The sequence below is a fragment of the Variovorax sucrosi genome (assembly GCF_051216635.1).
Classification (GTDB): Bacteria; Pseudomonadota; Gammaproteobacteria; order Burkholderiales; family Burkholderiaceae_C; genus Variovorax.
In genome coordinates this window covers 112031-166700 of record NZ_JBPJZU010000002.1, presented here as the reverse complement: position 1 = coordinate 166700, position 54670 = coordinate 112031, and the positions used below count along the sequence as shown (strand labels likewise).

Genomic DNA, 54670 nt, shown 5'->3' with positions numbered 1-54670 from the left:
ATCCATGCGTCGTCCAAGAAGATCGTCGACATCATCGGCGTGATCGAGGGCATCGCCTTCCAGACCAACATCCTGGCGCTGAACGCCGCGGTCGAGGCCGCCCGCGCCGGCGAGCAGGGGCGCGGTTTTGCGGTGGTGGCGTCCGAAGTTCGCAGCCTGGCCCAGCGCTCGGCGGCGGCGGCCAAGGAGATCAAGCAGCTCATCGACGATTCGGTGGACAAGGTCGGCACCGGCAGCCAGCAGGTGGCCGAAGCCGGTCAGACCATGGGCGAGATCGTGGCGAGCGTGCGTCGGGTGACCGACATCATGGGCGAGATCACCGTCGCCAGCCAGGAGCAGACCCAGGGCATCGAGCAGGTCAACCAGGCTGTCACCCAGATGGACCAGGCGACGCAGCAGAACGCCGCGCTGGTCGAACAAGCGGCGGCTGCCGCGGGCTCCTTGCGCGACCAGGCCGCCGAACTCGTCGCGGCCGTCAGCATCTTCAAGCTGTCGGGCGGCGCGTAGGCGGCAGAGGCCGTGCCGCGGCCGGACACCGGCTCTGCCGCGAGCAGCGCGCCCCCTGCGGGCTTCAGCTTTCCACCGAGGGGTCGCGCACGAGCAGCACCGGCACCGTGCTCGCACGCACCACCAGGTCGGCATCGCTGCCCAGCGCCAGCCGGCTGAAGCCGCGCCGGCCGTGCGTGCCCATCACGATGAGGTCGCAACCGGTCTTGCGGGCCTCGTCCACCAGCGCATCGGCGATGCGTCCCTGCGTCACTTCGCACAGGTGCGTGTCGACCTCCACGCCGGCTTCGGTGACCGTCCGCGCGGCCCGCTCCAGCAAGGCACGGCCGTCGTCCCGCAGACGCTGGATGGACAGCTCGAAGTTGTTCATCGACGAGAGCTCGACCAGGGTCGGGAACTCGTCGATGACGTGCACCAGATGCAGTTTGCCCGGGGCCTTCTGCGCGTCGGCCAGGTGGATCGCCTCGCGCAGGCCGCGATCGGCCGTCTTGCTGCCGTCGAGTGGAACCAGGATGTAGCGGTACATGGTGTTCTCCTTGGAAGCGTTCAACGCATGTTGCACCGACGGTATGCACGAGGCTTGCGGTGGATCAAGTTTCTGCGCGCGCCGAGGCAGGCGCCGGGCGGATCATGGATCGTCGAATCCAAAAATGAGTACTAACGACCTCTAGGTTTCGGGAGATTTGTCACTAAAAGCATTACATCCGGCGGCCGCGCTGGGAGGTACTCCGCACAAACCCGGGCCTAATCACACCTATCGACAAAACGGTGACAAACGTTATCGATTGCGAACCAAAGCACTCGTCCCCCCAGGGGCCGACACACACAACAGCCACGGGCCCGGCCCGACGAGGAACACGACATGACTGCCAATCTGCGCCGCATTGCACTCACGGTGGACGAACCCTGGCCGGGCCTGTTCTTCTGGGTGCTCCAGGAAGAGAACGACGACGCCGGTGTCTACGAGCCGATCGACGCGGCCGATGCACCGGCCAAGACCTACCAGGCGGCGCTGGCCGCCGGCTACATGGCCCTGCAGGCGGCCGGTGGTGCCAACGGTCCGCGTCGTGGTGAGCGGGCCGCACCGTGCTTCATCAGCCCCTCGTTCGACGGGGCCCACACGACGATTCAGTAAGTGGCCGGTATCCGGCCCGGAGCCGGCCGGGCGTGTTCGCCTCAGGCCCGGTGCGGCATCTCGGCGGCGGGGATGAGCGCCGCGGCCGACAGAGCCGCGAGCGCCGCCGGGCCGCTGAGTTCATCGGGCGCGGTCTGCGCGAAGGCGCGGCGCTGGTACATCGCCAGACGGCGCGCCCGAGCGTTGCGGATGGCGATGCTTTGCCGACGCACCAGGCTGCGCACCTCGTCTTCGGCCGCCACCAGGTCGATGCGGGCACGCAGCAACGCGCCGACCCGCTCGGGCTCCGGCCACATCCAGGTGGGGAGCAGGGCCCAGGCGGCTTTGAGCGGATCGCGCAGTTCGTCGTAGGCGCGCTGATCCACGGCGTAGGCCGTTTCCAGATGGGCCACGGCGCCGGCGAATTCCACTTCCCATTGACTCATGAGCACCTCCAGGGACCCCGAGTATGGATGTCGACCACTGTTAAACAGTGTCAACTTATTCACGCCCCCCGGCCTTTGTTGCTGCGCCGCGGCATATTCAGCACCCTCGCATCCGCCGAAAATCAGTCCATCCGCCCCGTCCGTGCGACCGAGCGCCGTCGCGTCATCCAGCCAGAGTCATTTCCGTGTCACTTCGTCTTCTGCATCAACTCGCCCAGGTCGCGCTGCCGGTCAACCTTTTCTCCGGGGAGGAGGTGGATCATCTGCGCGTGCTGCGTCTGGCCGGCCATGTGAAGGCCACGATCCCCTTGCCGGTGCGCACCTTGTATGGCTATGACCAACCGCCGGCGACGGTGGAGGCGGTCACGCCCCAGGGGCAGCGGATGCTGCGTCGCTTTCCGCTGGTCATGCCGCAGGACCGGCGGGTGACGGCACAGGTGACGCCCCGGAAGCGCCTGCTCGGCCGTTTTTGAGGTCTCTGAGGTCCCTGAGGGGGCAGGGCGTGCGAAAGAGCCGCCGTCCGCGTTCAGTTCTCGCGGCCGTGCCGCACGGGCTCGTCGAGGGTGGCAATCGATGCCGCGACGCGTGCGGCCATGGCCTGCGTCAGCACGCGCTGAGAGTGGTTCAAGCTCATCAGCATGCCGACACCGACCGCAATCGCCGCGGCGAGCGCTGCCAAGAACTGTGCTTGCGAGAGCGTTTCCATGTGCGTGCTTTGGGTGATCGTTGAAGCGGCCAGAGCGAGCCCGCAGTCTGCGCGCGGGGCATCCGGCGCTCAATACGCCATTCGGCTAAGCGCTTCCGACCGAGGGCGCGCGACCGCTATTCGATGTCCGGGTCATCGAGGCTGGCGCTCCAGCGCGGCCCCCAGCTGCCCTTGACCTGGTCGAGGCTGCGCCGCTCGCGCTTGGTGGGGCGGCCCTGTTCGATGCTCAGCGCCGGCTCGCTGCCCAGACGCCGCTGTTCGCGGGCCGCGGCCTGCGCCGCGATGCTGTCCGCCGTCTCCTCGTAGAGCTGCTGCGCCACCGGCGCCGGCCCGCGCTGGCCGCTCAGGCCCCGCACGACCACGGTCCGCTGCACCGCACCCTGGCGCAATGCGACCGTGTCGCCCGCCTTCACCTCGCGCGAGGCCTTGGCCACGTCGCCGTTGACCTGCACCCGGTGCTTGCCGATCTCGTCGGCGGCCAGCGAGCGGGTCTTGTAGAAGCGAGCGGCCCAAAGCCACTTGTCGATCCGCAGACGGTCCATGCCTATCCTTGTTCCAGCGGCAGCCGCACGGTGGCATCGAGCCCCACCACACGACCGCCCACGATGCGGTTGTCCAGCGCGATGCGTCCATCCAGCGCCCGCACGATCTCCCGGCAAATGGCGAGCCCGAGCCCCGAGCCGCTGGCCATGTCGCCGGCAGAGAAGGGCGCGAACAGGCGCTGGCGCAATTCCGGCGCGATGCCGGGGCCGGCGTCGGCGATGCGCAGCAGCGCCTGCCCGCCCTCGGCATGCACGCCCACCGACAGACTGCCGCCGCGCGGGCTGTGCTTGATGGCGTTGTGCAGCAGATTGCGCGTCAGCTCCTGGAGCATCCAGCGGTGGGCGAGTACCGGCGTGGCGGCCGCGTCGAGTTCGAAATCGAGCGCCTTGTCGGCAATCAGCGGCGACACGTCCAGCGCCACCTGCCGCACCACCTCGCCCAGGTCGAGCGTGCTCGATTCGGGTTGCTGGCGCAACTGCTCGACCTTGGCGAGCGACAGCATCTGGTTGGCCAGCGTCGTCGCGCGCGCGACGGTGGCGTCGATCTCGCCGAGCGCCTGGTCGGCGGGCACGTCGCCGCGGCGCGCCGACTGCACCTGCGCCTTGAGCACCGCGAGCGGGGTGCGCAGCTGGTGGGCGCTGTCGCGCACGAAGCGCTTCTGGTGGTCGAGCAGTTCCTGCAGCCGGGCCATGACCCGCGTGGTCGCGTCGATCAGCGGGCGCAGTTCGCGCGGCGCATCGGGGGCTTCGATCGGCGAGAGATCGTCCGCCGGCCGCGCTTCGATGGCTTCGCCCAGCGCACGCACCGGTCGGGTGGCGCGCTGCACCACCAGCGCCGTGACGAAGGCGATCACGCCCAGCAGCACGGCCTGGCGCCACAGCGTGTCGAGCAGCAGCTTGCGCGCCAGGGTCTGGCGCAGTTCGAGGGTCTCGGCCACCTGCACCACCGCCATCCCGCGGCCCACCGAGCTGGCCACCGGCTGCAGCAGCACGGCGACGCGCACCGGCTGGCCGCGAAACTCGGCGTCGTAGAAGTCGACCAGCGAGGCGTAGGCGGGACGAATCGGCAGCGTGCCACGCCAGAACGGCACTTCGTCGAAGCCCGAGATCATGTCGCCCTTCTGCGTGGAGACGCGGTAGTACATGCGGCTCTGATTGTCGGCCTCGAAGGCTTCCAGCGCGGAGTAGGGGACTACCGCGCGCAGCACCGCCGCGTCGTCGTAACCGGTCACGTCGAGCTGCTCGCCGATGGTCTTGGCCGACGCAAGCAGGGTGCGGTCGTAGGCAAGCGTGGCGGCGGCCAGGCTCTGGCGGTAGAGGCTCACGCTGTTGACCGCGATGACGATCGCCACCGGCACCAGGATGCCCCCGAGCAACCGGGCCCGCAGCGAGGAGACGCGCGGCCGCTTCAAGGCTCTTCGCGCAGCAGGTAGCCCAGCCCGCGCAGCGTCATCAGGGCGGCACCGGTGCCCACCAGCTTCTTGCGCAGCCGATAGACGACCACTTCCACCGCCTCGTACTGCACGTCGGCTTCGCCCGGGAACACCAGCTCGAACAGGCGTTCCTTGCTCACCGCATGGCCGGGATTCATCATCAGCGCCTTGAGCAGGGCCAGCTCGCGCGGTGTGAGTTCCATGACCTCGGCGCGGTGATAAATGGCGCCGCTGTCGGCCTCGTAGCGCAAGCCGCCCACCGCTTGCGGGCCGGCCGGTGCATCGCCGCCATCGCCTTGCTGGTGGCGGCGACGCAGCGCCCGCAAGCGCGCTTCCAGTTCGTCCAGGTCGAAGGGCTTGGGCAGGTAGTCGTCGGCACCGGCGTTCAGGCCGACGATGCGGTCGCCCACCGTGCCGCGGGCCGTCAGCAGCAGCACCGGTGTGCGCAGGCCGGCTGCCCGCGCCTGCGCCAGCACCTGCAGGCCGTCGAGGTTCGGCAGGTTGAGGTCGAGTGCCACCACGTCGGGCTCGAGCGCCTGCCATTGCGCCAGGGCCAAGGCGCCGTCGCCGCACACGCGCACGTCGATGCGGCGCCGTCCGAGTGTGCGTTGCAGGGTGGTCTGCATCGTCGGGTCGTCTTCGACCAGGAGGAGCTTCATCGGTGCGGGAGTTCGGTGTTTACCCCAGTGTGCCGGACAGCCAACTGACAGCAGGGCGGCGCATCATAGCGGCGTTCAGCTTCCTCACAGATCCACACACAAGGAGACCTCGATGCGTCGTGACACCTTTTTGAAGTCCCTGGCCGCACTGGCCGCCGCAGGCGCGCTTCCCCTGACGGCCCGCGCCGCCGCCAACATCAAGATGATGATCCCGGCCAACCCCGGAGGCGGATGGGACACCACCGGTCGTGCGCTGGGCAAGGCGATGACCGATGCCAAGGTGGCCGACACCGTGACCTACGACAACAAGGGCGGCGCCGCGGGCGCGCTCGGCCTGGCGCAGTTCGTCAACGGTTCCAAGGGCGACACGAACGCGCTGATGGTCATGGGCTCGGTCATGCTGGGCGGCATCATCACCGGCAAGCCGCCGGTCAAGCTCGAGCAGGCCACGCCGATCGCCCGCATCACGACCGAATACAACGTGTTCGTGCTGCCGGCCAGCTCGCCGCTCAAGACCATGAAGGACGTGGTCGAGCAGCTCAAGAAGGACCCGGGCAGCGTCAAGTGGGGCGGCGGGTCGCGCGGTTCGACCGAGCACATCGCTGCGGCCATGATCGCGCAGAAGGTCGGCGCCGATCCATCGAAGATCAACTATGTGGCCTTCCGCGGCGGCGGCGAAGCCACGGCAGCCATCCTGGGCGGCAACGTCACGGTGGGCGGCAGCGGCTACAGCGAATTCGCCGAGTACATCGCCGCCGGCAAGATGCGCGCGATCGCCGTCACCTCGGCGCAGCGCCTGCCGGGCGTCAACGTGCCCACGCTGAAGGAGCAGGGCATCGACGTCGAGATCGGCAACTGGCGCGGCGTGTACGGCGCGCCGGGCCTCACGCCCGAGCAGCGCAAGACGGTGACCGACCTGGTGCTGGCCGCGCTCAAGAGCTCGGCCTGGGCCGAGGCGCTGAAGAAGAACGAGTGGACGCCGTCCGTGCTGTCGGGTGACGCCTTCGCGAAGTTCGTCGACGACGACTTCGCCAGCCTGCGGGCCATCATGGCCAAGTCCGGGATGATCTGACTCTCCCCCGGGGCTTGCCCACTTCGTGTGGCTGCGCCCACCCCCCTTCCGGGGGCGACACCGACGGCCCGGCAAAGCCGGTTCCGTGGTGTCTCTGGAAGGGCACTCACGCTTGCTCGAGAGAAAAAACATGAACTCCAACTCTCTTCCCGCGGAAGCGGGGCGCGGCACCACCTGGCCGCAGACCCTGGTCGGCGTCGGCGTGCTGCTCACCGGCCTTGCACTGGCGGGCGGCGCGATCGACATCTCGTCCGATGCCGGCTATGGGGGCGTCGGCCCCAACTTCCTGCCGTGGCTGGTGTCGATCGTGCTCACGATCTGCGGGGCATGGATCATCTGGGAGTCGCGCACCGGTGGCTTCCGCGACATGGACGAACCCTCGGGTGCGGTCGAGACCTACTGGTCGGGCTTCGTCTGGGTGTCGGCCGGGCTGCTGCTGAACGCGTCGCTCATCACCACCATCGGCTTCATCTTCAGCTGCACGCTGTGCTACGTCCTCGCGGTGCAGGGCCTGCGCCGAGCGAGCGGGCAGGGCGGCGTCAATAGCCCACGGACCTGGTTGATCGACGCGGCGACCGGCATGATGATCTCGGCGCCGGTGTTCTGGATGTTCACGCAATTCCTGGCGATCAACCTGCCAGGCCTGACATCGACGGGCTGGATCTGACATGGAAATCTTCAATGCTCTGATGGCCGGTTTCGCCGCGGCGATCACGCCTGCCAACCTGCTCTGGTGCCTGGTCGGCTGTGCCCTCGGCACGGCCGTCGGCGTGCTGCCCGGCATCGGCCCCGCGGTGGCGGTGGCGATGCTGCTGCCGATCACCGGCAAGGTCGACGTCACGGCCTCGATGATCTTCTTCTCAGGCATCTACTACGGCGCGATGTACGGCGGCTCGACCACCTCCATCCTGCTGAACACGCCCGGGGAGACGGCCAGCATGGTGACGGCGATGGAGGGCAACAAGATGGCCAAGAGCGGCCGCGCGGGCGCTGCGCTCGCGTCCGCGGCCATCGGCTCCTTCGTGGCCGGCACCATCGCCACCGTGGTCGTCACGTTGTTCGCGCCCTTCGTGGCGGACTTCGCCGTCAAGCTCGGCCCGCCCGAATACTTCCTGCTGATGCTGCTGGCCTTCACCACGGTGAGCGCGGTGCTCGGCAAGAGCACACTGCGCGGCATGACCGCGCTCTTCATCGGTTTGGCAGCGGGATGCGTCGGGCTCGACCAGATCTCGGGCCAGGGCCGCTACACCGGCGGCATCCCCGAAATGCTCGACGGCATCGAGATCGTGCTGGTCGCGGTCGGCCTCTTCGCCGTGGCCGAAGTGCTCTACGCCGTGCTGTACGAAGGCAAGGTCGTCGAGGGCCAGAACAAGCTCAGCCGCGTGCACATGAGCAAGCGCGACTGGAAGCGTTCGATCCCCGCCTGGCTGCGCGGCACCGCCATCGGCACGCCCTTTGGCTGCATCCCGGCGGGCGGCACCGAGATCCCGACCTTCCTGAGCTACGCGATGGAAAAGAAGCTCGCGAAGGACAGCGACGCCAAGGCCGAGTTCGGCACCACCGGCGCCATCGAAGGCGTGGCCGGCCCCGAAGCGGCGAACAACGCCACGGTCACGGCGGCGCTGATCCCGCTGCTCACGCTGGGCATCCCGACCAGCAACACCACCGCCATCCTGCTGGGCGCGTTCCAGAACTACGGCATCCAGCCCGGCCCGCAGCTCTTTACCACCTCGGCCGCGTTGGTGTGGGCGCTGATCGCCTCGCTCTACATCGGCAACGTGATGCTGCTGGTGCTCAACCTGCCGATGGTCGGCCTGTGGGTCAAGCTGCTGAAGATCCCGAAGCCCCAGCTCTACGCCGGCATCCTGATCTTCGCGACGGTCGGTGCCTACGGCATGCGCCAGAGCGCCTTCGACCTGTTCCTGCTGTATGCCATCGGCGTGCTGGGCGTGATCATGCGGCGCTTCGACTTCCCGACCGCACCGGTGGTGGTCGGCATGATCCTCGGGCCGCTGGCCGAAGCGCAGCTTCGCAACGCCATGTCGATCGGCGAGGGCAGTGCGGTGGTGTTCTTCCAGCGGCCGATGTCGATCGTGCTCGTCCTGGTGGTGCTGGCCGTGCTGATCCTGCCGCGCATCGCCAAGGCGATGGCGATGAAGAAGGCACGGGCCGAACGCGTCTGACGCCAGCCCGTGCGGCGCTCGCCGCCGTCCGGATCAGCGTGACGGCACGGCCGTGCGGTCGGCCGGCAGCACGATGGTCGCGCGGCCGTCGCCCGAAGTCACGGTGTTCGATCCGGCGGGCGGCGTGACTGAACCCGTGGGCGCCACGACCGTGGCACGGCCGTCGGACGAAGGCACGGCCGACTCGGTTGGCGGACCACCCAGCCGGCTGTCGAGGGCCGTCCCCGCCGACCGCACGCAGGCCTCGCGTGCCGGTGCCGGCAGGTTGCCGCGGTTGCAGGCGGCAATCTCCGATTCGTAGCGCAGTTGCGCCTGCGCCCGGTCGAGGGGTGGCGGGGGCTGTTGCGCGAAGCCATCGATGCCGAGCAAGAGCGCGGTGCCGACAAGGGCGGACTGGATGCGGGTGGCGAGCATGGGCATCTCCGGAGCGTGGAAGCCGTCATGATGCGCCGGATGCGCACCGAGGCACGTGCGACCTCGCGGCGTGCCTCGGTAGGCGAAGGGCGACGGGCCGCGGCCCGCGGCCCCGCCGTGCAGAGCCCGTTCAGCTGGCGGCGGCCGGCACCGCGACCTTTGCGTCGCCCAGCGCCTTTTTCTTCCTCGCGCTGCGGACGAAGGCCAGGGTCTGCCAAACGACGACGGCCCCGATCACGCCAAGCAGCGTGCCGCTGATCGGCCGCGTGACGAAGATGCTGAATTCGCCGCGGCTCAGCAGCATCGCGCGGCGGAAGTTCTCTTCCAGCATCGGGCCCAGGATGAAGCCGAGCATCAGCGGCGCCGCTTCCATGTCCAGCCGCAGGAACAGGTAGCCGATCAGGCCGAAGACGGCGGTGGTGTAGATGTCGTCCAGGCTGTTGTTGATGCTGTAGGTGCCGATGCAGCAGAAGAACAGGATGGCCGGAAACAGCACGACGTACGGAATCTTGAAGACCGACAGCCAGTAGCGCACCAGCGGCACGTTCAGCAGCACCAGGAAGCAATTGCCGACCCACATGCTGGCCACCAAGCCCCAGAACAGGTCCGGGTGGCTGGCGATCATGTTAGGCCCGGGCTGGATTCCCTTGACGATGAAGGCCGCCATCATCAGCGCCATGACGGCGTTCTCGGGAATGCCGATGGCCATCAGCGGGATAAAGCTGGTGCGGGCGGCCGCTTCGTCCGCCGCGGCCTGGCCGGCCACGCCTTCGATGCACCCGGTGCCGATCTCGTGCTTGTACTTGCTGAAGCGCTTGTCGGCCGCATACGCCGCGAACTGCGCGATGGTCGGGCCACCGCCGGGCAGGATGCCGAGCACCGAACCGATCACGCTGCCGCGCAGCGCGCTCGGGAGGATGCGCTTGAACTCCGGCCAGGTCGGCATGAGCTTGATCTTGCCGTTGAAGGGCGTCAGCACGTTCTTGTTGTCGAGGTTCTTCACCACCTCGGCGATGCCGAAGCAGCCCAGCGCGATGCTGATGAGGCCGACGCCGTCCATCAGGAAGGGCAGGTTCATCGTGTAGCGCGCGGTGCCGCTGTTCACGTCGGTGCCGATCATGCCGAGCAGCACGCCGATCATGGCCATGGCCAGGCCGTTGAGCAGGCTGCCGGCGCTGACGAAGCTCACGCAGAAGAAGCCCAGCAGCATCAGCGCGCAGTAGTCGGCCGGCCCGAACAGGAAGCCGACTTCGCCGAGCGCCGGTGCCATCGTCGAGAGCACGATGATCGCCACGGTGCCACCGATGAAGCTGGAGATGCCGGCGGTGAACAGCGCCAGGCCGGTCTTGCCCTTGAGCGTCATCTGGTAGCCGTCGATGCAGGCCACGATGCTGCTGGCGTGCGGGATCTTCATCGTGATCGCGCTCACGCTGTCACCGTACTGCGCACCGTAGTAGATGCCGGCCAGCATGATGAGTGCGCCGCCGGTGGGAATCGAGTAGGTCAGCGGCAGCAGCAGGCTGATGGTGGACAGGGGGCCGAGGCCGGGCAGCAGGCCGACCAGCGTGCCGACGGTGCAGCCCAGCGCGCAATAGAGCAGGTTCTGGATCGTCAGCGCATGGCTGAATCCGAACGCGAGGTTGTGCAGGACGTCCATCAGTACAGCGGCAGGCTCAGGCCGAGAAAGTTCTTGAAGGCGAACGCGACGGCGATGAGGCCGAGCGAGATCTTGATGTTGCGCACCACCGAATACGACGTGCCCGCGAAGGTCGCGCAGAAAACCAGGAACACGATGCCGAGGATCATGTTCAGGTACTCCGAGATCACCGCGAAGCCCACCAGGCTCGTCAGGATCAGCGCGATGTTCTTCACGTTGTAGTCGACCGGAACGCGCTCGATGAAGAAGGAGCGGCCCGCGGTGATCAGGCCGATCACGAACAGGAAGCCGCTGATCATCAGCGGGAACAGGCCGGGGCCGGAGTGCGCGACGCTGCCGACGTTGTAGGTCAGCGCGACGCCACCGAACAGCAGGGCGATGGCCATGATGACCATGCCCCGGACGAAGTTGCGATTGTTCATGGCGTCCTTTCGAGCGGTGCGTAGGGAGGGCGGAAGAGGGGCATGCAAGGGTCTCCTGATGGTTCGTGTCCGACCGCTGCCACGCGGTGGGGCGCAGCGAAGCTCGGGCGGCGAATCGTAGAAAGCGATGCTTCCAATCGGCTTTCGATCGGGCCCCCTGCGGCCAAAATACGTGTTAGTCCTTACGGCCTTCTAAGGGTCATTGCCAGGGACGCGATGAGGCTGCTGCTTCGCCGACGGCGATGCAATGGCGTGCCCCTCGAGGGGGGTGGTTCAGCGGGTGTGTGGCGCGGCCAGCGGCAGCTGCACGATCGCGCGCAGGCCGGGCCGGCCTGGCAGTGCCGTGTCCGAACCGGTGGTCGGCGCCGCTTCGGCGAGCACGATCTCGCCGCCGTTGCGCCGGGCATAGGCACGGGCGATGGCCAGCCCCAGCCCGGCACCGCGTGCACCGTCGCCGGCGCGGTCGCCGACCTGCCGGAAACGCTCGAACACTTCGGGGCGCCGCTCGGGCGCGATGCCGGGGCCGTCGTCGGACACCTCGGCCCACGCGGTGCCGCCGGTGATCCCGGCCTTCACCGTGATGCTGCCGCCGACCGGCGTGTGGACGATCGCGTTGTGCACCAGGTTGGCGAGCACCTCGTGCAGCTCGGCGGCATCGGCGTGCACCGGCACGGCGTGCGCGTCGACCCAGCCCAGGTCCTGGTCCTTCTCGTGCGCCAGCGTGAGGTACAGCAGTGCGACCTCCTTGGCCACGGCGTTGAGGTCGGTCATCGTCGGGGCATCGCCAGCGGCCGCGTCGTCGGTGGCGTGGGCCAGCGACAGCAACTGCTCGCACAGCCGGCGGCTGCGTGCGATCTGCGTCACCATCGCGCGCAGCGTGTCGTGGAGCTGCGTGGTGTCGGTCTCGCGCAGTGCGACGCCGGCCTGCGTCATCAGAATGGCGAGCGGCGTGCGCAGTTGGTGCGATGCATCGGCCAGGAACTGCGATTGCCGGTCGAGCAGCGCGCGATAGCCGGCGACGTTCTGGTTCACCGCATCGACGAGCGGCGCGACCTCGTGCGGCACGCCGCGGGGGTCGAGCGGCTCCGGCATCTGCCCGTGGCGGCTGCGCACGGAACGCTGCAGCCGCTCGAGCGGCCGCAGTGACCAGGTCACGCCGAGCCACACCAGCAGCACGACCACGAGCAGCATCCGAACGTCGCGCAGCAGATGCTGCCGCAGCGACGCGGACTCGGCCTGCTCGCGCTGCGCAGCGCCGGCTTCGGGCAGCCGCCGCGCTTCGGCGGTGGCGGTGTCGAGCCGGAGCGTGCCGTCGGGCACGAGCGTGGCGCCGAGGCGCCGCATCTCGGCGCTGTCGAGCATCGCGCGGTCGTAGGACGTCTGGGCCAGGTCCTTCAATTCGCGGTAGTCGTTCCAGCTGTCGAGCACCAGCAGCCCGAGCACGCAGGGCAGCAGCAGCGCCAGCAGCCGCGCGCGGATGCCGAAGCGGCTCGGCTCAGCCTGCGGATTTTTCATGACCGATGCTTTCCAGCATGTAGCCCAGGCCGCGCACGGTGACGATGCGGACGTCGCCGCCTGCCAGCTTGCGGCGCAACCGGTGCAGCACCAGCTCGATGGCGTCGGGCCCGGCATCGCTGTCGGCGGGAAAGACCTTGGCGGAGAGCTGCGACTTCTCGACCGGCGAGCCGCTGCGTGCCAATAACACCGACAGAGCGGCACTCTCCCGCGGCGTCAGCTGCAGCAGCTGGCCGGCAAGCGTGAAGGCGCGGCTGCCGTTCGCGCGCACCAGCGAGCCGCATTGCAGCGCCGTGTGCGTGCTGCCGCGGGCCCGTCGCACCAGCGCGTCGAGCCGCGCCTCGAGTTCCTCGATCGCGAAGGGCTTGCCGAGGAAGTCGTCGGCGCCGGCGTTCAGGCCGCGCACCCGGTCCTGCACCGAGCCTTCGGCGGTGAGCACGAGTACCGGCGTGCGGTTGCCCGCGGCGCGCAGGTCGGCCAACAGCGCCAGGCCGTGGCGGTCGGGCAGGCGCAGGTCGAGGACGACGACGTCGTGGTCGCCGGCCGCCAGCAGCGATTCGGCGGTGGCGGCATCGGGCGCGTGGTCGGCGACGAAGCCGCTCTGCTTGAAGGCCCGCATGAGCCAGGAGGCCATCTCGACTTCATCTTCGACAAGGAGCAGACGCATGCATGCCATCCTAGCCGCGCGGCCGATGCGGTGCCGCCCACCAGGCGGCGAGCCCAAGCAGCAACAGTGCGCCACCCAGCCAGCGCAGCCAGAGCGGCCAGGCGGGCGCGCGGCGCAGCAGTTCGACCTCGCGCACGAAGATCGTTTCGCAGGCGCCGTTGCCGGTGTCCTCGCGCGTGAGCGATGTGCCGCGCGTGAAGGCGAAGCCGGCGTCGTGGCTGTAGCTGGCGAGCTGCCCGCCGATGCGGACCTGGTCGCCGATGCGCAAGTTGCGCAGCTGCCGCGCGATGATCGGGTCTTCGGTCAGCAGGTGGTTGTTCGACAGCGCGCGGGTGTATTGCGGCTGCCAGGCCGTGTCGTCGCGGCTGCTGTAGTAGCAGACGAACTGGCCGCTGGAAAAGGACATCTTCTCGTAGGCGCCATCGGCCGCGTTGGCGCCCCAGACCATGCAGAGGTCGACCACATTGAGGTGGTCGTTGCTGGCGCGGTGGATCCAGTCCCACCAAGTGTCGGCATCGTGCCGGCTCACGATCAGGCCGGTGATCTCGTAGTCGGCCACCGGCGCGACGCGGTAGTCGACCGTGCCGGCATGCGCCTCGAAAGTCGGTGCCGCCACCGCGCGCTGCAACGGCTCATCGCTCAGCGTCGGCAGCAGTTCGGCCGCACGCGGCAGGTGGTCGGCAAAGCCGAAGCCCAGCGCCAGCGACACGGCGCCGCCGACCAGCAGCAGGCGCGCAAGGCTCATGCGCCGCGCAGCCGACGCACGGTGCGCCGGATCCACTGCTCGATGTCGTCGACGTAGGTGAACACGGCCGGCACCACCAGCAGGCTCAACACCGTCGAGGTGATCAGCCCGCCGATCACCGCCATCGCCATCGGCGAGCGGAAGCTCGAATCGGCCGCGCTCCAGCCGAAGGCGATCGGTGCCATGCCCGCGCCCATGGCGATGGTGGTCATGATGATCGGCCGTGCCCGCTTGTGGCAGGCGTCGCGCAGGGCGTCCCAGCGGCTCATCCCATGGTCGCGGCGCGCGACGATGGCGTATTCCACCAGCAGGATCGAGTTCTTCGTCGCGATGCCCATCAGCATGATCAGCCCGATCAACGACGGCATCGACAGCGCTTTCTGCCCGATCAGCAGGCCGACGAAGGCGCCGCCGAGCGCCAGCGGCAGCGCGCACAGGATGGTCACCGGGTGCAGGAAGTCCTTGAAGAGCAGCACCAGCACGATGTAGATGCACAGCACGCCGGTCAGCATCGCCAGGCCGAAGCTGTTGAACAGCTCTGTCATGACCTCGGCGTCGCCCACCTCGGCCACGCGCACGCCGGGCGGCAGGTTCTGGATCGACGGCAGCGCCATGGCGGCGGTCTTCGCATCGCCCAGGCCCACGCCCGAGAGCTCGATCTCGAAGTTGACGTTGCGCGAGCGGTCGTAGCGGTCGATGACGGCCGGGCCGCCTTCGACGGTGAGCTTGGCGACCTGGCCCAGCATCACCGGGCCGCGGGCGCTGGGCACCGCCAGACGTTCGAGCAGGGCCAGGTCCTGCCGCGCCGAGTCTTCCAGCTTCACGACGATCGGCACCTGCCGCTGCGCCAGGTTGAGCTTGGGCAGCGACTGGTCGTAGTCGCCCAACGTGGCGACGCGCAGCGTCTCGGCGATGGCGGAACTGGTCACGCCCAGGTCGGCAGCGCGTGCGAAGTCGGGCCGCACCGCGATCTCGGGGCGTATCAGGCTGGCGGTCGATGTGATGTTGCCCAGGCCGGGGATGGTGCGCAGGTCGCGCTCCACGGCACGCGCCGCGGTGGTCAGCGCGGTCGGATCTTCGCCACTCAGCGAGAGGATGTACTTCTCGCCCGAGCCCCCCAGGCCGACCGTGCTGCGCACGCCCGGCAGCGACTCGAGCGCGGCGCGGATCTCGTTTTCGATCACCTGCTTGCGGGGCCGGTCGCCGCGCGGGTCGAGCTTGATGGTGAGCGTGGCCTTGCGCGTCTCGGGCGTGCCGAAGCTCGCGAACGGGTCGCCGCCCGCGCTGCCGCCGGCCACCGTGGTGTAGACGCTCTTCACGTGGCGGATCTCCATCACGCGGCGTCGCACTTCTTCGGCGGTGGCGGAGGTCTGCGCCAGTGTCGCGCCGGGCGCGAGCGAGATGTAGACCTGCGTCTGCGAGTTGTCGTCGGCCGGGATGAAGCCGGTCTTGAGCAGCGGGATCATCGCGATCGAGCCGATGAAAAAAAGCGTGGCGAAGGCCATCGTCATCAGGCGGTGCTTCATGCACCACTCGGCGGCGCGCATGTACATCGTCAGCCAGCGCGGTTCCTTCTCGGCGTCGACGATGGGTTTGAGGATGTAGGCCGCCATCATCGGCGTGAGCACCCGCGCCACCACCAGCGACGCGAACACAGCGAGCGAGGCTGTCCAGCCGAACTGCTTGAAGAACTTGCCCGCCACGCCGCTCATGAATGCAGTCGGCAGGAACACGGCAATCAGCGTGAAGGTGGTGGCGATCACGGCCAGGCCGATCTCGTCGGCGGCCTCCATCGCCGCGTCGTACGGGCTCTTGCCCATGCGCAGGTGGCGCACGATGTTCTCGACCTCCACGATCGCGTCGTCGACCAGGATGCCGACCACCAGCGACAGCGCGAGCAGCGAGATGATGTTGATCGAGAAGCCCAGCAGGTGCATGCCGATGAAGGCCGGGATGACCGACATCGGCAGCGCCACCGCCGAGACGAAGGTGGCGCGCCAGTCGCGCAGGAAGAGCCACACCACGATCACGGCCAGGATGGCCCCTTCGTACAACAGGTGCAGCGAGCCGTCGTATTCCTCTTGCACCGGGTCGACGAAGTTGAAGGCCTCGGTCAGTTGGATGTCCGGGTGCTGCGTGCGCATCTCGGCCAGCGCCTTCTGCACGAGGGCGCCGACGGCGACCTCGCTTTCACCACGGCTGCGGGCGACTTCGAAGCCGACCACGGTCTTGCCGTCGAGCAGGGCGGTGGCACGCGGCTCGGCGATGGTGTCGCTGATGCGCGCCACCTGGTCGAGCCGGATGCGGCGTCCGTCCGACAGCGGGATCTGCATGCTGCGCAGTTCGTCGGCCGACTGCACCGTGGCCAGCGTGCGCACGGGCTGTTCGCTGCCCGACAGGTCGAAGCGGCCGCCGGCGCTCTCGGTCTGCACCTGGCGCAACTGGCGCGAGATGTCGGCCGCCGTGGCGCCCAGCGCCTGCAGCTTGGCGGGGTCGATGTCGACGTGCACCTGGCGCGTCACGCCGCCCACGCGGTTGACCGCGCCGACGCCGGGCAGCGCCAGCAGCTTCTTGGTCACGTCGTTGTCGACGAACCAGCTGAGCGCTTCCGCGTCCATCCGGCTTGACGAGATGGTGAAAGCCAGCACCGGCTGGGCCGCGAAGTCCAGCTTGGTGACGACCGGATCGCGCACGTCGGCCGGCAGGTCGGCCCGCACGCGTTGCACGGCGGAGCGCACGTCGTCGACGGCTTCCTGCACCGGCTTTTCGAGGCGGAACTCGATGATCAGCGTGGCCGCACCGTCCTGCACCTTGGTCGTGATGTGCTTCAAACCCTGGATGGTGGCGATGGCGTTCTCGAGCTTGCGCGCGACGTCGGTTTCCAGCTGCGACGGCGCCGCACCGGGCAGCGCCGCCGACACGGTGACGGTCGGCAGATCGATGTCCGGAAAGTTCTGCACCTTCATCGCGTTGAAGGACAGCAGCCCGCCAAAGGTGAGCAGCACGAACAGCATCACGGCCGGAATCGGGTTGCGGATCGACCAGGCGGAGACGTTCATGGCTTGCCTTCTCCGGAACTCACCCGCACCAGGTCGCCGTCGTTGAGGAAGCCGGCGCCTTGCACCACGACCTGCGCATCGGCCGGCAGTTTCGTGAGGATCTCGACGCGCTCGCCGACGCGGCGGCCGGTTTCGACCTTCAGCTGCGACACCCGGTTGTCCGACTGCAGCAGCAACAGGTGGTTGAAGCCGTCGCGCGGCACGATCGCGGCCTGCGGTACCGTCAGGGCGTTGCTTTTACCGAGCTGAAACTCGCCATTCGCGAACATGCCCGCCTTGATGCCGGTGTTCTGCAGCACGTTGGGGATGTCGACATACACCAGCGCATTGCGCGTCTGCGGGTCGACCGTCGGCGCGATGCTGCGCACGGTGCCTTGCACCTGCGCGCCGCTCGCGCTCTGCACCGTGGCCGGCGTGCCGACCGCGATGCGGCCCAGTTCGGCCGAGGTGACTTCGGCACGCCATTCAAGGCGGCCTTGGCGGATCAGCTTGAACAACTCGGTGCCGGCCGCGACCACGCTGCCGACCGTGGCGGTCCGCGCGGAGATCACGCCGTCGTCCGGCGCCAGCACCCGCGTGTTGCGGCCGCGCACCTGCTGCGCGGCGAGCACCGCCTCGGCCGCTTCGACCCGCGCCTTGGCGGTCTGCTCGGTCGTCTGGTACTGGTTGATCTGCTGCTGGCTCAGCGCGCCGGTTTGCGCCAACGTGCGGGCGCGGGCCGCGTTGCCGGCGGCGTCGGCGGCGGTGGCCTTGGCTTCGGCCAGCGAGGCGCGGGCCTGCGCAACGTCGGCGTTGACCGTTTCGGGCGAGAACACGGCCAGCACCTGGCCCTTCTTCACCAGGTCGCCGACGTTCACCCGCACCTCGGCCAGCCGCAGGCCGTTCGATTCGGAGCCGACGATGGCTTCCTGCCAGGCGGCGACGTTGCCGTTGGCCGCGAGCATGACGTTCAGCTCGCTCTGCTCGGGCTTGGCGACCGACACGGTGAGCGCCGGGCGCGTGGGTGCAGCGCCCTTGACACCGGCTGGTGCGGCACCCGCCGGTGGCGCGGGCTCGGCAGGCTTGCGAAGCAGCCAGAACGCCAGCAAGGCGACGACGATCAGGGCCGCGAGGGCAAGGAGGAGGGAGCGCTGGCGTCGGGTCATGGTGTCTTCGTATGCGCAGAAGAGGGAGAGTTCTCGGTCGCGAGGGCGGTGCCGGGCCGTGCCCAGCCGCCGCCGGTGGCGCGGTACAGCGCCACCCAGGCTTCGGCGCGTTCACGCTGCAGCGCCACGCGCGAAGTTTGCGCAGCGAAGAGCGTGCGGCGTGCGTCTTCCAGATCGAACAGGCTGGCCAGGCCGCTCTGGTAGCGCGCCTGCGTGGCGTCGAACGATGCCTGGTAGTTCTGCACCGCGGTGTCGGCGTCGCCGGTGCGGGCGTCGGTGGCCTGCAGGTTGACCAGCGCCTCCTCGACCTCGCGCACCGCCGTGCGCACGCTGCCGCGGTACTGCGACACGGCTTCGTCGTAGCGGGCCTTGGCGCTTTCGGCGTTGGCGGTGCGCGTGCCGCCATCGAAGATCGGCAGCGAGAGCGCCAGCGGCCCGATGGTCCAGGTCTGCAGGTTCTGGCTGAAGCCGCCGCTGCGCAGCTGCAGCGCAGCGACCGAGCCTTGCAGCGTCAGCCGCGGGTAGCGGTCGGCCTCGGCCGCGCCGACTTCGGCGCTGGCCGCCGCCACGCCCAGTTCGGCTGCGAACACGTCCGGCCGCTGCGCCAGCATTTGGGCGGGCACGCTGGCGACCGGCTGGACGGCCGGCAGGGCACGGTCGGTGGGCACCGTTGCCAGCTGTCGGTCGATCTCGGTCGCGTCGATGCCGGTCAGCGCGACCAGGCCCTTGCGCAGCACGGCGCACTGCGCCCCCTGCTGGGTCAGCCGCGCCGACGCGTCGGCCGCGCTCGCGCGGGCCAGTGCTGCATCGGCGGGCGCGGTGAAGCCGGCCTTGGCCGACAGGTCGGTCAAGCGCGCCGTCTCGCTGCGCGACCGGGTGTCCGCTTCTGCGACCGCGAGCTGCCGCTGGCAGGCCCGCTCGGCGAAGTACTGGTTGGCCGTCTCGGCCGCGACCGACACCCGTGCATCGTGCCATTTCGCGTTGCTGCTCCGCAGGCGTGCGTCGGCCGCATCGCGGGTGGCGCGGCGATTGCCGAACAGGTCGATCTCCCAGCTCGACTGCAGGCCGGCCTGCAGGGTCGTGACCGCCGGCAGCGAACCGCTGGCGCCGGTCGAACTGCCGGTGCCGCCCGCCGGCGAGTTGCTGCGCTGCGCCGACAGCGTGCCATCGAGCGTCGGCAGCAGCGCCGCGCCGGCCTGCACCCGCGTGCCACGCGCTTCGGTGATGCGCGCCGCGGCACTGGCGACCGTCGGGCTCGAGGCCTGGGCGGCCTCGATCAACGCGACCAGCAAGGGATCGTCCAACTGCCGCCACCAATCGGCCATCGCAGGCAGCGAGCCAGCATGCGCCAGCGAGGCGGGCAGGGCGACGCTCCATTGCGCAGGGATGGGGGCGGCGGCGTTGGCAGGCGGGCGCGTCACGCCGCACGCGGCCAGCGCCAGCGGCAGGCACATCAGCGCCAGGCGCGAACGACGATTCATGCGGAGAGGCTTCATGAGGCTTTCTTCCGGGAGGTTTGGGGCGCACGCCGTGTCGTCTCGGCATCGACCAGCGCCATGGCGTACAGATACAGCCGGTCGGCCCACCGGTCGATGCTGTCGGCAGAGCGCAGCAGCGCGGGCCGCAGCACTTCGACCATGTCCTGCATCACGAAGAGCTGCAACGCCAGCCCGTTGATCGCCAGCGCCAACCGGTGCACATCGTCGTCGGCTTTCGTGATGCCGAGGTGACGCACCAGGACGCGCACCAGTGCCTCGTGCGGCCCGCGGATGTCGCGCTCGACCTCTTCGGCCCATTGGCTGGTCGGCTCGACCATCTCGCGCATGTGCAGGCGCATGCACTGGCGCACGATTTCGCCGTGCTTGAGCGGTTCGACGTAGGCCACCATGTAGAGGCGCAGCGCCTCGGCGGTGCTCAGCCCCGGCGCGCCGAACAGCTGGACCAGGTCGCCCGCCGTGCCGCCCATCGGCTCGTTGAAGGTGGCGCTGTAGAGGCCGGCCTTGTCGCCGAAGTAGTAGCTGATGGCCGCGATGTTGACGCCGGCCGCCTTGGCGATCTCGCGCGTCGAGGTCTTGGCGAAGCCGTGCTCGGCGAAGAGGCGCAACGCGGCGTAGAGGATGCGCTCGCGGGACTCCGCACCGTCGCTGCGCGAGGCGCGTTCGCCGGGGGGTGCCGAGGGCGAAGCGGTCTGTTTGGGCGACATTTTCATGGCGGCCGGATTAGACCACAGATCAAACGATTGATTGAACTAAAGAGCCTGCTCGGAGAAGGGGGTGGATGGCGTTGCGGCGGTGCACGACGCTGAGCCACCCCCGGCTGTCGCGAGCGCGCCGCCCGGCGCTACGATGCCGCGATGGGCCCCATCTCTGCTGCATCACCTGCGCCTCCCGCGCTCCCGCTCGACGCCCAAGGCATCCTCGCCCTCGCCGCGCGCTCGATGTTCCACCTGTTCTCCAGCATCAGCCAGGGCATGTTCCTGGTCGACCGCAGCGGGCGCATCGTGTGGGTGAACGAGGGCTACAAACGCTTCCTGCCGGCGCTGGGCTTCGCGTCGGTCGACGACTTCGTCGGGCGGCCGGTGGAGGAGGTGATCCACAACACGCAGATGCGCGAGGTGCTGGAAAGCGGCAAGCCGATCCTCATCGACCTGCTGACCAACAAGGCGGGCACCTTTGTCGTCAGCCGCATTCCGCTGCACGCGGAAGTGGCGGGTGCGGAGGGCGACCCGGAACTGGGCGAGGTGATCGGCGCCATCGGCATCGTGCTGTTCGACCACCCGGAAACCACGTTGCAGCCACTCATCAGCAAGTTCGCGATGCTGCAGCGCGACCTGGACGATGCCCGCCGCGAGCTGGCGACGCAGCGCAACCACCCGCTGTGGAAGCAGGCGGGTGCCGACGGCCAGCGACGCGCCAAGCACACCTTCGCCAGCTTCATCGGCAGCAGCCCGGCGGCCGTCGACGTGAAGCGCCATGCGCGGCGGGCCGCGCAGTCGTCGAGCCCGGTGCTGCTACTGGGCGAGACGGGCACCGGCAAGGAACTGCTGGCACATGCCATCCACGCCGCGTCGGCGCGCGCCGACGGGCCCTTCGTGAGCCTCAACATCGCCGCCGTGCCCGACACGCTGCTGGAGGCCGAGTTCTTCGGCTTCGCGCCGGGCGCCTTCACCGGCGCCGATCGCAAGGGGCGCGAAGGCAAGTTCAAGCTGGCCGATGGCGGCACGCTCTTCCTCGACGAGATCGGGGACATGCCGCTGGCCCTGCAAGCCAAGCTGTTGCGCGCGCTGCAGGAAGGCGAGATCGAGCCGCTGGGCTCGAACAAGGTGGTGCCTTTCGATGCGCGCGTGATTGCCGCCACCTCGCGAGACCTGCCGGCGCTGGTGCGTGACGGTCGTTTTCGCGAAGACCTGTACTACCGCCTCAACGTGCTGCCGCTGCGGGTGCCGCCGTTGCGCGAGCGGCGCAGCGACATCCCGGCGCTGATCGAGGCACTGGGGGAAGACATGGCTCAGCGCAGCGGCGAAGCGCCGCCCGAACTCATGCCCGACGCGCTGGCCCTGCTCGCGGCGCAACACTGGCGCGGCAACACGCGCGAGCTGCGCAATGTGCTGGAGCAACTGGCGATGCGCAGCGACTCGACGCGTATCGATGCGGCCGAGGTCAAGCGCGTGCTCGCCGAAACCGGCCTGGAACAGATCGCCGCACCTGAACCATTGACCACGGTGGGCGACGACGCGGACCGGAGCCGGCTACTGCGCCCCATGGCCGAGCAGATCGCCGAACTCGAGCGCCGTGCCATTGCCGCCGCGCTGGCCCGCACCGGCGGCAACAAGCTGGCGACGGCCCGGCTGCTCGGCATCTCGCGAGCCACCCTGTACGACCGCATGGGGCCTGCAGGCGAGTAGCGCCTCACCAAAAAAAACGGCCTCGCAAAAGCGAGGCCGTTTTTAGCGGGGGGCGAGATTTACAGGCTGATCTCGGTGATCTTCGCGCCCGACACCGACACGCCGGCCTCCAGGCCCACGTTGGTCAGCACGAAGCCGACCACCGGCTGGCGGATGGTGTTGGTGTCGACCGAGCCATTGGCGCCGATGTTGGCGACAGCCACGGTGGCGTCAGCGCCGGCCGTCCAGCCCTTGCTGCTGCGGAACTTGGCCAGCGATTCCTGCGTGTTGAACACGTAGATCACGGCCTTCGACTGCGCGCCGGCCTGGAAGCCGATGGAGCCAGCGGTGGTGCTGTAGTAAGCCTGGGTCCGGCCGCCGGTGCGCAGCGCGCCACGACCGTATTCGGCGCCGACGCCGAGGCTGGCGCCGACGACCGATGGGAACACCAGCACGCCAGCGGCCTTGCTCACCATCTCGCGCGAACCCGGCACCGTCTGGTAGAGCTTCGACAGGGAGGCATCGGTCTGGGCGTCGATGGAGGTACGCGACGACGAGGAGGTGCCGGTGTCGCCGGGACGGGTGGTGGTGCAGCCTGCGAACAGCACGCTGGCCGCAGCGACGGCAGTGACGGTGGCGAGAGTGCGGAGCTTCAATGTGGTCATGGTCTATGTCCTCTTCTTTAAATGAAATCGGGTTCTGGTCCCTGTCGATCCAGGCGTGCTGCATCGGGTCTTGAACCAGACCGGGACCGATGCTAAGTCGGCAAAACCCAGAGAAATCTCAGAGACGGCGGTGACCTACGCGATCTCGGGCCAAGCAGGTGTCGACCCGGGGCCCGATGTCCTACGCCCTGGAAAACCCTGACCGAAAATCAGACATATGCCTGAAAGACAGGCAATGGCCGTGTCTGTATGGCGTGCGGGTCGCCACCGCTTCGAGGGAAATCCCTTTCGAATCAACGCTGCTTTTCTTGGCATGGACTGTGCAATATTCAGTCATACCAAAACAGGAGACCTGCATGATCCAACCTCGACACCTCTTTGCACTGGCAGCGCTCGCCGCGCTGGCCACGAGTGTCGCCGCGCCCGTCCACGCGCAGTCCAATGAGATCCGCATCGCGCACGTCTACAGCAAGACCGGGGCGCTCGAAGCCTACGGCAAGCAGACGCAGACCGGCCTGATGATGGGCCTCGAGTACGCAACCGGCGGCACGATGGAGGTCAACGGCAAGAAGCTGGTGGTCATCGAGAAGGACGACCAGGGCAAGCCAGACCTTGGCAAGTCACTGCTGGCCGCCGCGTACTCCGACGACAAGGCCGCGCTGGCTGTCGGCCCGACCGCATCGGGCGTCGCGTTGGCGATGCTGCCGGTCGCCGAGGAATACAAGAAGGTGCTGATCGTCGAGCCGGCCGTGGCCGATTCGATCACCGGCGACAAGTGGAACAAGTACATCTTCCGCACCGGCCGCAACTCGTCGCAGGACGCGATCAGCAACGCCGTGGCCATCGACAAGGCCGGCGTGACTGTCGCCACCCTGGCCCAGGACAACGCCTTCGGTCGCGACGGTGTGAAGGCCTTCGGCGCCGCGCTGAAAAACGCCAAGCTGGCGCACGAGGAATACCTGCCGCCGGCCACCACCGACTTCACCGCCGGTGCGCAGCGCCTGATCGACAAGCTCAAGGACCAGCCGGGCCGCAAGATCATCTGGATCGTCTGGGCGGGTGCGGGCAACCCCTTCAAGATCGTCGACCTCGACCTCAAGCGCTACGGCATCGAGATCGCAACCGGGGGCAACATCCTGCCGGCGATGGCGGCCTACAAGAGCCTGCCGGGCATGGAAGGCGCGACCTACTACTACTTCGGCATCCCGAAGAATCCGGTGAACGAGGCGCTGGTGGCGGCGCACTACAAGCAGTTCAAGGCACCGCCGGACTTCTTCACGGCGGGCGGCTTCTCGGCCGCGATGGCGGTGGTCACGGCGCTGAAGAAGACGGGCGGCGACACCGGCACCAACAAGCTCATCACGGCGATGGAAGGCATGAGCTTCGACACGCCCAAGGGCAAGATGACCTTCCGCAAGGAAGACCATCAGGCGATGCAGTCGATGTACCACTTCAAGATCAAGGTGGACCCGGCCTTTGCGTGGGGCGTGCCTGAACTCGTGCGCGAGATCAAGCCGGAAGACATGAACATTCCCATCAAAAATAAACGCTGATCGCCCGATGCTGGAAACCCGCGGACTCACCATCCGCTTCGGCGGCCACGTGGCCGTCAACGCTGTCTCGTGCGCGTTCGCACCGGGTACGTTGACGGCCATCGTCGGGCCGAACGGGGCGGGCAAGACGACCTACTTCAACCTGATCTCGGGGCAGCTCCGGGCGAGCGAGGGCACGGTGTCGCTCAACGGGCGCGACCTGTCGTCGCTGTCGGCCTCGGCGCGCACGCATGCGGGCCTGGGCCGCGCTTTCCAGCTCACCAACCTGTTCCCGAACCTCACGGTGCTGGAGAACGTGCGCCTGGCGGTGCAGGCCACGCGCAACGGCGCGCACCGGCGCGGGCTCAACCTGTGGAGCATCTGGAGCGACCATGCGGCGTTGACCGCGCGGGCCGACGAACTGCTCACGCAGATCAACCTGAAGGCAAAGGAACATGCCACGGTGGCGAACCTGCCGCACGGCGACCAGCGCAAGCTGGAAGTGGCGCTGCTGATGGCGCTGGAGCCGCAGGTCTTCATGTTCGACGAGCCGACCGCCGGCATGAACGCGGCTGAGGCGCCGGTCATCCTCGACCTGATCCGCCAACTCAAGCAGGACAAGACCAAGACCATCCTCTTGGTCGAACACAAGATGGACGTGGTGCGCGAACTGGCCGACCGCATCATCGTGCTGCACAACGGCGCGCTGGTGGCCGATGGCCAACCGGCGGAGGTCATCGCCTCGCCGATCGTGCAAGAGGCCTACCTCGGCGTCGTGAAGGAGGCGGCATGAACTTGCTCGAATTGCGAGGTGTGCAGACGCACATCGGCGCGTACCACATCCTCCACGGCGTCGACCTCGTGGTGCCGAAGGGCCAGCTCACGATGCTGCTGGGCCGCAACGGCGCCGGCAAGACGACGACGCTGCGGACCATCATGGGCCTGTGGCACGCGTCGCAGGGCAGGGTGCGCTTTGCTGACAAGGACATCACCGCGCTGCGCACGCCCGACATCGCCGCGCTTGGCATCGCCTATGTGCCCGAGACCATGGGCATCTTCTCGGACCTGACGGTCAAGGAGAACATGCTGCTGGCCGCGCGCAGCGCGAAGAACGCCGACGGCATCGACGACACGCGGCTGAAATGGATCTTCCAGCTCTTCCCCGCGGTGGAGAAGTTCTGGAACCACCCGGCCGGCAAGCTCTCGGGCGGGCAAAAGCAGATGCTGGCCGTGTCGCGCGCCATCGTCGAGCCGCGCGAGCTGCTCATCATCGACGAGCCCAGCAAGGGCCTGGCGCCGGTGATGATCAACAACATGATCGACGCCTTCGCCCAGCTCAAGGCGAGCGGCGTGACCATCCTGCTGGTCGAACAGAACATCCATTTCGCGCAGCGCCTGGGCGACACCGTGGCCGTGATGGACAACGGCCGCGTGGTGCACGGCGGCCCCATGGCCGCGTTCTCGGCGGACGAACAACTGCAGCAGTCGCTGCTCGGACTGGCGCTATGAAGACATCCGACCTGGATTGGAAGCCGCTGGCCCTGGTACCGGTGCTCGCGCTCATCGCGCTGCCGCTCACCGGCTCGCTCTCGACCTGGCTCACGCTGACCGTCGCGGGCCTGGCGATGGGCATGATCATCTTCATCATCGCCTCGGGTCTCACGCTGATCTTCGGCCTGATGGACGTGCTGAACTTCGGCCACGGCGTGTTCATCGCGCTGGGCGCCTTCGTCGCGAGCAGCGTGCTCGGGCTGATGGGCGACTGGACCGGCTCGGGCGAGCTGTGGCGCAACCTAGTGGCGGTGTTTCCGGCAATGCTGGTCGCGATGCTCGTGGCCGGCGCGGTCGGCCTGGCCTTCGAGCGCTTCATCGTGCGGCCGGTGTACGGCCAGCACCTCAAGCAGATCCTCATCACGATGGGCGGGATGATCATCGGCGAGGAGCTGATCAAGGTGATCTGGGGTCCGGCGCAGATCCCGCTGCCGCTGCCCGAGGCGCTGCGTGGCTCGGTCTTCGTGGCCGATGCGGCGATCAGCAAGTACCGGCTGCTGGCGGTGGCCGTCGGCCTGGTCGTGTTCGGCCTGCTGGCCTGGACGCTGGGCCGCACCAAGATCGGCCTCTTGATTCGTGCCGGAGTGCAGGACCGCGAGATGGTCGAGTCGCTCGGCTACCGCATCGGCCGACTGTTCGTCGGCGTGTTCGTTGTCGGCAGCGCGCTCGCCGGCCTGGGCGGTGTGATGTGGGGGCTGTTCCAGCAGAACCTGATTCCGCAGATGGGCGCGCAGGTCAACGTGCTGATCTTCATCGTCATCATCATCGGCGGGCTGGGTTCCACCGGCGGCGCGCTCATCGGCGCGCTGCTGGTGGGGCTGATGACCAACTACATCGGCTTCCTGGTGCCGACGTTGACGCAGTTCGCGAGCATCTTCCTGATGGTCGCGGTGCTGCTGTGGCGGCCGCAGGGCGTGTATCCCGTGGCGAGCAGCCGGTGAGGGCGGTGTGATGTTGAAACGTCTTCTCTCCAACGACATGCCGCGCAGCCGCGTGCTCGCGGTGCTGCTGCTGGCCGTGCTGCTGGGCCTGGCCTTCGCGCCGTTTATTTTTCCAGGCGTCAAGGCGCTGAGCGTGGCGGCCAAGATCCTGGTCTTCATCGTGCTCGTCGCGAGCTTCGACTTGCTGCTGGGCTACACCGGCATCGTGAGCTTCGCGCACACGATGTTCTTCGGCATCGGAGCGTACGGCATCGCCATCGCGGCCAGCCGGCTCGGCGCGGGCTGGGACGCGCTCTTCATCGGCCTGGGCGGTGCGCTGTTCGTGTCGCTGGTGCTTGCGCTCGCCATCGGGCTGTTCTCGCTGCGGGTGCGTGCCATCTTCTTCGCGATGATCACGCTGGCGGTGGCCTCGGCCTTCCAGACGCTGGCTTCCCAACTGTCGGACTTCACCGGCGGCGAAGACGGCCTGACCTTCAAGCTGCCCGAGCTGATCTCGCCGAGCTTCGAGTTCGCCGAAGAGCCCTTTCTCGGCGTGTCGCTCGACGGGCGGCTGCTGTGCTACTACCTGCTCTTCGTGGCGGCGGTCGTACTGGTGCTGGCGCTGCTGCGCATCGTGAACTCGCCCTTCGGCCGCGTGCTGCAGGCGATCCGCGAGAACGAGTTCCGCGCCGAGGCCATCGGCTACCGCGTGGTGGTCTACCGCACCACCGCCGCCGTGCTGTCGGCCCTGTTCGCGACGCTGGCCGGCGCGATGCTCGCGATCTGGCTGCGCTACAACGGGCCGGACACGTCGCTGAGCTTCGAGATCATGGTCGACGTGCTGCTGATCGTGGTGATCGGCGGCATGGGCACCATCTACGGCGCGGCCATCGGCGCGGTGCTCTTCGTCATCGCGCAGAGCTACCTGCAAGACCTGCTCAAGCTCGGCAGCGAGGCAGCCAGCGGGCTGCCCTGGCTGGCGGCGCTGCTGTCGCCGGACCGCTGGCTGCTGTGGCTGGGTGTGCTCTTCGTTCTGTCGGTCTATTACTTCCCGACGGGTATCGTCGGCAAACTCCGGGCAAGGGCCGCGCGATGAATCCCACTTCCAACTATGCGCAACTGCTGGGGCGCGAGGTCCACTGGATGGACTGGGGGCCGAAGGAGGGCGCCGCCGTCATCGCCTGGCATGGCCTGGCGCGCACCGGTCGCGACATGGACGAACTGGCCGAGCATCTGTCCGCCAAAGGCTTCCGCGTCATCTGCCCCGACACCATCGGCCGCGGCCTGAGCCAGTGGAGCCCGCTGCCCGACGCCGAATACCAGCTCTCGTTCTACGCGCGGCTGGCCGAAGCGCTGTGCGACGAGCTGACGCTCGACCGCGTGCACTGGGTCGGCACCTCGATGGGCGGCGCCATCGGCACGGTCTGCGCATCGGGCCTCATCGCGTCGCGCATGAAGTCGCGCATCGCCAGCCTGGTGCTCAACGACAACGCACCGGAACTCGCGACAGCGGCCGTCGAGCGCATCAAGGCCTACGCCGGCAACCCGCCGGCTTTTGACACGGTGGCAGAGCTTGAGACCTTCTTCCGCACCGTCTACAAGCCCTACGGCTGGCTCAGCGACGCCCAGTGGCGCCGGCTCACCGAAACCTCGACGCGTCGCTTGCCCGACGGCCGCGTGACGCCGCATTACGACCCTGCCATGGTTCGCCAGTTCACCGCCCACGACAACGACTACCTGATCTGGAACCACTGGGATGCGATCGAGGCGCCGGTGCTGTGCCTGCGCGGTGTCGACTCCGATCTGGTGCTGCCGGACACGGTGGCCGAGATGCGTCGGCGCGGCCCCGGTGCGGCCGGCCGCCTGCAGGTCATCGAGGTACCGGGCTGCGGGCACGCACCGGCGCTCAACGTGCCAGCGCAGCTGGCGCCGATCGAGGCCTTCCTGCGCGAGGCGGGCTAAGGGCCGGGGTTCGTACGACGCGTCGCGGGCCCTGCTCGGCGTCGGCACCGAGGGTTTCCAGCGATCAAAGTCGCGGGACGGGCGTACGATGGTCGAATCCCATGGACCTACGCCACCGTGCCGCTCCGCTCCATCTTCGGTGACCTGCCGTCGCCGGTGTCTCCGCTCTCGGAACCCGGGCCCGCTTCGGCTGCGCCGGTCCGGGCGCGCTTCTCGATCGAGCCGCGCCACCTCGACGGTGCCGCGCGCCTCGCCGCCAACGAGAAGAAGTCGCAGGAGGCGCGGGGCGAGGCGATCGAGGTCGGCCTGGCGCGGCAGTACATGGGGGAAGCGCTCGGGCGCCACGCAGTCGGTCTCGTCATGGCGTGCACCATGGCGGCGGTATGCTGGCCTTACGTCCATCCGGCCTTTGTCGTCCTCTGGCTGGGCATGGTGCTCGCAGGCACCTTCGCGCGCCGCCGGTTTGCGCGTCATTTTCAAAGTGTGGTCGACAGTGCCGGGCCGCAGGCGCGCAACGCCTTCCTGCAGCGCCTGGTGCCGTTCTATGCCGTCATGGGGCTGACCTGGGGAATGTCGCTGCCGATGTTTGCGGGCAGCGCGGAGGGCGCGCGCGGCTTTGCCTGCTGGGCCATCCTGGCGGCACTCGTCTATGGCGCGAACCACCGGCTGGCCCTGCTGCCGCAGCTGTGGCGTGCATTCATGCACACCTTCTTCATCGCGGCCTTCTGCTATTTCGCCTATCGGGCGCTCGCCCCTGGCGCCGAAGCGTCGGTGTCGCTGTGGTTTCTGCCGCTGTGCCTGGCCCAGTTCTGGTTCACCCGGCGGTTGTCCGTCGCCGTGCTGCACATCCAGTCGGCACTCTACGGTGCGCAGTACGACCTGGCGCGCAAGTCCGACGAAGCCTTGGCCGCGGTGGTGGCGAAGAACAAGTTCCTGGCCGCGGCGACGCACGACATGCGTCAACCGGTGATCGCGATGGGCCTGTACGCTGAATTCCTGGAGGCGGAGCCGCAGAGCTACAACGAGCTGGCGCCGAAGATCGGCCGCGCCGCTCAGGTGGTCAACCGGTTGTTCGACTCGCTGTTCGACCTCTCCGCCTTCGATGCCGGCCAGGTGCGGCTGGCGGTGCAGTCCGTGTCGGTCGGAGCCGTCATCCTTGCCCTGCAGGAGGAATACGAGCCGCTTGCCGCGGCGCGGGGGCTGACGCTGCGGGTGCGCGTGCACGACGCCGTCGTCCAGAGCGACGAGGTACGGCTGCGCCGCATGATCGGCAATGTGCTGTCGAACGCGATCAAGTACAGCAAGCCGGGCGGCAAGGTCCTCCTGGCGATGCGGCCGGCCGGCGGCACGGTGCGGGTCGAGATCTGGGACCAAGGCATCGGCATCCCGGCCGCGCAGATCGACAAGGTGTTCCAGGAATTCTTCCGTGCCGACGGCGGCAGCCAGCTGGCGCCCGACGGCCTGGGCATCGGGCTGGCGCTGGTGGCCCGCCTGGCCGACGCGCTGCGCACGCGCATCTTGATCGACTCGGTCGAGGGGCAGGGCACGCGCGTCTCGCTCACCCTGGGGAGCGTGGAAGCCGACGCGTCCAAGCAGGTTCAGCTGTCGGCGGCCTGCGGCTGATCGCCGTCTTCGTTGTCATCGTCGCGGCGGCTGTTCTTCGCCACCAACCGGGCCGTCATGTCGGTAGCCATCTGCAGGCGCTTGAGATCGCGCTGCGTCAGCGCCTCGTTCGGTGCCAGGCTGAAGCAGCACAAGGTGCCATAGATGCGGCCATCGGGCAGGACGATCGGGACGCTGAGATGGGCCCCGATGGGCGCCGGGGTGTGCGGCAGCTCGGCATAGTTCGGCAGCTTCGTCACGTCGGTGATCAGCTGCGGCAGGCGCCCGTCGATGACCCGCTGGCAGAAGCTGCGCTCGAGCGCATCCCACTTGCCCTCCCATGGCAACCAGCGGCTGTCGGCGGCGTCGACCTGCTGGTACACCCGGCGTCCCTGCTCGAAGTGCGAGACGAAGGCCACGTCCATCTTCAGGTGTTCGCGCATCAGCTTGAGCACCTCGCGCACGGAGCGGTCGACCTGCTCGTGGCTCATGTCGGCCGTGACCACGGCGACGCGACGCAACGCTTCTTCCAAGGCGATTGGCATACGAAGTAGCTCCTCGAATCGGCGCGAATGGCCCTGGGCCCCTGCGCACGTCCCCCGCCCCCCGGCACGATTCTGGAATGGGCGAGCGCCCGGCGCAAGAGGTGGCTGTCGGGCCGCGTCGCGCTCAGCGCTTCTTGGCGCCGAAGATGCCGCCCAGCACGCCGCGCAGGATTTCCTTGCCGACGTTGGTGCCCACGGTGCGCACCGCCGACTTGGCCATCGTCTGGACCAGGCCGTCGCGCTTGCCGCCGCGCGGGCCGGTGGAGCCGAACAGCAGGTCGTTGAGGAAGCCGCCTTCGGCCGGGGCGCCCGGTTTGGCGGTGCCGGCCTTCCCGACCGTCGAGGCCGGTGCATCGGGCGCGCTCTCGGCCCGGCCCTTGAGCTTTTCATAGGCCGACTCGCGGTCGACCGTCTTCTCATAGACGCCGGCCACCAGAGAATTGGCAATGAGCTGCTGGCGCTGCGCCGGCGTGATGGGCCCCAACTGGCTACCCGGCGGTACGACGAACACGCGCTCGGTCACGCTGGGCCGGCCCTTGGCATCAAGGAAGCTCACCAGCGCCTCGCCCACGGCCAGCTCGGTGATGGCGGCCTCGATGTCGAGCCCCGGCTTCTGGCGCATGGTGGTGGCCGTGGCCTTGACCGCCTTCTGGTCGCGTGGCGTGAAGGCACGCAGCGCGTGCTGCACCCGGTTGCCCAGTTGCGCGAGCACCGAATCGGGAATGTCCAGCGGGTTCTGCGTGACGAAGAACACGCCGACGCCCTTGGAGCGCACCAGCCGCACGACCAGCTCGATGCGCTCGACCAGCGCCTTCGGTGCCTCGTTGAACAGCAGGTGGGCCTCGTCGAAGAAGAACACCAGCTTGGGCTGGTCGGGATCGCCGATCTCGGGCAACTGCTCGAACAGCTCCGACAGCATCCACAGCAGGAAGGTCGCATAGAGCCGCGGCGAATTCATCAGCTTGTCGGCGGTGAGGATGTTGATCACCCCCTTGCCGCCGACGGTCTGCATGAAGTCCTGGATGTTGAGCATGGGCTCGCCGAAGAACTTGTCGCCGCCCTGGCCCTCGATCTGCAGCAGGCCGCGCTGGATCGCGCCCACGCTGGCGGCGCTGATGTTGCCGTACTCGGTGGTGAACTGGCTTGCGTTCTCGCCCACGTACTGCAGCATGGCGCGCAGGTCTTTCAGGTCGAGCAGCAGCATGCCGCTGTCGTCGGCGATCTTGAAGACCAGGTTCAGCACGCCGGCCTGCGTTTCGTTGAGGTCGAGCATGCGGCCCAGCAGCAACGGGCCCATGTCGGACACGGTGGCGCGCACCGGGTGACCCTGTTCACCGAACACGTCCCATAGCGTGGCGGGGCAGGCGAGGGGAGCAGGCGCCTCGATGCCGCGTTCCTTCAGCGTCGCGGCCAGCTTGTCGCCGATGTGGCCGGCCTGGCTGATGCCGGTCAGGTCGCCCTTCACGTCGGCCATGAACACCGGCACGCCGAGGCCCGACAGCTGTTCGGCCAGCGTTTGCAGCGTGACCGTCTTGCCGGTGCCGGTGGCGCCGGTGATGAGGCCATGCCGGTTGGTCAGGCTGGGCAACAGGAAGCACTCGGTGGCGTCGTGCCGAGCGATGAGAAGAGGGGTGGCCATCGGGGCTCCGGGTCGTGTCGAAAGCGGCAGTCTATCCAAGCCCCCCTCCTATAATCCGCGGCCACAGGCGTTCGTTCCGTGAAATAGTTCCAGGAGTTCCTTTGTCATCGATCCCCACCCCCCCCATTTCCGCCGATGGCGCCCGCGCTGAACAAAGCCCGCTCGAGCTCGAACTCGCGACCTTGCTGGTCGAATCCCTGAATCTCGAAGTGGCCCCGGCCGAAGTCGATCCGAACGCGCCGCTGTACGGTGACGGCCTTGGCCTCGACTCGATCGACATCCTGGAAGTGGCACTGGAAGTGTCGCGCCGCTATGGCTTCCAGCTGCGTTCGGACGACGAACGCAACCAGCAGATCTTCCAATCGCTGCGCACGCTGGCCACCCACGTGGCGGCGAACCGTACGACCGCTTGATGACCTCCCACGGCACGCATGCATATCGACGGCCCGCAGATGCGGGTCGCCGAACGGCGCGGGCCTGAGCGATGTCGCGATGGCGCCTGGCGCTCCTGCTGCTGGCAGGGGCGGCGTACGCGGGCTTGTCCCACTGGCTGATGCTGTTCCATCCGCATGCGCCCTGGGCGATGGCGGTGCTGCTCGGTCCGTTGTGGCTCACGGCGCTCGGCCTGGGCGGCTCGCGCTTCGGTGGCTGGGGCGTGCTCGGTGCCACGGTGGCTGGTGTGCTCATCTTCGTGGTGCTGTGGCGCGGCGGCGCGGGCGATCCCAACCGGCTGTACGTGCTGCAGCACGTCGGCATGAACGGCGTGCTGGCCTGCTGGTTCGGCGGCAGCCTGCGCGGCGGGCGGCTGTCGCTCATCGGCCAGTTCGCCCAACGTGTCCATCCGCTGGAGAAGGGCATGCCGGAATACACCCGTCAGGTGACCTGGGTCTGGACGACCTACTTCACGCTCACGGCCCTGGTCTCGATCCCCGTCTACCTCTGGCTGCCGTTCTCGGCCTGGTCGCTGCTGGCCAACGTGCTGAGCCCGGTGATGGTGGTCGTGCTGTTCGTGGGCGAGCACCTGGTGCGCTACCGCCTGCACCCCGAGTTCGAACGCACCCGCATGATCGATGCAGTGCGGGCCTTCTACGGCGCCTCGTCGGCCGAGCCGACGGCCAAGCGCTGATGCGATGACAACGGAATTGCGCATGCCGAACGATGTCCCTTCCCATCCCTTGCTGGCGCTGCGCGACCTCGAAGCGCCGCTGGCCTGGCGCGCAGGCGTGCCGGTGTCGGGCCGCGCCTTCCTGGCCGACGTCGCGCGTCAGGCCGAGCGCATGCCGGCTGCCGGCCCGGTGCTGAACCTTTGCAACGACCGCTACGCCTTCGTGGTGGCGCTCGGCGCGGCGCTGCTGCGCGGCCAGGCCAGCCTGCTGCCGCCCGATGCGCGGCCCGAAACGATGGCGCGGCTGACGGCCGCGCACGGAAAACTCACCGCCGTGACCGACGAGCCCTCGCTCGAAACACCGGGGATCAACCGCGTGATGGTCGAGGTCGGGGCCGGCGCGACCGACGCGCCGCCCGACGTGCCGGCCATCGACGGCGGCCTGCACGCGGTCAGCCTGCTCACCTCTGGCTCCACCGGCGTGCCGCAGCCGCATGCCAAGACCTGGCACACGCTGGTGGGTGACGCAGCCGCCGCCGTCGCGCGGCTGGCGCAACTGCTCGGCCGGCCCTCGCTCGAAGGGCTGACGCTGGTCGGCACGGTGCCGGTGCAGCACAGCTACGGCCTCGAATCCACCGCCTTGCTGGCCCTGCTCGGTGGCGCCGCCTTCGACAGCGGCCGGCCCTTCTTCCCGGCAGACATCGTCGCTGCCCTGGCCGCGGTGCCGCGCCCGCGCGCGCTGGTCACCACGCCGTTCCACTTGAAGACGCTGCTGCTGGCCGGCATCGAGATCCCGCCGGTCGACTTGATCCTGTCGGCCACCGCGCCGCTGTCGCCGCAGCTCGCCGCCCAGGCCGAGCAGGCCACCGGCGGTATGCTGATCGAAATCTACGGCAGCACCGAGTCGGGCCAGGTCGCGACCCGCCGGCCCACCCAGAGCGAGGTGTGGGAAACCTTCGGCGAGATCCGCGTCACCGCGCAGCCGGGGGCCGACGGTACCGAGCAGTACGTCTTCGACGGCGACTTCATCCCCCAGCCGACACCGATGGCCGACGTGCTGGAACTGCTCGACGACCGGCACTTCCGCCTGTTCGGCCGCGCCAACGACCTGATCCATGTGGCCGGCAAGCGCAGTTCGCTCGGCCACCTGAACTACCACCTCAACAGCATCTCCGGCGTGGACGACGGCGCCTTCTGGCTGCCCGACGACATCAGCGACGGCGTGGTGCGGCCGGTGGCCTTCGTGGTCGCGCCGGCGCTCGTCGCGGGCGAGATCGTGGCGGCCTTGCGCACGCGGCTCGAATCGGTCTTCGTGCCGCGTCGCGTGGTGCACGTGCCTTCGCTGCCGCGCGAGGGCACCGGCAAGCTGACCGTGCGGGCGCTGCGCGAATTCGCGCTGTCGCAGCTCGCGTCCGACGACACGCCGGTGCAGGTCACGCACGAGATTCCCGAAAACCATCCCGTCTTCGCCGGCCACTTCCCCGGCCAACCACTGGTGCCCGGCGCGCTGCTGGTGTCGGAGGTGATGGAGGTGATGCGGCGCGTGCCCGCCATGGCGGCACGGCTCGGTGCGCATCCCACGCTGGCGGCGGTCAAGTTCCTGTCGCCGGTGCGGCCCGGCGCGGCCATCGACATCGCGTTGCACCCCGAGACGGGCGCTGCGCGCGGCGTGCGCTTCGAGGTGCGCTGCGGCGACGTGCTGGCGGCGAGCGGGCGCTGGACGCCCTCGGAAGCGCGTTGATGTCGGAACGCGAAGCCGGCACGCAGGGCGCCGGCGACAAGCGGCCCGGGGCGGCCGACTGGACGCAGACGCCCGAGCGCAGCAACATGGCGGCACTGCGCTTCATCACCTGGGTCGCGCTGACCTGCGGGCGCCCGCTCACGCGCCTGATCCTGCATCCGATCTGCGTCTACTTTCTTCTGTTCGACGCGACATCGCGGCGCAACGTCAGGCGCTATTTGCTCCGCGCCATCGGCCCCAGGGCGGGCTGGGGCGATGGTTACCGGCTGCTGCACGCCTTCGCGTCGACGGTGCTCGACAGGGTCTACTTCCTGCGCGGCCGTATCGACCTGTTCGAAGTGACCATTCAGGGCAATGGGCCGGTCGAGGCCGAGATTTTTGCGGGGCGAGGCGCTTTCCTGCTGGGCGCGCACGTCGGCAGCTTCGAGGCCATGGGGGCCTGCCGCCAGCACAGCGCCGACCAGGGCGCGCTGCCTCTGGCGATGCTGATGTTCACCGACAACGCGCAGCGCATCACGGCGATCCTGGAAGCCATCAGCCTGCCCGAACTGCGGCCGCACATCATCGCACTGGGCCGGCCGCATTCGATGCTGGCGCTGCGCGACTGGCTCGATGGCGGCGGGCTGGGCGGCCTGCTGGCCGACCGCACGCTGTCGGGCAGCGATGAGATGGGCCAGCGCGGTAACAACCTCACGCTGTCCTTTCTCGGCCATCCGGCGGTGTTCAACGACGGGCCGTTCCGCCTGGCCGCGCTGTTGCGCCGCAAGGTGTTCTTCATGGCCGGGCTCTACCTGGGCAACGCCCGCTACGATGTCCGCTTCGAGCCGCTGGCCGACTTCAGCGAACGCGTGACCGACCTGGCCGAACGGGAACAACGCATACGCGCGGCGGTCGAAGCCTATGTCTTGCGACTCGAGGCGCTGTGCCACGAGCACCCCTACAACTGGTTCAACTTCCATGATTTCTGGCTTGAAGACTCGCATTGAGGCACGCGTTGAGATGGGGCTGCGGCAGGCCCGCTGGGCGCTGGTGGTGCTGCTGTGCGCCGCCGCGCCGGCCTGGGCCTTCGACCTCAACGAACTGATGGGCCTGCTGGCCAAGCAGAAGCAGGGCGAAGCCAACTTCACCGAGCAGCGCTATGTGCGCGGCTTCGACGGCCCGCTGGCGGCCAGCGGCACCTTGAGCTTCACGGCGCCCGACAAACTGGTGCGGCGCACCCTGTCGCCGCGGCCCGAGACGATGGCGGTCGACGGCAACAACCTCACGCTGTCACGCAGCGGCCGCAACCGCAGCATGACGCTCGACAGCGTGCCCGAACTGCAAGGCCTGGTGGAAGCGATGCGCGCCACGCTCGCCGGCAACACGCAGGTGCTGCAGCGCTACTTCACCAGCACCGTCGGCGGCAGTGCCAGCGACTGGACGCTCGACCTCGCGCCCGTCGACGCGCGCCTGGCGTCGCAGGTCGCGACGCTGCGCCTGAGCGGCAAGGCCGGCGAGGTGCTCGGCGTCGAGATGGAGTTCCGCGGCGGCGACCGGTCGATCATGACGATCTCGCCGAAAAGATGAGTGTTCTGCACGCCGGGCCGAGCCGGGGCCGCCGCACGCTGGTGCTCCTGCTGTGGCTGGCTGCCGTGCTGGCCGGGGTCGCGGTCATCTCGCGCACCCCGTTCAGCGCCGACCTGTCGGCCTTCCTGCCGGCCAGCCCCGACGCGCGCCAGCGCGTGCTGATCGAGCAACTGCAGAGCGGCGTCGCATCGCGCACGCTGATGGTCGGCCTCGAAGGCGGCAAGGACGCGGCGCAACGCGCCGACGTGTCGCGCGCCCTCGGCAAGGCGATGCGCGCCAGTGGGCTTTACGAGCAGGTGCAGAACGGCGACCACAGCGAGTGGCAGGAAGCCGGCACCTTCGTCTTCGACCGGCGCTACCAGCTGTCGCCGGATGTGAGGCCACAGCGCTTCAGCGTGGAGGGGCTGCGCGATGCCATCACCGACACGATGTCGATGCTCGGCACGCCGGCCGGCAATCTGGTGCGGCCGCTGTTCGAGCGCGACCCGACCGGCGAGACGCAGCGCATCGCCGAAGGGCTGATTCCCGCCACCTCGCCGCGCACGGAAGAGGGCGTGTGGGTGTCGCGCACCGCGCCGCGCGCCATGCTGCTGGCCACGACCAAGGCCTCGGGCAGCGACCTCGACGCGCAGGCCGCGGCCATCGCCCGCATCGAGACCGAGTACGCGAAGGCGGCGCAGGGTCTCGGTGCCGAAGCGCCGAAGCTGCTGCTGAGCGGCGCACCGGTGTTCTCGGTGCAAAGCCGCGACAAGATCAAGGGCGAGGCGATCCATCTCGCGACCGTCGGCGCCATCGTGATGGGCTGCCTGCTGCTGGCGGCCTTCGCATCGCCGAAGGCGCTGGTCATCGCGCTGCTGCCGGTGCTGACCGGCGTGGTGGCGGGCACGGCCGCGGTCGCGCTGGTGTTCGGCTCGGTGCACGGGCTCACGATGGGCTTCGGCAGCACGCTGATCGGCGAGACGGTCGACTACGCCATCTATTACCTGATCCAGGCGCGCGGTGCCGCTGTGCCGGGCACCGGCTGGCAGCGCTGGCGCGACCTGAACTGGCCGACGGTGCGCCTGGGCCTGCTCACGTCGGTGTGCGGCTTCGCGGCCTTGCTGTTCTCGGGCTTCCCGGGTCTGGCGCAACTCGGCGTGTTCTCCATCGCCGGCTTGGTGGCGGCCGCCCTGGTCACGCGCCACGGCCTGCCGATGCTGGCACCCGACGGCGCCACCGGCATCGGCATGCGCCGTCACATGGCGCACGCGGCGAGCGGCATCGTCCAGGCCATGCCGCGGCTGCGCGTCGGCTTCGTCGTGCTGGGCGTGGTGGCGGTGGCGCTGATGGCCTGGCAGGGCGGGGCGCTGTGGCGCGCCAGCCTGTCGTCCATGAGCCCGATCTCCAAGGCCTCGCAGGAACTCGACGCGTCGCTGCGCGAGGACATCGGCGCCAGCGACGGCGGCACGCTGGTCGTGATCCAGGCGGCCGACGAGCAGGCCACGCTGCGCATCACCGAGGCTGCGGGCCAGCGGCTCGACGCGATGGTCGACCAAGGCCAGTTGAGCGGCTACGAGACCGTCACCCGCATGCTGCCGAGCATCGCCGCGCAGCAGGCCCGCATCGCCAGCCTGCCTGACGCCGCCACGCTGCGCACGCGCGTGGCCGAGGCGACGCAAGGCATGCCCCTCGCGGCCGAGCGGCTCGAACCGTTCGTGGCTTCTGTGGACGCGGCCCGCGGCCTGGCGCCCATCACGCGCGAAGAACTCGCCAAGGGCCCGATGGCGCCGGTGGTGCGTGCGCTGATGTTCGAACGCCCGGGTGGCGGCTGGTCGTCGCTGATCGCGCTGCACCCGACCGAGCGTTTCGACAAGGCCCAACTGGTCGCCGCGCTGGCGCCGCTGCCGGAGGTGCAGGTGGTCGACATCGGTGCCGAGCTGGGCAGCCTCTACGACCGCTACCTGCACGAGGCCTTCGTGCAGGTGATGCTCGGTGCGCTGGCGGTGGTCGTGCTGCTGGGGCTGTACCTGCGCTCGCTGCGCCGGCTGGTCGCCGTGTGCCAGCCGCTGCTGCTGGCGGTGGTGCTCACGCTGGGCGGCATGGCGGCGCTGCAGGTGCCGCTGGGCATCCTGCACCTTGTCGGGCTGCTGCTGATCGTGGCGGTCGGCTCCAACTACGCGCTCTTCTTCGACCAGCTGCAGGAGACCGGGCGCGCCGACGAGGACACGCTGGCCTCGTTGATGCTGGCCAACCTGACGACGGTCGTGTCCTTCGGGCTGATCGCGATCTCGGACATCCCCGCGCTCTCGGCCATCGGCCGCGTGGTGGCGCCGGGTGCGCTCTTGGCCTTGCTGCTGTCTGCGGCTTTCGCCAAGCGGCGCGTGCGCTGAGGTACAAAGGCGCGCCATGTCGTCCGTCGCCGTGCCCCCGATGTCCTCCTTCGCCTCGATGCCGCTGATCTTCCCGGCGAGTGCGTTGCTGCACGTCGGTGCGCTGGGCGCGGCGCTGTGGGTGCCGGGCGCGATGCCTTGGGCGATCGGCGCGGTCGTGCTCAACCATGCGCTCATCACCGGGGCCGGACTCACGCCGCGCAGCCGGCTGCTGGGGCCGAACGTCACGCGCCTGCCTGCGGCGGCAGTGGCGCGCCGCGAGGTCGCACTGACCATCGACGACGGGCCCGACCCGGCCGTCACGCCGCAAGTGCTCGACGTGCTCGAAGCCTACGGCCAGCGTGCCACCTTCTTCTGCATCGCCGACCGCGTCGCGGCGCATCCGGCACTGGCCCGCGAGATCGTCGCGCGCGGCCACAGCATCCAGAACCACACGGCGCGGCATCGGCACGACTTCTCTTTCCTCGGGCCGCGTGGCTACGCCGCCGAAATCTCGCGCGCGCAGGACCTGCTCGCGCAGGCGACTGGCGAACGCCCGACCTGCTTCCGTGCGCCGGCCGGTCTGCGCAACCCCTTTCTCGCACCGGTGCTGCGGCGCCTGGGCCTGTCGCTGGTGAGCTGGACGCGCCGCGGCTTCGACACGCGCGAGCGCGATCCGGCCAAGGTGCTGGAGCGCCTGGTGCGCGGGCTGGCGGCCGGCGACATCCTGCTGCTGCACGACGGCAATGCCGCCCGCACCGCGGCCGGCCACCCCGTCGTGCTGGAGGTGCTGCCTCCGCTGCTGGCACGGCTGAAGGCCGATCGCTTGCGCGCCGTCACGCTGCCCGAAGCACTGAAGGACGCATGAGCATTACCCTGTCGACGGACGCTGCCTGGCGCCACCTGCACGAGAAGGCGACCGCGCCGTACCGTCAGGCCGGCAAGTTCGGCTGGCACTTCGCCCGCGGCAAGCTCGGGCGTGATCCGGCCTTCCGCGGCATGCTGGAGCGCAAGCTCATCGGCGCGCAGCACAGTCGCGTGCTCGACATCGGCAGTGGACAGAGCCTGACCGCCAGCCTGTTGGCGGAAGCGGCGGCGATGCAGGCCCAGGGCCACTGGCCAGCCGGCTGGCCTGCGACGCCCGCACGCATCGACTACACCGGCATCGAATTGATGCCCAAGGACGTGGCCCGCGCGCAGGCGGCCCTCGGCCACCTCCAGCCCCCACCACGCATCCTGTGCGCCGACATGTGCAGCGCGCCGCTGCCGGCCTGCGACCTGGTCGTGATCCTCGACGTGCTGCATTACGTCGACCTTGCCGCACAGGAAGGCGTGCTGCAGCGCGTGCGCGATGCGCTCGCACCCGGCGGGCGGCTGCTGCTGCGCGTCGGCGATGCCGCCAGCAAGCGCCGCTACGCCGTCAGCCAGTGGGTCGACCACACCGTGACGCGCGTCCGCGGGCACTGCGTGTCGCCGACCTGGGGCCGCACGCTGGGCGAATGGACCATCCTGCTGCAGCGCCTGGGCTTCACCGTGCAGAACATCCCCATGAGCCAGGGCACACCCTTCGCCAACGTGCTGCTCGTCGCCGACCTCGAACCCGCCACGTCATGACCACACCCCAGACCCTCGACCGCGCCGGCATCGCCCGCCGCATTCCCCACAGCGGCAGCATGTGCCTGCTCGACCGGCTGGAGGCCTGGGACGCCGAAGCGATCCACTGCAGCACCGTTAGCCACGCACTGCCCGAGAACCCACTGCGCACCGCGAGCGGGCTGATGGGGCCCAACCTCATCGAATACGCCGCGCAGGCCATGGCGCTGCACGGCGGCGTACTGGCGCCAGACGATGCCGAGCCCTCGGCCGGCTTCCTGGCGAGCGCGCGCAATGTGAGGTTCTCGGTCGACCGCTTCGACGATGTGCCGGGTTCGCTGCAGGTGCACGCGAAACGCCTGTCGGGCGACGCCAGCCAGGTGCTCTACGAATTCGCGGTGAAGGACGCCCAAGGCCGTGCGTTGGCCGAAGGCCGCGCCGTCGTCGTGCTCAACACCCCGTTGCCTCCTGCCACCCCTACCTCGACGAAATGAACGCCATGTCCCTGTCCGGAAAACGCGCCCTCATCACCGGCGCCAGCGGCGCCCTCGGCGCGGCCATCGCCCAGCGCCTGGCGCGCGACGGCGCCACCGTGCTGCTGCACGCCAGCTCGCGCCCGCAGGCGGTCGAGGAACTGGCCGCCACCATCACCGCGGCCGGGGGCACCGCCGAATGCCATGTCTTCGACCTGCGCAGCGACGAGGGCACGGCCGCCGGCTGCGCGGCGATGCTGGCCGGCGGGCCGGTGCAGATCCTGGTGAACAACGCCGGCGTGCACGACGACGCGGTGCTGCCGGGCATGCGGCCCGAGCAGTGGCACAAGGTGATCGACGTGTCGCTCAATGGCTTCTTCCGCGTCACGCAGCCGCTGCTGCTGCCGATGCTGCGCACCCGCTGGGGCCGCATCCTGAACATCTCGTCGGTGGCCTCGCTCACCGGCAACCGCGGCCAGGTCAACTACGCCGCGGCCAAGGGCGCGCTCAACAGCGCGACCAAGGCACTGTCGCTCGAAGTGGCGGCGCGCGGCGTGACGGTCAACGCCATCGCGCCCGGCATCATCGCGTCGCCGATGGCCGACGCCGTGTTCGACCCGGCCCTTATCCAGCAGATGGTGCCGGTCAAGCGCGCCGGCACGCCCGACGAAGTGGCCGCGCTGGCCGGCTTCCTGGCCAGCCCCGATGCGGCCTACATCACCGGGCAGGTGATCTCGATCAACGGCGGGATGGTGTAGTGGCGCGACGCGCAGCAGAAGCAGAACGTCGATCAAGTCAGTCGGTTCAACCGGAGACACTCTTTGTGTGGCGGAAGAAGTTTTCGGGGTCGTACTTGCGCTTGAGCGCCGCGAGTCTGTCCAGGTTGGATCGACCGTACGCGGCCTCGATGCGGTCCTGGCCCTCGTCCTCGGTCAGGAAGTTGATGTATGCCCCGCCTGTCGAGCAGGAGCGCGTCGCTTCGAAGCAGTCCCGCGCCCACTTGACATGGATGTCGTCATCGCCCGGCTTCTCCCAAGACCCGGCGATGTTCAGCACATAGGCCGCGTCTCGATTGCCTGCCGGCGAATACCCGGCAGGCAGTTCGCCCAACGCACCCTGTATCTGGAACAGAAGGATGGCCGAATGGGGCGATTGAATTCGGCCCGCATGCTCCACGGCGAGGTCAATGGTCTGGCGATCGATGCCTGGCAGGTAGTGTGACTTCCAGTAGTAGCGCCGTCCTTTGGGCTGCGTGGCATCGAGCAGGCTCTGCATCTGCGTATACGGCCGACGCGCCACGATGTCGGCCAGGGGCCGACCAAGGCCGCGCAGCGGCGCGATCAATGCTTCTCCGTCCTCGAGCTTGCCGGAGTAGCAGACGAAGATGGCGACGATCGGCTTGCCGTGCACCTCCTTCGGGAGCCAGGGTGCCGGCGGCGCAATCCGCAGAACAGCCACGCTGGTCAGTTCGCGCGGCGCCTCTGCGCTGAACTCACGGTAGGCGTCGAGAACTTGCCTGGCGTCGTCGCCGTGCCACGCGATCGCGCCTCCCAGGATTTCGGGGCCGACGGGGAAAAGTCGGTACTCAAAGGATGTGACGATTCCGAAGTTGCCGCTACCGCCACGCAGCGCCCAGAACAGATCCTCGTGCTCCTCCGCAGACACACGCAAGACGTCGCCGCCGGCGGTCACCACTTCCATCGATGCCACGTTGTCGCAGGTCCAGCCGTGGCGACGCGTGAGGTAGCCAAATCCGCCGCCGACGGTGAGGCCTGCAATCCCGGTGGCAGAAACAAAACCGAGCACGGCTGCGAGCCCGTGCAGCTGTGTCTCGCGGTCGACCTCGGCCAGTGTGCAGCCGGCTTGCGCGCGAGCCGTTCGGCAAACGGGATCGACCCAAACGCCTCTCAGCAGCGACATGTCAATCATGAGGCCGCCCTCGCAGACCGCAAGCCCTGCGATGTTGTGGCCGCCGCCGCGCACGGAACTGAGAAGCCCGTGCTGACGCGCGAACCGAACGGCCTGCACGACATCGACCGTCCCGGTGCAACGAGCCACCAGGCCAGGGCGACGATCGATCATCGCGTTCCAGATCTTGCGCGACTCCTCGTATTCGGGGTCATCCGCAGTCAGCACCTGGCCTTTGAATGCGGCCCTGAATGACTGCAGGATCTCCGGCGCAAGGTCCACTGTCCCGCCATCCATCCGTGTGAGTTTGATCGTCATGAGTCATCTCCGGGAAAAGTGATGAGGTTTGGGGTCTTCTTGGGTACGCGGCGCTTACCCGTCAACGTAGCGCACGGGTGTCGCCGGCGCGCGGCGCACCCGTAGCTCGAAGATGTCCGGGCGCGCGTAGTGCCCGATGACGTCGAGCGTTCGGCGTGACGGCGCGACGCGCGCCGTATCGACCTCTGCATACAGGATGCCGGCCTCGCGGCGCAATGGGCCCGCGACGATCTTCCCCATGGGATCGACCACCACCGAATCGCCGTCGTTGATCCACTCCTCGGGATCGGGGAACAGCGCTGCGCAGGCCGGGAAGTCGTGGGGGATGTCGCTGGCACGCAGCGCCGTGCCACTGCCGACCACCCAGCAACGGCCTTCGAGCGCGATATGGCGCATCGTGCCGATCCAGGCGTCCCCACTGTCGTAGGTGGGCGCGACGTAGATCTCCACGCCCTGGGCGTAGAGCGCGTAGCGCGCCAGCGGCATGTAGTTCTCCCAGCAGATGAGGCCGCCGATCCGGCCGGCAGGCGTGTCGACCACGCGCAAGCCGGACGCGTCCCCCAAGCCGTGAACCATGCGTTCAGGGTTGGTTGGCATCAACTTGCGGTGCCGGTTCAGCACCCTGCCGTCGGTGCCGACGACAACGACGGTGTTGTAGAGCGTCCCGCCGCCGTGCTCCCGATCTCGTTCATTGATGCCGCACACGATCGTCACGTTGTGGGTGCGGGCGGCCTCGCACAGTTCGGCCAGGTCGCCGCCACCGACGTCAACCGCGTTGGCCAGCAAGCGCGCGTGCAATTGGCCCATGACGGCGCCATCCTTCCCTGCCGCGAGTCGCCATATCCAGGACGGGTAACCCGGAATGAACGACTCGGGAAAGACGATCAGCGACGCCCCTGCCGCTGCGGCCTCGGCGACCCATTGCACGGCCCTTGTGAGGGTGGCGCCACGATCGAGCAAGACCGGCGGGCGCTGAATGATGGCGATCTTCGTCATGGCGTCTTTCCTGGGCGGGCGTTGCCCGATATGGACAGCTTGCGCGTGACCAGGCGCCCGGACCAGTCCAGAATCTGAAGCGTTTACGCTCCGGAGACGATGCGATGGAAAGCAGCTACGGTCAGTTCTGCACCGTTGCCAGGGGTGCAGAGGTGTTGTGCGAGCGATGGACGCCGCTGGTTGTGCGCGAGTTGCTGTGCGGCAGCAAGCGCTTCAACGACCTGCATCGCGGCGTACCGCGAATGTCCACCAGCCTGCTGGCGCAGCGGCTTCAACGCCTGGAGGAATTCGGTGTCGTGCGCCGCGACGCCGTCGGCAAGGTTTGGGAATACAGCCTCACAGAGGCTGGCGAGGAACTTCGGCCCATTGTCATGGCGCTGGGCCATTGGGGTGCGCAGTGGATTGGCAGCCGCCTGCGCGACGATGAACTGGATGCGGGCTTGCTCATGTGGGATATGCGTCGATTCGCGTGCATCCAGGAGTTCCCATCCAGGCCCGTGGTCATCCACTTCCAGCTGCGCGACGCACGGACTCGCGAGCGCGCTTGGTGGCTCGTCGTGGAGGACGGTGTGGCCGACCTGTGTCGCGACGACCCAGGGCGCGAGCTGACGCTCGTGGTGGAGGCTTCCGTGCGCGCCTTGACCGAAGTGTGGGCGGGTGACCGCACGCCTCAGCAGGCCCTTCAGTCGCGCGAAATCCGTATTGATGGGGCCAGGCGCGACGCTGAAGACCTGTGGCGGTGGCTGGGCACGAGCGCGTTCGCCTCGACGCGACGCGCCGCGGGACGGATGTCCCCGGCGGCCAATCTTTGACGCCATAGCTGGTTGGCCGCAGATCGCCAGCCGCCTATGTCCCGAAATCCGAAATCACGAAAGAACCTCTTGACGCTTCACACGCAGAGCCTGCTCAGCGGGTGAACAGCAGAACCGAGTTCGTGCCGCCGAAGGCGAAGGAGCTGCTGATGGCGGCGCGCAGCTGCGAGGCTTGCGCACCCCTGTCGCGCACCAGGTTCAGCGCGCAGGCGGGATCGATCTCGCCGCAGTGCGCGTTCGGCGGCAGTTGCTGTTCGCGCAGGGCCATCACGGTGATGACCGCCTCCAGCGCGCCAGCGCCGCCCAGCAGATGGCCGTGCAGAGCCTTGGTCGAACTCACGCGCAGGTCGTCGAGTGCATCGCCCCACACGGCGGCCAGCGCATCGCGTTCGACCGCATCGCCGATGCGCGTGGCGGTGCCGTGCGCGTTGCAGTAGCCGATGTCGCGCGGCGTGAGCCCGGCCTGCCGCAGGGCGGCACGCAGCGCACGGGCCTGGCCTTCGACGTCGGGCTTGGTGAGGTGGGTGGCGTCGCAACTGCTCCCCCAACCGGCCAGCGTGGCCTGCGGTGTGGCACCGCGGCGGCGGGCGTGCGCTTCCGATTCCAGGATCAGGAAGGCGGCGCCTTCGCCCAATGCGAAACCGCTGCGGTCGGCGGCGAAGGGCCGCACCGCCGTGGCCGCTTCGCCGGGTTGGAAGTGCGCCAGCGTCTGCATGGCCTGCCAGGCCAGCACCACGCCGGGGACGATCAGCGATTCGCTGCCGCCGGCGATAGCCACGTCGACCTCGCCGTGTCGCACCGCCTTGGCCGCTTCGGCGATCGCCAGCGACGACGACGCGCAAGCCACGGAGTAGGTGAGCACCGGGCCCTGCGCGCGCTGGCGCATCGCGACGTGCGACGCCGGGGCGTTCGGCATGAAGGCCGGGATGGTGAGCGGCGGCACGCGTCCATTGCTGCTGCGATAGGCAACTTCCAGCGCGGCGGCACCGCCCATGCCGCAACCGGCGAAGACGCCGATGCGTTCCGGCGCAATCGCATCGGCGGCCAGCGCGGCATCGCGCCAGGCCAGGTCGGCCGCGGCGACGGCGAGCTGGCTCACCCGGTCGACCCCTGCGAGCTGCAGCTTGGTGAACCAGCGGGCGGCGTCGAAGTCGACCGTGGCGGCCGCTGCGGGCTTGGGCAGTTCGGGAAAGACGGGCTTGAGTGCGGATTCGCCCCGCATCAGCGCGGCGAAGAGGGCGTGCGGGTCGTCGCCGTGCGGCGCAACGACGCCCAAACCCGTGACGACGACAGTGCTCATCGTGGCAGTGGCCCTTAGGCGACTTTCGCGGTGCGGACCTTGTCGACCAGCGCGGCGAGTTCGGCCAGCGTGTCGATGTTCGGGTTGTCGTCGGGGACTTCGATGCCGAACTTGTCTTCGATCTCGAAGATGAATTCGGCCAGCGCCAGCGAGTCGAGGCCCTTCTCGCGCATCGAGGCGTGGGGGTCCAGTTCGGACGACGGGATGCCGTACTTTTCCTGGATCAGATCCTGCAATTCCTTCAACGAACTCATGGTGTGTTTTCCGCTCTGCGAGTCGTGGGCGATGATATCTGCTGAGTTCCGGGCCGCCAGCGCATCGACGGCAGCGCGAAGGCAATGCCGAGGGCGGCGCCGGCCAATGCGTCGAGTGCCACATGCTGCTTGACGGCCAGGGTCGACCAGGCGATGGCGAGGAACCACAGCGCGTTGCCGACGCGCAGCCAGCGCGGCACGCCGGCGTCGCGCAGCACCTGCTCGATCCGGAGGGTGGTGAACATCGCCGTGGCCACATGCAGCGACGGGCAGGCGTTGCCGGCCGCGTCCACGCCCTGCAGCAGCGCGAAGCCCGCATAGCCCGAGGCGTCGAAGCCCAGCGGCGGCACGGCGGTGGGCCAGAGGTAGAACAGCAGGAGCCCGGTGAGGCTCATCGCGGTCAGCCAGAGGCCATAGACCACCAGCTCCCAGAAGCCGCGCTGCAGGCCCGGCCCCACACCGATGTAGAACCAGAGGCTGAGATAGATGAACAGGGCGCCCGGCTGGAAACCGATCCAGCGGTCGAGCGCCGTTTCGGGCATCACGACGACCGGGAACACCGGGTGGCGCAGCACGTAGAAGTAGCCGATGAAGAAGGCGGAGGTGACCGCCGTGGTGCCGAGCACCTTCAGCCACAGCAGCTTGCGCATGCGGTAGCCGATCTCGGCAGTCCACGGCGAGAGGGCTTGCAGGTGGTGCGGGGGCTTCAAGGCTGGAAGGGCGGCAGGCCCCGCAGTCGTTTCATGAACAGCGACGGCAGGCGCAGCAGGAACTCGGCCATCAGACGCGCATGCATCCACGACAGCAGCAGGTTGTCGCGCACATAGTTGAAGTGCGACACGCCGCCCTCGGCGGCCGTGAGGTACTTCACTGGCGCATCGACGTTCTGCGGCTTGACGCCGTTCCAGACCAGTCGCACCACGGCTTCGGTGTCGAAGTCGAAGCGGCGCATCCAGGGCTGGGTACGCATCACGTCGATCAGCGCGTTCACCGGGTAGATGCGAAAGCCGTAGAGCGAGTCGCCGACGCCGGCCCAGAGGGTCTCGATGTGGGTCCAGCCGTTGGAGAGTTTGCGGCCCCACACCCGCACCCGGGGCGCGCTGGCATCGAAGATCGGGCGGCCGAGCACCAGGGTGTCGGGCCGTGCCTGCGACGCCCGCATGAAGGCAGGGATGAGGTCGGCCGGATGCTGGCCGTCGGAATCCATCGCCAGCGCATGGGTGAAGCCGGCTTCGCGCGCCGCTTCGAGCCCTCGCAGCACGGCGGCGCCCTTGCCCTGGTTCTCGGGCAGTTGCCATACGCGCAGGCCCGGATCGGCGGCGGCGAGCTGCTGCAGGCGTTCGCCCGTGCCGTCGGTGCTGCCGTCGATCACGACCCAGACGGGGTTCCATTGCGCACGCGCTGCCGCCACGGTGGAGAACAGGCGCTCGCCTGTGTTGTAGCTGGGAATCAGGACGAGATGGGTGCGCGAAGGTTCTTGCATTCGATCGGCGCCTGGGTGGCGCTCTGTTCCATGGAGTGGCGAAAGTAAAGTTCGAGCTCGAGCAGCAGGGCGGCGCTGTTCGGCGTCGGCGCAAAGCGATCGCCCAGGCGCAGCGTGAAGACCAGCGGCAGCGGCGGCACGCGCCAGAACGGCCAGCCTTTGCCGAGGTACGGCGAATCGGTGTCGATGAAGACGGTCTGGATCGGCGCCTGCGCCAGCTTGGCGATCAGCGTGACGCCCGGCCGGAAGGCGTTGAGCGGCGGCGTCACCGTGCGCGTGCCCTCGGGGAAGATCACGAGCTGGCCGCCGCGCCGGAGGTCCTGCACCGCCAGCCGCACCATGGTGTGGGCCGAGTCGTTGCGGATGTAGTGCGCCAGCCGCGCCCCGCCACCGAGAAACACGTTCTTCATCAGCCCGGCCTTCATGATGCAGGCGCTGCGCGGCAGCCGCGACACCAGCAGCAGGGCGTCGAGCATGGTCGGGTGGTTGGCCACGAGGATCAGGCCGCGCTCGTCGCGCAACGCATCGAGGCAGCGCGCGTCGATGCGCATCATGCCGGTGACCGACGCGATGGCCCAGAACAGGCGGTAGGCACCGGCGATGACGCGGCGGCCCAGCGGCCGGGCGGTGTCCGGCGGCAGCACCGGGTACAGCAGCATCGCGACCAGGTTCCAGCCGAGCGACACCAGGCCGAGGCCGAGCAGCAGGGCGTAGAGCGGCGGCGCGAGGGCAATCGACAGGGCCCGGCGCAGCAGCGTCTTCATCGCGAGCCCGCCTTCGTCACGCGCCGAGGGCCCCTGGCGCCACGGCGTGCGCCTCGATCTCGACCAGCAGGTCCTGGCGGCAGATGTCGGCCTCGAGGTAGACCGCCTGGCGCACCGTGGGTGCGTCGGCGCCGAGCGTGTCGACCAGCACCTGACGGACCACCGGCGCATCGGCCACGTGGCGCACGTACACCACGGCTTCGAGCTTCGGCAGGGCGAATCGGGCGCTGGTGCGCGCGTTCGCCGCCTCGATCACGGCCGTCAGGTTGCGCAGGGTTTCAGCCGTCTGGGCGCGCACGTCACCGAGGTGGACCGTCTCGTGGCCGATGATGCTGGCCGTGCCGGAGATGAAGAGGGCCACGTCGCCGCCGCCGAGATCGGCCAGCGCCGCGCGCGAGAAGGTGGGCGAGCGCGGGCCGTAGGTTTCGGGGTAGCGGTAGGCCGACACCTGGCGCGGGTTCTCGACCGGCAGCGGCGCGATCTGGCCGGCCAGGAAGCGGATGCACAGCGAGCCCTGGCGAATGCCCAGGGCGCAGGCGGCGGGCGCCCCTTCGAAGGCGGCCTGGCCGGCGTCCAGGAAGGCTTGCTGGCGGCCCATGTTGAACTGGCGGTAGCGCTCGAGGCCACCGCCGTCGCCGTTGATCTGCGGCAGGTAGTTCCAGATGCGCAGCAGGTGAGGGCAGCCGCTGTCGGCCAGCGCGCGAAAGAGGTCGGTGTAGGCGCGCTCGGCCAGCTTGGCGACGCCTTGATGCTCGACGGCCTCATCCAGATCGATGGCGCCCAGCACCCAGTGGCCGTCGGTGCGCCAGCGCGCGACACCGGTGGTGCCGGAGCGGATCTCGCCGTTGGCGTGCCAGACATCGGCCATCGGCCCGCCGTCGGACAGCACCTGGGCGTTCACCGTCGGCATCCACGCGAGGTTGTCGGGCGTGCCGTAGCCGAGGCCGCCGAAGGGCGAACTGCCACCGGCGGCCATGGCCAGCCCTTGCGACAGGCTGAGCCGTTCGACGCGAAGCGGCGGGATCTTCAACAGTTCTCGAGCACTCATCAAAAAACCTCCACCCGGTGGGCTGTGTTGCGAATTCGGTCGTGAGGCGCCAGCGCTGCGTTCATTTCACTTCCTGGATGTTCTCGCCGGCCAGCAAGCCGAGATCGCGGATGTTGTGGCGACGCCGGCGCCAGGCCTCCCAGGTGCGCCGCGGATGGGAGGCCGAGACGGCGTAGTAGATGCCCTTGAGCACCCGCAGCGAACCCCAGATGGGCGTCTTGCCGTGCACGTCGCCGGCCAGCAGCGACATCAGGGCCTCCTTCACCCGGAACGGGTTCTGCGGGTACATGAAGAACTCGCGCATGGTCGGGTTGGTCACGCGGAAGATGAACCACGAGAACTCGCGCGGCCCCTTGCGCATGTAGCGCTCGAAGCGCCGCCGGGCCGCGGCGGCTCGCTTCGGCTGGTCGAGCGTGATGGCGACGACCTCGGCGCCTTCGAAGGCGCTGTGCATCGCCAGGTACACGCCCGAGGAGAACACCGGGTCGACGAAGGTGAAGGCATCGCCCAGCATCAGGTAGCGCTCGCCGCTGCAGTGCGTGCTGGTGTAGGCGTAGTTGCCGGTGGCGTACACCGCGTCGTCGACCAGCGTCGCGCCCTTCAGGCGCTCGACGAGCTCCGGGCACATCGCGATGGTGTCGGCGAAGAATTCGTTCAACGGCTTGGTGCGCGACTTCAGGTAATGCGGCCAGCACACCGAGCCCACGCTGGTGCTGCCGTCGGCCAGCGGGATGTACCAGAACCAGCCATGCTGGAACCAGAAGATCGTGATGTTGCCTTCGAGCTTGCCCTCGCCCCGCAGCGCGTTGGCGAAGTGGCCGAAGAGGGCGGCGCTGTTGTGCCTCGGGTTCTTCTGCTTGGCCTTGAACTTGTTGCCGAGGAAGGTGTCGCGGCCGGAGGCGTCGATGACGAAGCGGGCGCGCCAGGTGCGCGCGGCGCCGTCGTCGAGCGTGGCCTGCACGGTGGCGCCGTCGACGTCGAACTGCACGTCGCGCACGCGGGCGCCCTCGATCGTCGTCGCGCCCTGCGCGGCGGCGTTGCGGAAAAGGATCTCGTCCATCTCCGAGCGGCGCACCTGCCAGGCATAGGGCATGGACTTGTCCCAGGCTTCGGCGAATTCGAGCCGGGCCACGTGGTCATGGTCGGGCGAGACGAACTCGACGCCCCACTTGGGCATCCCGATGCGCTCGATCTGCTCGCGCACGCCCAGTTTGTCGAAAAGCGCCACGTTGGCTGGCAGCAGCGATTCTCCGATGTGGAAGCGCGGGTGGTGCGCCTTCTCCAGCATCACGACCTGCCGGCCCTGGCGCGCGAGCAGCGCCGCGGCGGTGGCGCCGGCCGGGCCGCCGCCGATGATCAGGACATCGCAGCGGTCTGCGGGTGCGCTGTCGGCGGGGCTCATGCGGGTTTGACGGCGGTGTACTCGGAGAACACGCCCAGTTCGACATGCCGGCGCACATCGCTGAAGCCGGCGTCGCGCAGCGCCTGCATGACCTGCTCGGGCGGAATGCAGGCTTCGATCGTGTCCCAGTAGTAGCGCCACAGCTCGGCGGTGTCGTGGCGCCGGCCGATGAAGCGGGCGATGAGCGGCACCACGGCGCGCATGTAGGCCTTGAGCAGCGCCGTGCCGATGCGGCCGCGCGGCTTGCTGATTTCCAGCACCAGCACCCGGCCGCCGGGGCGCAGTGTGCGATGAAACTCGCCGAAGGCGGCCGCCACGTCGCTGATGTGACGCAACGCATAGCCCATGCTGACGAAATCGCTGCTGGCGTCGAGCCGCGGCAGGGCTTCGGCCTTGCCCTGGACGAGTTCGACGCCGGGCAGGTCGATCTGCTTCATCATGCCGGCGCTCGGATCGACACCGACCAGGCGGCCGGTCGGGCCGATGAGGCGCAGGGCTTCGCGTGCCACCAGGCCGGTGCCGATGCCGACGTCGAGCACTTCGGCCCCCGTGCGCAGGCCGGCGCGCTGCAGGGCGCTGCGGCGGTACCAGGGGCCGGAACCGAAGGCCAGCACACGCTCGATGCGGTCGTAGTCGGGGGCGGTGTCGTCGAAGATTCGGCGCAGAAAGGCTTGGTGTTCGTCCTCGTTCCCGTAGTAGAGCGGCAGCGGTGCGTGCGGTGGCAGCAGGGCCGGGTCGGCGGGCACGGTCGAGGGCAATGGCGTCATCGGCGGATTATCCCCAAAAGCGTGTGCCGCCCCGGCCTGATCTGGACCGGCGTTGCGTGCGGCGGACAGTAAACTCGTGGCTGCTTTGACAACACACGACAGCGAGAGAGGAAGCCATGGCCGGACACAGCAAATGGGCAAATATTCAGCATCGGAAGGGCCGGCAGGACGAGAAGCGGGGCAAGCTCTGGACCCGCGCGATTCGTGAGATCACCGTGGCCGCGCGGCTGGGCGGCGGCGACCTGACGACCAACCCGCGCCTGCGCCTCGCGGTCGAGAAGGCCAAGGCGGTCAACCTGCCGATCGACACCGTCAAGCGCAACATCGACAAGGCGACCGGCAACCTCGAAGGCGTGAGCTACGAGGAGATCCGCTACGAGGGCTACGGCATCGGCGGCGCGGCGATCATCGTCGACACCATGACCGACAACCGCGTGCGCACCGTGGCCGAGGTGCGCCACGCCTTCTCCAAGCACGGCGGCAACATGGGCACCGAAGGTTCGGTGGCCTTCCAGTTCAAGCATTGCGGGCAGTTCGTCTTCGCGCCGGGTGCGGACGAGGACAAGGTGATGGAGGTCGCGCTCGAGGCTGGCGCCGAAGACGTTGTGACCGACCAGGATGGCGCCATCGAGGTGCTGACGGCGGTGACCGATTTCGAGGCCGTGAAGAACGCCCTCGAGGCCGCCGGTCTGGTCCCCGACGTGGCCGAGGTCACCATGCGGGCCGAGAACACGATCGAGCTGTCGGGCGAGGAGGGCGCGAAGATGCAGAAGCTGCTGGACATCATCGAAGACCTCGACGACGTGCAGGACGTGTTCCACAACGCGGTGATCTCCGAATGAAGACGCTTGTCATCGGCGGTGGCGGCCGCGAACATGCCCTGGCGTGGCGCCTGGCCCAGTCGGAGCGCGTCTCCAAGCTCTACGTGGCGCCCGGCAACGGCGGCACGGCCACCGACCGGCGCTTCGAGACGGTGAACATCACCGACCCGGTGGCGCTGCGTGAATGGGCCCAGAAGGAAAAGATCGCGCTGACGGTGGTCGGCCCCGAAGGCCCGCTGGCGGCCGGCGTGGTCGACGAGTTCCGCGCCCACGGCCTGCGCATCTTCGGCCCGACGCAGGCGGCCGCGCAGCTCGAAAGCTCCAAGGCCTTTTCCAAGGCCTTCATGAAGCGCCACAAGATTCCGACGGCCGAGTACGAGGCCTTCACCGATGCGGCCGCGGCCCACGCCTATGTCGATGCGAAGGGCGCGCCGATCGTCGTCAAGGCCGACGGTCTGGCGGCCGGCAAGGGCGTGGTGGTGGCGATGACGGCGCAGGAAGCGCACGACGCCATCGACTTCATGCTGGTCGACAACAAGTTCGGCGTGGCCCACAACGCCGGCGGCGCCCGGGTGGTCATCGAAGAGTTCCTGCAGGGTGAAGAAGCCAGTTTCATCGTCATGTGCGACGGCAAGAACGTGGCAGCCATGGCGACCAGCCAGGACCACAAGCGCCTGCTGGATGGCGATGAAGGCCCCAACACCGGCGGCATGGGCGCCTATTCGCCGGCACCGGTGGTGACGGCCGAGGTGCACGCCAAGGCGATGCGCGAGATCATCCTGCCGACCATCCGCGGCATGGAGAAGGACGGCATCCCGTTCACCGGTTTCCTCTATGCTGGCCTGATGATCGACGCGGCTGGCCAGCCCAAGACGCTCGAGTTCAACTGCCGCATGGGCGACCCCGAGACCCAGCCGATCATGATGCGGCTCAAGTCCGATCTGTTCGAGGTGTTCTGGCATGCCACCGACGGCACGCTCGACCAGGTCGACCTGGAATGGGACCGCCGCGTCGCGCTGGGCGTGGTGCTCGCGGCCCACGGCTACCCCGAATCGCCGCGCAAGGGCGACCGCATCGCCGGCATCCCGGCCGAAGCGCCCGATGCCATGGTGTTCCATGCGGGCACGACACTCGACGGCGCCGAGCTGAAGACCAGCGGCGGCCGGGTGCTGTGCGTGACGGTGCTGGCCGACAGCGTGAAGCTGGCGCAGCAGCGTGCCTACGAGGTGGCCGCGCAGGTGCGCTTCGATGGCGTGCAGTACCGCAAGGACATCGGATTCCGCGCGCTTCAGGCGCGCAACGGCTGATGCGGGTCGACCCGGCCGTCGTCGGCGACTACCTGCGCGGCCTGCAAGGGCGCATCATGGCCGCTGTGGAGGCGGCCGA

General features: G+C 68.7%; 57 protein-coding genes (2 of these 57 cut by a window edge). 28 read left to right on the top strand and 29 right to left on the bottom strand.

Features of this window, described 5'->3' with window-relative positions; genetic code table 11:
- Positions 1-507 carry the 3' portion of a methyl-accepting chemotaxis protein gene (locus ACSFBE_RS03880; RefSeq protein WP_435489062.1) on the top strand. It extends 1056 nt beyond the left edge of the window, so the window shows 507 of its 1563 coding nt (coding positions 1057-1563); its start codon lies beyond the left edge, outside the window; the stop codon is at positions 505-507.
- 64 nt (positions 508-571) lie between these two features.
- Here ACSFBE_RS03880 and ACSFBE_RS03875 read toward each other — a convergent pair whose 3' ends face one another.
- Positions 572-1033, bottom strand: coding sequence for a universal stress protein (locus ACSFBE_RS03875; RefSeq protein WP_435489061.1), 462 nt, complete (start codon positions 1031-1033; stop codon positions 572-574).
- Between the two features lie 336 nt (positions 1034-1369).
- Here ACSFBE_RS03875 and ACSFBE_RS03870 point away from each other — a divergent pair, with 336 nt between their 5' ends.
- Positions 1370-1642 (top strand): hypothetical protein, encoded by a 273-nt coding sequence (locus ACSFBE_RS03870; RefSeq protein WP_435489060.1) that lies wholly within the window; start codon positions 1370-1372, stop codon positions 1640-1642.
- A gap of 41 nt (positions 1643-1683) precedes the next feature.
- Here the strand turns inward: ACSFBE_RS03870 and ACSFBE_RS03865 are convergent, their stop codons facing one another.
- Entirely contained in the window at positions 1684-2067 is a 384-nt protein-coding gene (locus ACSFBE_RS03865) for a hypothetical protein (protein WP_435489059.1), read from the bottom strand.
- Between the two features lie 185 nt (positions 2068-2252).
- On the opposite strand from ACSFBE_RS03865, the gene ACSFBE_RS03860 reads away from it, so the two are divergent.
- On the top strand, positions 2253-2540 hold the full coding sequence (locus ACSFBE_RS03860; protein ID WP_435489058.1) for a hypothetical protein: 288 nt from the start codon (positions 2253-2255) through the stop codon (positions 2538-2540).
- Positions 2541-2593: 53 nt separating this feature from the next.
- Here ACSFBE_RS03860 and ACSFBE_RS03855 read toward each other — a convergent pair whose 3' ends face one another.
- The 4 genes from ACSFBE_RS03855 to ACSFBE_RS03840 all read right to left on the bottom strand — a co-directional run bounded on the left by ACSFBE_RS03855 (position 2594) and on the right by ACSFBE_RS03840 (position 5407).
- Positions 2594-2773 (bottom strand): hypothetical protein, encoded by a 180-nt coding sequence (locus tag ACSFBE_RS03855; protein ID WP_435489057.1) that lies wholly within the window; start codon positions 2771-2773, stop codon positions 2594-2596.
- A gap of 116 nt (positions 2774-2889) precedes the next feature.
- Positions 2890-3315, bottom strand: a complete 426-nt coding sequence (locus tag ACSFBE_RS03850; RefSeq protein WP_435489056.1) for an RNA-binding S4 domain-containing protein — start codon at positions 3313-3315, stop codon at positions 2890-2892.
- Positions 3316-3317: 2 nt separating this feature from the next.
- Positions 3318-4727, bottom strand: a complete 1410-nt coding sequence (locus tag ACSFBE_RS03845) for a sensor histidine kinase (protein ID WP_435489055.1) — start codon at positions 4725-4727, stop codon at positions 3318-3320.
- Positions 4724-5407 carry a response regulator gene (locus ACSFBE_RS03840; protein ID WP_435489054.1) on the bottom strand — a complete coding sequence of 228 codons (684 nt, stop codon included), beginning with the start codon at positions 5405-5407 and terminating at the stop codon, positions 4724-4726. Before ACSFBE_RS03840 ends, ACSFBE_RS03845 begins: the two co-directional genes overlap by 4 nt.
- A 112-nt stretch (positions 5408-5519) precedes the next feature.
- Here ACSFBE_RS03840 and ACSFBE_RS03835 point away from each other — a divergent pair, with 112 nt between their 5' ends.
- The 3 genes from ACSFBE_RS03835 to ACSFBE_RS03825 all read left to right on the top strand — a co-directional run bounded on the left by ACSFBE_RS03835 (position 5520) and on the right by ACSFBE_RS03825 (position 8662).
- Positions 5520-6479, top strand: a complete 960-nt coding sequence (locus tag ACSFBE_RS03835; protein ID WP_435489053.1) for a tripartite tricarboxylate transporter substrate binding protein — start codon at positions 5520-5522, stop codon at positions 6477-6479.
- 130 nt (positions 6480-6609) lie between these two features.
- Positions 6610-7146, top strand: coding sequence for a tripartite tricarboxylate transporter TctB family protein (locus ACSFBE_RS03830; RefSeq protein ID WP_435489052.1), 537 nt, complete (start codon positions 6610-6612; stop codon positions 7144-7146).
- A 1-nt stretch (position 7147) separates the two neighbouring features.
- Positions 7148-8662 carry a tripartite tricarboxylate transporter permease gene (locus ACSFBE_RS03825; RefSeq protein ID WP_435489051.1) on the top strand — a complete coding sequence of 505 codons (1515 nt, stop codon included), beginning with the start codon at positions 7148-7150 and terminating at the stop codon, positions 8660-8662.
- A gap of 33 nt (positions 8663-8695) precedes the next feature.
- Here the strand turns inward: ACSFBE_RS03825 and ACSFBE_RS03820 are convergent, their stop codons facing one another.
- The 10 genes from ACSFBE_RS03820 to ACSFBE_RS03775 form a co-directional block, all read right to left on the bottom strand.
- Positions 8696-9076, bottom strand: a complete 381-nt coding sequence (locus ACSFBE_RS03820) for a hypothetical protein (protein WP_435489050.1) — start codon at positions 9074-9076, stop codon at positions 8696-8698.
- 130 nt (positions 9077-9206) lie between these two features.
- Entirely contained in the window at positions 9207-10733 is a 1527-nt protein-coding gene (locus ACSFBE_RS03815) for a tripartite tricarboxylate transporter permease (RefSeq protein ID WP_435489049.1), read from the bottom strand.
- Complete coding sequence (locus tag ACSFBE_RS03810; protein ID WP_435489048.1) at positions 10733-11155, bottom strand: tripartite tricarboxylate transporter TctB family protein; 423 nt, start codon at positions 11153-11155, stop codon at positions 10733-10735. Before ACSFBE_RS03810 ends, ACSFBE_RS03815 begins: the two co-directional genes overlap by 1 nt.
- A gap of 273 nt (positions 11156-11428) precedes the next feature.
- Positions 11429-12670, bottom strand: a complete 1242-nt coding sequence (locus tag ACSFBE_RS03805; protein WP_435489047.1) for a sensor histidine kinase — start codon at positions 12668-12670, stop codon at positions 11429-11431.
- A complete protein-coding gene (locus ACSFBE_RS03800; protein ID WP_435489046.1) occupies positions 12651-13337 on the bottom strand; it encodes a response regulator in 687 nt (228 codons plus the stop codon). The genes ACSFBE_RS03805 and ACSFBE_RS03800 overlap by 20 nt, the downstream gene beginning before the upstream one ends.
- A 10-nt stretch (positions 13338-13347) precedes the next feature.
- Entirely contained in the window at positions 13348-14082 is a 735-nt protein-coding gene (locus tag ACSFBE_RS03795; protein WP_435489045.1) for a hypothetical protein, read from the bottom strand.
- Positions 14079-17141 (bottom strand): efflux RND transporter permease subunit, encoded by a 3063-nt coding sequence (locus tag ACSFBE_RS03790; RefSeq protein WP_435489044.1) that lies wholly within the window; start codon positions 17139-17141, stop codon positions 14079-14081. The genes ACSFBE_RS03795 and ACSFBE_RS03790 overlap by 4 nt, the downstream gene beginning before the upstream one ends.
- Positions 17138-18286 carry an efflux RND transporter periplasmic adaptor subunit gene (locus ACSFBE_RS03785; protein WP_435489043.1) on the bottom strand — a complete coding sequence of 383 codons (1149 nt, stop codon included), beginning with the start codon at positions 18284-18286 and terminating at the stop codon, positions 17138-17140. Before ACSFBE_RS03785 ends, ACSFBE_RS03790 begins: the two co-directional genes overlap by 4 nt.
- Positions 18283-19782 carry an efflux transporter outer membrane subunit gene (locus ACSFBE_RS03780; RefSeq protein ID WP_435489042.1) on the bottom strand — a complete coding sequence of 500 codons (1500 nt, stop codon included), beginning with the start codon at positions 19780-19782 and terminating at the stop codon, positions 18283-18285. The genes ACSFBE_RS03785 and ACSFBE_RS03780 overlap by 4 nt, the downstream gene beginning before the upstream one ends.
- Complete coding sequence (locus ACSFBE_RS03775; RefSeq protein WP_435489041.1) at positions 19779-20495, bottom strand: TetR/AcrR family transcriptional regulator; 717 nt, start codon at positions 20493-20495, stop codon at positions 19779-19781. Before ACSFBE_RS03775 ends, ACSFBE_RS03780 begins: the two co-directional genes overlap by 4 nt.
- Positions 20496-20639: 144 nt before the next feature.
- Here ACSFBE_RS03775 and ACSFBE_RS03770 point away from each other — a divergent pair, with 144 nt between their 5' ends.
- Positions 20640-22190, top strand: a complete 1551-nt coding sequence (locus tag ACSFBE_RS03770; protein ID WP_435489040.1) for a sigma-54 interaction domain-containing protein — start codon at positions 20640-20642, stop codon at positions 22188-22190.
- Positions 22191-22249: 59 nt separating this feature from the next.
- On the opposite strand, the gene ACSFBE_RS03765 is transcribed toward ACSFBE_RS03770, so the two are convergent.
- Positions 22250-22834, bottom strand: a complete 585-nt coding sequence (locus ACSFBE_RS03765) for a BPSL1445 family SYLF domain-containing lipoprotein (RefSeq protein WP_435489039.1) — start codon at positions 22832-22834, stop codon at positions 22250-22252.
- Between the two features lie 356 nt (positions 22835-23190).
- Here ACSFBE_RS03765 and ACSFBE_RS03760 point away from each other — a divergent pair, with 356 nt between their 5' ends.
- From ACSFBE_RS03760 to ACSFBE_RS03730, 7 genes are all read left to right on the top strand, one after another.
- Complete coding sequence (locus ACSFBE_RS03760; protein ID WP_435489038.1) at positions 23191-24387, top strand: substrate-binding domain-containing protein; 1197 nt, start codon at positions 23191-23193, stop codon at positions 24385-24387.
- Between the two features lie 7 nt (positions 24388-24394).
- Complete coding sequence (locus ACSFBE_RS03755; RefSeq protein WP_435489037.1) at positions 24395-25159, top strand: ABC transporter ATP-binding protein; 765 nt, start codon at positions 24395-24397, stop codon at positions 25157-25159.
- The gene (locus ACSFBE_RS03750; RefSeq protein WP_435489036.1) at positions 25156-25875 is read left to right on the top strand and encodes an ABC transporter ATP-binding protein; all 720 of its coding nucleotides are present in this window, start codon (positions 25156-25158) and stop codon (positions 25873-25875) included. Before ACSFBE_RS03755 ends, ACSFBE_RS03750 begins: the two co-directional genes overlap by 4 nt.
- Positions 25872-26858, top strand: a complete 987-nt coding sequence (locus ACSFBE_RS03745) for a branched-chain amino acid ABC transporter permease (RefSeq protein ID WP_140838801.1) — start codon at positions 25872-25874, stop codon at positions 26856-26858. Before ACSFBE_RS03750 ends, ACSFBE_RS03745 begins: the two co-directional genes overlap by 4 nt.
- A 10-nt stretch (positions 26859-26868) precedes the next feature.
- Positions 26869-27933 (top strand): branched-chain amino acid ABC transporter permease, encoded by a 1065-nt coding sequence (locus ACSFBE_RS03740; RefSeq protein WP_435489035.1) that lies wholly within the window; start codon positions 26869-26871, stop codon positions 27931-27933.
- Positions 27930-28799 carry an alpha/beta fold hydrolase gene (locus tag ACSFBE_RS03735; RefSeq protein WP_435489034.1) on the top strand — a complete coding sequence of 290 codons (870 nt, stop codon included), beginning with the start codon at positions 27930-27932 and terminating at the stop codon, positions 28797-28799. The genes ACSFBE_RS03740 and ACSFBE_RS03735 overlap by 4 nt, the downstream gene beginning before the upstream one ends.
- A 117-nt stretch (positions 28800-28916) precedes the next feature.
- Positions 28917-30422 (top strand): sensor histidine kinase, encoded by a 1506-nt coding sequence (locus ACSFBE_RS03730; protein ID WP_435489033.1) that lies wholly within the window; start codon positions 28917-28919, stop codon positions 30420-30422.
- On the opposite strand, the gene ACSFBE_RS03725 is transcribed toward ACSFBE_RS03730, so the two are convergent.
- Both ACSFBE_RS03725 and ACSFBE_RS03720 read right to left on the bottom strand, forming a co-directional pair.
- The gene (locus ACSFBE_RS03725) at positions 30398-30946 is read right to left on the bottom strand and encodes a GAF domain-containing protein (RefSeq protein WP_435489032.1); all 549 of its coding nucleotides are present in this window, start codon (positions 30944-30946) and stop codon (positions 30398-30400) included. The genes ACSFBE_RS03730 and ACSFBE_RS03725 overlap by 25 nt on opposite strands.
- Before the next feature lie 124 nt (positions 30947-31070).
- On the bottom strand, positions 31071-32585 hold the full coding sequence (locus ACSFBE_RS03720) for a helicase HerA-like C-terminal domain-containing protein (RefSeq protein WP_435489031.1): 1515 nt from the start codon (positions 32583-32585) through the stop codon (positions 31071-31073).
- Positions 32586-32686: 101 nt separating this feature from the next.
- Here ACSFBE_RS03720 and ACSFBE_RS03715 point away from each other — a divergent pair, with 101 nt between their 5' ends.
- The 10 genes from ACSFBE_RS03715 to fabG all read left to right on the top strand — a co-directional run bounded on the left by ACSFBE_RS03715 (position 32687) and on the right by fabG (position 42169).
- Positions 32687-32998, top strand: coding sequence for a phosphopantetheine-binding protein (locus ACSFBE_RS03715; RefSeq protein WP_435489030.1), 312 nt, complete (start codon positions 32687-32689; stop codon positions 32996-32998).
- A gap of 71 nt (positions 32999-33069) precedes the next feature.
- Positions 33070-33711, top strand: coding sequence for a COG4648 family protein (locus ACSFBE_RS03710; protein WP_435489029.1), 642 nt, complete (start codon positions 33070-33072; stop codon positions 33709-33711).
- A gap of 22 nt (positions 33712-33733) precedes the next feature.
- Positions 33734-35431 (top strand): ApeI family dehydratase, encoded by a 1698-nt coding sequence (locus ACSFBE_RS03705; RefSeq protein WP_435489028.1) that lies wholly within the window; start codon positions 33734-33736, stop codon positions 35429-35431.
- Positions 35431-36417: an acyl-CoA synthetase gene (locus ACSFBE_RS03700; protein WP_435489027.1), complete on the top strand. Its 987-nt coding sequence runs from the start codon at positions 35431-35433 to the stop codon at positions 36415-36417. The genes ACSFBE_RS03705 and ACSFBE_RS03700 overlap by 1 nt, the downstream gene beginning before the upstream one ends.
- Positions 36401-36997, top strand: a complete 597-nt coding sequence (locus ACSFBE_RS03695) for a LolA-related protein (RefSeq protein ID WP_435489026.1) — start codon at positions 36401-36403, stop codon at positions 36995-36997. Before ACSFBE_RS03700 ends, ACSFBE_RS03695 begins: the two co-directional genes overlap by 17 nt.
- Positions 36994-39366 carry an MMPL family transporter gene (locus tag ACSFBE_RS03690; RefSeq protein ID WP_435489025.1) on the top strand — a complete coding sequence of 791 codons (2373 nt, stop codon included), beginning with the start codon at positions 36994-36996 and terminating at the stop codon, positions 39364-39366. Before ACSFBE_RS03695 ends, ACSFBE_RS03690 begins: the two co-directional genes overlap by 4 nt.
- 16 nt (positions 39367-39382) lie before the next feature.
- Complete coding sequence (locus ACSFBE_RS03685) at positions 39383-40213, top strand: polysaccharide deacetylase family protein (RefSeq protein ID WP_435489024.1); 831 nt, start codon at positions 39383-39385, stop codon at positions 40211-40213.
- The gene (locus ACSFBE_RS03680; RefSeq protein WP_435489023.1) at positions 40210-40959 is read left to right on the top strand and encodes a class I SAM-dependent methyltransferase; all 750 of its coding nucleotides are present in this window, start codon (positions 40210-40212) and stop codon (positions 40957-40959) included. The genes ACSFBE_RS03685 and ACSFBE_RS03680 overlap by 4 nt, the downstream gene beginning before the upstream one ends.
- Positions 40956-41432 carry a hotdog family protein gene (locus ACSFBE_RS03675; protein ID WP_435489022.1) on the top strand — a complete coding sequence of 159 codons (477 nt, stop codon included), beginning with the start codon at positions 40956-40958 and terminating at the stop codon, positions 41430-41432. Before ACSFBE_RS03680 ends, ACSFBE_RS03675 begins: the two co-directional genes overlap by 4 nt.
- 5 nt (positions 41433-41437) lie before the next feature.
- The gene (gene fabG / locus ACSFBE_RS03670; protein ID WP_435489455.1) at positions 41438-42169 is read left to right on the top strand and encodes a 3-oxoacyl-ACP reductase FabG; all 732 of its coding nucleotides are present in this window, start codon (positions 41438-41440) and stop codon (positions 42167-42169) included.
- 46 nt (positions 42170-42215) lie between these two features.
- Here the strand turns inward: fabG and ACSFBE_RS03665 are convergent, their stop codons facing one another.
- Together ACSFBE_RS03665 and ACSFBE_RS03660 are read right to left on the bottom strand one after the other, a co-directional pair.
- The gene (locus ACSFBE_RS03665; protein ID WP_435489021.1) at positions 42216-43637 is read right to left on the bottom strand and encodes an FAD-binding oxidoreductase; all 1422 of its coding nucleotides are present in this window, start codon (positions 43635-43637) and stop codon (positions 42216-42218) included.
- Positions 43638-43691: 54 nt separating this feature from the next.
- A complete protein-coding gene (locus tag ACSFBE_RS03660) occupies positions 43692-44633 on the bottom strand; it encodes a carbon-nitrogen hydrolase family protein (protein WP_435489020.1) in 942 nt (313 codons plus the stop codon).
- A gap of 104 nt (positions 44634-44737) precedes the next feature.
- Here ACSFBE_RS03660 and ACSFBE_RS03655 point away from each other — a divergent pair, with 104 nt between their 5' ends.
- Positions 44738-45445: a winged helix-turn-helix transcriptional regulator gene (locus tag ACSFBE_RS03655; RefSeq protein WP_435489019.1), complete on the top strand. Its 708-nt coding sequence runs from the start codon at positions 44738-44740 to the stop codon at positions 45443-45445.
- A gap of 94 nt (positions 45446-45539) precedes the next feature.
- Here the strand turns inward: ACSFBE_RS03655 and ACSFBE_RS03650 are convergent, their stop codons facing one another.
- The 8 genes from ACSFBE_RS03650 to ACSFBE_RS03615 form a co-directional block, all read right to left on the bottom strand.
- Complete coding sequence (locus tag ACSFBE_RS03650; protein WP_435489018.1) at positions 45540-46745, bottom strand: beta-ketoacyl-[acyl-carrier-protein] synthase family protein; 1206 nt, start codon at positions 46743-46745, stop codon at positions 45540-45542.
- 14 nt (positions 46746-46759) lie between these two features.
- Entirely contained in the window at positions 46760-46999 is a 240-nt protein-coding gene (locus ACSFBE_RS03645; RefSeq protein WP_435489017.1) for an acyl carrier protein, read from the bottom strand.
- Positions 46996-47709, bottom strand: a complete 714-nt coding sequence (locus ACSFBE_RS03640; protein ID WP_435489016.1) for a phosphatase PAP2 family protein — start codon at positions 47707-47709, stop codon at positions 46996-46998. Before ACSFBE_RS03640 ends, ACSFBE_RS03645 begins: the two co-directional genes overlap by 4 nt.
- Positions 47706-48482, bottom strand: coding sequence for a glycosyltransferase family 2 protein (locus ACSFBE_RS03635; RefSeq protein WP_435489015.1), 777 nt, complete (start codon positions 48480-48482; stop codon positions 47706-47708). The genes ACSFBE_RS03640 and ACSFBE_RS03635 overlap by 4 nt, the downstream gene beginning before the upstream one ends.
- Positions 48449-49246, bottom strand: coding sequence for a lysophospholipid acyltransferase family protein (locus tag ACSFBE_RS03630; RefSeq protein ID WP_435489014.1), 798 nt, complete (start codon positions 49244-49246; stop codon positions 48449-48451). The genes ACSFBE_RS03635 and ACSFBE_RS03630 overlap by 34 nt, the downstream gene beginning before the upstream one ends.
- A gap of 16 nt (positions 49247-49262) precedes the next feature.
- Positions 49263-50294, bottom strand: coding sequence for a chorismate transformation FkbO/Hyg5 family protein (locus ACSFBE_RS03625; protein WP_435489013.1), 1032 nt, complete (start codon positions 50292-50294; stop codon positions 49263-49265).
- Between the two features lie 61 nt (positions 50295-50355).
- Positions 50356-51696 (bottom strand): NAD(P)/FAD-dependent oxidoreductase, encoded by a 1341-nt coding sequence (locus ACSFBE_RS03620; RefSeq protein ID WP_435489012.1) that lies wholly within the window; start codon positions 51694-51696, stop codon positions 50356-50358.
- Positions 51693-52463, bottom strand: a complete 771-nt coding sequence (locus ACSFBE_RS03615; RefSeq protein WP_435489011.1) for a class I SAM-dependent methyltransferase — start codon at positions 52461-52463, stop codon at positions 51693-51695. The genes ACSFBE_RS03620 and ACSFBE_RS03615 overlap by 4 nt, the downstream gene beginning before the upstream one ends.
- A 116-nt stretch (positions 52464-52579) precedes the next feature.
- Between ACSFBE_RS03615 and ACSFBE_RS03610 the strand changes: the two genes are divergently transcribed.
- The 3 genes in view from ACSFBE_RS03610 to hemF are tightly spaced (each overlapping or abutting the next) and all read left to right on the top strand, a layout consistent with a single transcriptional unit that may run on beyond the window.
- Positions 52580-53305, top strand: a complete 726-nt coding sequence (locus ACSFBE_RS03610; RefSeq protein ID WP_435489010.1) for a YebC/PmpR family DNA-binding transcriptional regulator — start codon at positions 52580-52582, stop codon at positions 53303-53305.
- Entirely contained in the window at positions 53302-54591 is a 1290-nt protein-coding gene (purD, locus tag ACSFBE_RS03605) for a phosphoribosylamine--glycine ligase (protein ID WP_435489009.1), read from the top strand. The genes ACSFBE_RS03610 and purD overlap by 4 nt, the downstream gene beginning before the upstream one ends.
- A protein-coding gene (gene hemF / locus ACSFBE_RS03600; RefSeq protein WP_435489008.1) for an oxygen-dependent coproporphyrinogen oxidase crosses the window boundary here: on the top strand, positions 54591-54670 show its start. The gene runs 835 nt beyond the window's last position; 80 of the gene's 915 nt are visible here — the first part of the coding sequence; it begins with the start codon at positions 54591-54593; its stop codon lies off the right edge, out of view. Before purD ends, hemF begins: the two co-directional genes overlap by 1 nt.

Bases quoted from the DNA above. Each gene is read 5' to 3' on its own strand.
- ACSFBE_RS03875 (WP_435489061.1), bottom strand. From the start codon at position 1,033: ATGTACCGCTACATCCTGGTTCCACTCGACGGCAGCAAGACGGCCGAT.
- ACSFBE_RS03870 (WP_435489060.1), top strand. From the start codon at position 1,370: ATGACTGCCAATCTGCGCCGCATTGCACTCACGGTGGACGAACCCTGG.
- ACSFBE_RS03865 (WP_435489059.1), bottom strand. From the start codon at position 2,067: ATGAGTCAATGGGAAGTGGAATTCGCCGGCGCCGTGGCCCATCTGGAA.
- ACSFBE_RS03855 (WP_435489057.1), bottom strand. From the start codon at position 2,773: ATGGAAACGCTCTCGCAAGCACAGTTCTTGGCAGCGCTCGCCGCGGCG.
- ACSFBE_RS03850 (WP_435489056.1), bottom strand. From the start codon at position 3,315: ATGGACCGTCTGCGGATCGACAAGTGGCTTTGGGCCGCTCGCTTCTAC.
- ACSFBE_RS03840 (WP_435489054.1), bottom strand. From the start codon at position 5,407: ATGAAGCTCCTCCTGGTCGAAGACGACCCGACGATGCAGACCACCCTG.
- ACSFBE_RS03835 (WP_435489053.1), top strand. From the start codon at position 5,520: ATGCGTCGTGACACCTTTTTGAAGTCCCTGGCCGCACTGGCCGCCGCA.
- ACSFBE_RS03830 (WP_435489052.1), top strand. From the start codon at position 6,610: ATGAACTCCAACTCTCTTCCCGCGGAAGCGGGGCGCGGCACCACCTGG.
- ACSFBE_RS03825 (WP_435489051.1), top strand. From the start codon at position 7,148: ATGGAAATCTTCAATGCTCTGATGGCCGGTTTCGCCGCGGCGATCACG.
- ACSFBE_RS03820 (WP_435489050.1), bottom strand. From the start codon at position 9,076: ATGCTCGCCACCCGCATCCAGTCCGCCCTTGTCGGCACCGCGCTCTTG.
- ACSFBE_RS03815 (WP_435489049.1), bottom strand. From the start codon at position 10,733: ATGGACGTCCTGCACAACCTCGCGTTCGGATTCAGCCATGCGCTGACG.
- ACSFBE_RS03810 (WP_435489048.1), bottom strand. From the start codon at position 11,155: ATGAACAATCGCAACTTCGTCCGGGGCATGGTCATCATGGCCATCGCC.
- ACSFBE_RS03805 (WP_435489047.1), bottom strand. From the start codon at position 12,670: ATGAAAAATCCGCAGGCTGAGCCGAGCCGCTTCGGCATCCGCGCGCGG.
- ACSFBE_RS03800 (WP_435489046.1), bottom strand. From the start codon at position 13,337: ATGCGTCTGCTCCTTGTCGAAGATGAAGTCGAGATGGCCTCCTGGCTC.
- ACSFBE_RS03795 (WP_435489045.1), bottom strand. From the start codon at position 14,082: ATGAGCCTTGCGCGCCTGCTGCTGGTCGGCGGCGCCGTGTCGCTGGCG.
- ACSFBE_RS03790 (WP_435489044.1), bottom strand. From the start codon at position 17,141: ATGAACGTCTCCGCCTGGTCGATCCGCAACCCGATTCCGGCCGTGATG.
- ACSFBE_RS03785 (WP_435489043.1), bottom strand. From the start codon at position 18,286: ATGACCCGACGCCAGCGCTCCCTCCTCCTTGCCCTCGCGGCCCTGATC.
- ACSFBE_RS03780 (WP_435489042.1), bottom strand. From the start codon at position 19,782: ATGAAGCCTCTCCGCATGAATCGTCGTTCGCGCCTGGCGCTGATGTGC.
- ACSFBE_RS03775 (WP_435489041.1), bottom strand. From the start codon at position 20,495: ATGAAAATGTCGCCCAAACAGACCGCTTCGCCCTCGGCACCCCCCGGC.
- ACSFBE_RS03770 (WP_435489040.1), top strand. From the start codon at position 20,640: ATGGGCCCCATCTCTGCTGCATCACCTGCGCCTCCCGCGCTCCCGCTC.
- ACSFBE_RS03765 (WP_435489039.1), bottom strand. From the start codon at position 22,834: ATGACCACATTGAAGCTCCGCACTCTCGCCACCGTCACTGCCGTCGCT.
- ACSFBE_RS03760 (WP_435489038.1), top strand. From the start codon at position 23,191: ATGATCCAACCTCGACACCTCTTTGCACTGGCAGCGCTCGCCGCGCTG.
- ACSFBE_RS03755 (WP_435489037.1), top strand. From the start codon at position 24,395: ATGCTGGAAACCCGCGGACTCACCATCCGCTTCGGCGGCCACGTGGCC.
- ACSFBE_RS03750 (WP_435489036.1), top strand. From the start codon at position 25,156: ATGAACTTGCTCGAATTGCGAGGTGTGCAGACGCACATCGGCGCGTAC.
- ACSFBE_RS03745 (WP_140838801.1), top strand. From the start codon at position 25,872: ATGAAGACATCCGACCTGGATTGGAAGCCGCTGGCCCTGGTACCGGTG.
- ACSFBE_RS03740 (WP_435489035.1), top strand. From the start codon at position 26,869: ATGTTGAAACGTCTTCTCTCCAACGACATGCCGCGCAGCCGCGTGCTC.
- ACSFBE_RS03735 (WP_435489034.1), top strand. From the start codon at position 27,930: ATGAATCCCACTTCCAACTATGCGCAACTGCTGGGGCGCGAGGTCCAC.
- ACSFBE_RS03725 (WP_435489032.1), bottom strand. From the start codon at position 30,946: ATGCCAATCGCCTTGGAAGAAGCGTTGCGTCGCGTCGCCGTGGTCACG.
- ACSFBE_RS03720 (WP_435489031.1), bottom strand. From the start codon at position 32,585: ATGGCCACCCCTCTTCTCATCGCTCGGCACGACGCCACCGAGTGCTTC.
- ACSFBE_RS03710 (WP_435489029.1), top strand. From the start codon at position 33,070: ATGTCGCGATGGCGCCTGGCGCTCCTGCTGCTGGCAGGGGCGGCGTAC.
- ACSFBE_RS03705 (WP_435489028.1), top strand. From the start codon at position 33,734: ATGCCGAACGATGTCCCTTCCCATCCCTTGCTGGCGCTGCGCGACCTC.
- ACSFBE_RS03700 (WP_435489027.1), top strand. From the start codon at position 35,431: ATGTCGGAACGCGAAGCCGGCACGCAGGGCGCCGGCGACAAGCGGCCC.
- ACSFBE_RS03690 (WP_435489025.1), top strand. From the start codon at position 36,994: ATGAGTGTTCTGCACGCCGGGCCGAGCCGGGGCCGCCGCACGCTGGTG.
- ACSFBE_RS03685 (WP_435489024.1), top strand. From the start codon at position 39,383: ATGTCGTCCGTCGCCGTGCCCCCGATGTCCTCCTTCGCCTCGATGCCG.
- ACSFBE_RS03680 (WP_435489023.1), top strand. From the start codon at position 40,210: ATGAGCATTACCCTGTCGACGGACGCTGCCTGGCGCCACCTGCACGAG.
- ACSFBE_RS03675 (WP_435489022.1), top strand. From the start codon at position 40,956: ATGACCACACCCCAGACCCTCGACCGCGCCGGCATCGCCCGCCGCATT.
- fabG (WP_435489455.1), top strand. From the start codon at position 41,438: ATGTCCCTGTCCGGAAAACGCGCCCTCATCACCGGCGCCAGCGGCGCC.
- ACSFBE_RS03665 (WP_435489021.1), bottom strand. From the start codon at position 43,637: ATGACGATCAAACTCACACGGATGGATGGCGGGACAGTGGACCTTGCG.
- ACSFBE_RS03660 (WP_435489020.1), bottom strand. From the start codon at position 44,633: ATGACGAAGATCGCCATCATTCAGCGCCCGCCGGTCTTGCTCGATCGT.
- ACSFBE_RS03655 (WP_435489019.1), top strand. From the start codon at position 44,738: ATGGAAAGCAGCTACGGTCAGTTCTGCACCGTTGCCAGGGGTGCAGAG.
- ACSFBE_RS03650 (WP_435489018.1), bottom strand. From the start codon at position 46,745: ATGAGCACTGTCGTCGTCACGGGTTTGGGCGTCGTTGCGCCGCACGGC.
- ACSFBE_RS03645 (WP_435489017.1), bottom strand. From the start codon at position 46,999: ATGAGTTCGTTGAAGGAATTGCAGGATCTGATCCAGGAAAAGTACGGC.
- ACSFBE_RS03635 (WP_435489015.1), bottom strand. From the start codon at position 48,482: ATGCAAGAACCTTCGCGCACCCATCTCGTCCTGATTCCCAGCTACAAC.
- ACSFBE_RS03630 (WP_435489014.1), bottom strand. From the start codon at position 49,246: ATGAAGACGCTGCTGCGCCGGGCCCTGTCGATTGCCCTCGCGCCGCCG.
- ACSFBE_RS03625 (WP_435489013.1), bottom strand. From the start codon at position 50,294: ATGAGTGCTCGAGAACTGTTGAAGATCCCGCCGCTTCGCGTCGAACGG.
- ACSFBE_RS03620 (WP_435489012.1), bottom strand. From the start codon at position 51,696: ATGAGCCCCGCCGACAGCGCACCCGCAGACCGCTGCGATGTCCTGATC.
- ACSFBE_RS03615 (WP_435489011.1), bottom strand. From the start codon at position 52,463: ATGACGCCATTGCCCTCGACCGTGCCCGCCGACCCGGCCCTGCTGCCA.
- ACSFBE_RS03610 (WP_435489010.1), top strand. From the start codon at position 52,580: ATGGCCGGACACAGCAAATGGGCAAATATTCAGCATCGGAAGGGCCGG.
- purD (WP_435489009.1), top strand. From the start codon at position 53,302: ATGAAGACGCTTGTCATCGGCGGTGGCGGCCGCGAACATGCCCTGGCG.